The organism is Streptomyces sp. NPDC001002 (genome assembly GCF_053599215.1).
The window spans coordinates 56163-111433 of sequence record NZ_JBSFLV010000009.1 but is presented as its reverse complement, the minus strand read 5'-3'; the positions used below and the strand labels follow the sequence as shown (position 1 = coordinate 111433).

The 55271-nt window shown below is 68.4% G+C and carries 57 protein-coding genes, 1 tRNA gene and 1 riboswitch (1 of these 59 only partly in view); of the genes, 33 read left to right on the top strand and 25 right to left on the bottom strand.

Going from position 1 to position 55271, the window contains the following annotated elements; genetic code table 11:
* A protein-coding gene (locus ACWDR3_RS07480; RefSeq protein ID WP_450351514.1) for an SDR family NAD(P)-dependent oxidoreductase crosses the window boundary here: on the bottom strand, window positions 1-615 show its 5' portion. The gene continues 84 nt to the left of window position 1, outside the view; 615 of the gene's 699 nt are visible here — the first part of the coding sequence; the start codon lies at window positions 613-615; the stop codon falls past the left edge of the window.
* Between the two features lie 144 nt (window positions 616-759).
* Here ACWDR3_RS07480 and ACWDR3_RS07475 point away from each other — a divergent pair, with 144 nt between their 5' ends.
* The 4 genes from ACWDR3_RS07475 (at window position 760) to ACWDR3_RS07460 (ending at window position 3885) form a co-directional block, all read left to right on the top strand.
* Window positions 760-1206: an Rrf2 family transcriptional regulator gene (locus tag ACWDR3_RS07475; RefSeq protein WP_450351513.1), complete on the top strand. Its 447-nt coding sequence runs from the start codon at window positions 760-762 to the stop codon at window positions 1204-1206.
* A gap of 138 nt (window positions 1207-1344) precedes the next feature.
* A complete protein-coding gene (locus ACWDR3_RS07470) occupies window positions 1345-1761 on the top strand; it encodes a nuclear transport factor 2 family protein (protein WP_450351512.1) in 417 nt (138 codons plus the stop codon).
* Between the two features lie 98 nt (window positions 1762-1859).
* Window positions 1860-2924, top strand: coding sequence for an MBL fold metallo-hydrolase (locus ACWDR3_RS07465; protein ID WP_450351511.1), 1065 nt, complete (start codon window positions 1860-1862; stop codon window positions 2922-2924).
* A gap of 28 nt (window positions 2925-2952) precedes the next feature.
* Complete coding sequence (locus ACWDR3_RS07460) at window positions 2953-3885, top strand: NADP-dependent oxidoreductase (protein ID WP_450351510.1); 933 nt, start codon at window positions 2953-2955, stop codon at window positions 3883-3885.
* 58 nt (window positions 3886-3943) lie between these two features.
* Here ACWDR3_RS07460 and ACWDR3_RS07455 read toward each other — a convergent pair whose 3' ends face one another.
* Both ACWDR3_RS07455 and ACWDR3_RS07450 read right to left on the bottom strand, forming a co-directional pair.
* A complete protein-coding gene (locus tag ACWDR3_RS07455; protein WP_450351509.1) occupies window positions 3944-5194 on the bottom strand; it encodes a PTS transporter subunit EIIC in 1251 nt (416 codons plus the stop codon).
* A 136-nt stretch (window positions 5195-5330) separates the two neighbouring features.
* Complete coding sequence (locus ACWDR3_RS07450) at window positions 5331-6632, bottom strand: PTS transporter subunit EIIC (RefSeq protein ID WP_450351508.1); 1302 nt, start codon at window positions 6630-6632, stop codon at window positions 5331-5333.
* A 127-nt stretch (window positions 6633-6759) separates the two neighbouring features.
* Here ACWDR3_RS07450 and ACWDR3_RS07445 point away from each other — a divergent pair, with 127 nt between their 5' ends.
* From ACWDR3_RS07445 to rdgB, 4 genes are all read left to right on the top strand, one after another.
* A complete protein-coding gene (locus tag ACWDR3_RS07445) occupies window positions 6760-6993 on the top strand; it encodes a glucose PTS transporter subunit EIIB (RefSeq protein WP_124000275.1) in 234 nt (77 codons plus the stop codon).
* Window positions 6994-7069: 76 nt separating this feature from the next.
* Window positions 7070-7807 (top strand): ribonuclease PH, encoded by a 738-nt coding sequence (gene rph / locus ACWDR3_RS07440; protein WP_450351507.1) that lies wholly within the window; start codon window positions 7070-7072, stop codon window positions 7805-7807.
* Window positions 7808-8021: 214 nt separating this feature from the next.
* Window positions 8022-8420, top strand: coding sequence for a hypothetical protein (locus tag ACWDR3_RS07435; protein ID WP_450351506.1), 399 nt, complete (start codon window positions 8022-8024; stop codon window positions 8418-8420).
* A gap of 29 nt (window positions 8421-8449) precedes the next feature.
* The gene (gene rdgB / locus ACWDR3_RS07430; protein WP_450351505.1) at window positions 8450-9052 is read left to right on the top strand and encodes an RdgB/HAM1 family non-canonical purine NTP pyrophosphatase; all 603 of its coding nucleotides are present in this window, start codon (window positions 8450-8452) and stop codon (window positions 9050-9052) included.
* Between the two features lie 51 nt (window positions 9053-9103).
* On the opposite strand, the gene ACWDR3_RS07425 is transcribed toward rdgB, so the two are convergent.
* From ACWDR3_RS07425 to bcp, 4 genes are all read right to left on the bottom strand, one after another.
* A tRNA-Leu gene (locus ACWDR3_RS07425) sits at window positions 9104-9178 on the bottom strand.
* A gap of 10 nt (window positions 9179-9188) precedes the next feature.
* Entirely contained in the window at window positions 9189-10046 is an 858-nt protein-coding gene (locus ACWDR3_RS07420; protein ID WP_450351504.1) for an HNH endonuclease signature motif containing protein, read from the bottom strand.
* Window positions 10043-10669, bottom strand: a complete 627-nt coding sequence (locus ACWDR3_RS07415) for an HNH endonuclease signature motif containing protein (RefSeq protein WP_450351503.1) — start codon at window positions 10667-10669, stop codon at window positions 10043-10045. Before ACWDR3_RS07415 ends, ACWDR3_RS07420 begins: the two co-directional genes overlap by 4 nt.
* Before the next feature lie 148 nt (window positions 10670-10817).
* On the bottom strand, window positions 10818-11285 hold the full coding sequence (gene bcp / locus ACWDR3_RS07410) for a thioredoxin-dependent thiol peroxidase (protein ID WP_450351502.1): 468 nt from the start codon (window positions 11283-11285) through the stop codon (window positions 10818-10820).
* Window positions 11286-11391: 106 nt separating this feature from the next.
* Here bcp and ACWDR3_RS07405 point away from each other — a divergent pair, with 106 nt between their 5' ends.
* The 3 genes from ACWDR3_RS07405 (at window position 11392) to ACWDR3_RS07395 (ending at window position 12612) form a co-directional block, all read left to right on the top strand.
* Complete coding sequence (locus ACWDR3_RS07405; RefSeq protein ID WP_450351501.1) at window positions 11392-11721, top strand: DUF3618 domain-containing protein; 330 nt, start codon at window positions 11392-11394, stop codon at window positions 11719-11721.
* 43 nt (window positions 11722-11764) lie between these two features.
* Window positions 11765-12136 carry a GroES family chaperonin gene (locus ACWDR3_RS07400; RefSeq protein ID WP_402349996.1) on the top strand — a complete coding sequence of 124 codons (372 nt, stop codon included), beginning with the start codon at window positions 11765-11767 and terminating at the stop codon, window positions 12134-12136.
* Window positions 12137-12185: 49 nt separating this feature from the next.
* Window positions 12186-12257, top strand: a riboswitch (guanidine-III (ykkC-III) riboswitch).
* Window positions 12258-12291: 34 nt separating this feature from the next.
* The gene (locus ACWDR3_RS07395; RefSeq protein WP_402349993.1) at window positions 12292-12612 is read left to right on the top strand and encodes a DMT family transporter; all 321 of its coding nucleotides are present in this window, start codon (window positions 12292-12294) and stop codon (window positions 12610-12612) included.
* Between the two features lie 23 nt (window positions 12613-12635).
* Here the strand turns inward: ACWDR3_RS07395 and ACWDR3_RS07390 are convergent, their stop codons facing one another.
* Window positions 12636-15056, bottom strand: a complete 2421-nt coding sequence (locus ACWDR3_RS07390; protein ID WP_450351500.1) for a transglycosylase domain-containing protein — start codon at window positions 15054-15056, stop codon at window positions 12636-12638.
* A gap of 197 nt (window positions 15057-15253) precedes the next feature.
* Between ACWDR3_RS07390 and ACWDR3_RS07385 the strand changes: the two genes are divergently transcribed.
* From ACWDR3_RS07385 to ACWDR3_RS07370, 4 genes are read left to right on the top strand one after another with little or no spacing between them, the layout of a single operon-like run.
* Window positions 15254-16060, top strand: a complete 807-nt coding sequence (locus tag ACWDR3_RS07385) for an ABC transporter permease (RefSeq protein ID WP_450351499.1) — start codon at window positions 15254-15256, stop codon at window positions 16058-16060.
* Window positions 16061-16097: 37 nt separating this feature from the next.
* Window positions 16098-16874 (top strand): ABC transporter permease, encoded by a 777-nt coding sequence (locus ACWDR3_RS07380; protein ID WP_450351528.1) that lies wholly within the window; start codon window positions 16098-16100, stop codon window positions 16872-16874.
* A gap of 10 nt (window positions 16875-16884) precedes the next feature.
* Window positions 16885-17937, top strand: coding sequence for an ABC transporter ATP-binding protein (locus ACWDR3_RS07375; RefSeq protein ID WP_450351498.1), 1053 nt, complete (start codon window positions 16885-16887; stop codon window positions 17935-17937).
* 33 nt (window positions 17938-17970) lie between these two features.
* On the top strand, window positions 17971-18870 hold the full coding sequence (locus ACWDR3_RS07370; RefSeq protein WP_450351497.1) for a DUF1707 SHOCT-like domain-containing protein: 900 nt from the start codon (window positions 17971-17973) through the stop codon (window positions 18868-18870).
* A gap of 77 nt (window positions 18871-18947) precedes the next feature.
* Here ACWDR3_RS07370 and ACWDR3_RS07365 read toward each other — a convergent pair whose 3' ends face one another.
* On the bottom strand, window positions 18948-20312 hold the full coding sequence (locus tag ACWDR3_RS07365) for an SGNH/GDSL hydrolase family protein (protein ID WP_450351496.1): 1365 nt from the start codon (window positions 20310-20312) through the stop codon (window positions 18948-18950).
* Between the two features lie 174 nt (window positions 20313-20486).
* Between ACWDR3_RS07365 and ACWDR3_RS07360 the strand changes: the two genes are divergently transcribed.
* Both ACWDR3_RS07360 and ACWDR3_RS07355 read left to right on the top strand, forming a co-directional pair.
* Entirely contained in the window at window positions 20487-21866 is a 1380-nt protein-coding gene (locus ACWDR3_RS07360; RefSeq protein ID WP_450351495.1) for a DUF445 domain-containing protein, read from the top strand.
* 156 nt (window positions 21867-22022) lie between these two features.
* The gene (locus ACWDR3_RS07355; protein ID WP_450351494.1) at window positions 22023-23606 is read left to right on the top strand and encodes an MFS transporter; all 1584 of its coding nucleotides are present in this window, start codon (window positions 22023-22025) and stop codon (window positions 23604-23606) included.
* Here ACWDR3_RS07355 and ACWDR3_RS07350 read toward each other — a convergent pair.
* The 3 genes from ACWDR3_RS07350 to ACWDR3_RS07340 form a co-directional block, all read right to left on the bottom strand.
* The gene (locus ACWDR3_RS07350; protein WP_450351493.1) at window positions 23584-25155 is read right to left on the bottom strand and encodes an alginate lyase family protein; all 1572 of its coding nucleotides are present in this window, start codon (window positions 25153-25155) and stop codon (window positions 23584-23586) included. The two genes, ACWDR3_RS07355 and ACWDR3_RS07350, sit on opposite strands and share 23 nt — an antisense overlap.
* Window positions 25156-25268: 113 nt before the next feature.
* Entirely contained in the window at window positions 25269-25571 is a 303-nt protein-coding gene (locus ACWDR3_RS07345) for a hypothetical protein (RefSeq protein WP_450351492.1), read from the bottom strand.
* A gap of 117 nt (window positions 25572-25688) precedes the next feature.
* Window positions 25689-26489: an alpha/beta fold hydrolase gene (locus ACWDR3_RS07340; RefSeq protein WP_450351491.1), complete on the bottom strand. Its 801-nt coding sequence runs from the start codon at window positions 26487-26489 to the stop codon at window positions 25689-25691.
* Window positions 26490-26550: 61 nt separating this feature from the next.
* On the opposite strand from ACWDR3_RS07340, the gene ACWDR3_RS07335 reads away from it, so the two are divergent.
* Window positions 26551-27012, top strand: coding sequence for a MarR family winged helix-turn-helix transcriptional regulator (locus ACWDR3_RS07335; RefSeq protein WP_450351490.1), 462 nt, complete (start codon window positions 26551-26553; stop codon window positions 27010-27012).
* Window positions 27009-27437, top strand: coding sequence for a hypothetical protein (locus ACWDR3_RS07330; RefSeq protein ID WP_450351489.1), 429 nt, complete (start codon window positions 27009-27011; stop codon window positions 27435-27437). The genes ACWDR3_RS07335 and ACWDR3_RS07330 overlap by 4 nt, the downstream gene beginning before the upstream one ends.
* On the opposite strand, the gene ACWDR3_RS07325 is transcribed toward ACWDR3_RS07330, so the two are convergent.
* The 4 genes from ACWDR3_RS07325 to ACWDR3_RS07310 all read right to left on the bottom strand — a co-directional run bounded on the left by ACWDR3_RS07325 (window position 27419) and on the right by ACWDR3_RS07310 (window position 29507).
* Window positions 27419-28024 carry a DUF5753 domain-containing protein gene (locus tag ACWDR3_RS07325; protein WP_450351488.1) on the bottom strand — a complete coding sequence of 202 codons (606 nt, stop codon included), beginning with the start codon at window positions 28022-28024 and terminating at the stop codon, window positions 27419-27421. The two genes, ACWDR3_RS07330 and ACWDR3_RS07325, sit on opposite strands and share 19 nt — an antisense overlap.
* A 119-nt stretch (window positions 28025-28143) precedes the next feature.
* Window positions 28144-28611: a hypothetical protein gene (locus tag ACWDR3_RS07320; RefSeq protein WP_450351487.1), complete on the bottom strand. Its 468-nt coding sequence runs from the start codon at window positions 28609-28611 to the stop codon at window positions 28144-28146.
* A gap of 91 nt (window positions 28612-28702) precedes the next feature.
* On the bottom strand, window positions 28703-28927 hold the full coding sequence (locus ACWDR3_RS07315) for a DUF397 domain-containing protein (RefSeq protein ID WP_450351486.1): 225 nt from the start codon (window positions 28925-28927) through the stop codon (window positions 28703-28705).
* A gap of 82 nt (window positions 28928-29009) precedes the next feature.
* A complete protein-coding gene (locus tag ACWDR3_RS07310; RefSeq protein WP_450351485.1) occupies window positions 29010-29507 on the bottom strand; it encodes a hypothetical protein in 498 nt (165 codons plus the stop codon).
* A 169-nt stretch (window positions 29508-29676) separates the two neighbouring features.
* Between ACWDR3_RS07310 and ACWDR3_RS07305 the strand changes: the two genes are divergently transcribed.
* The 3 genes from ACWDR3_RS07305 to ACWDR3_RS07295 all read left to right on the top strand — a co-directional run bounded on the left by ACWDR3_RS07305 (window position 29677) and on the right by ACWDR3_RS07295 (window position 32775).
* Window positions 29677-30948 carry a hypothetical protein gene (locus ACWDR3_RS07305; protein ID WP_450351484.1) on the top strand — a complete coding sequence of 424 codons (1272 nt, stop codon included), beginning with the start codon at window positions 29677-29679 and terminating at the stop codon, window positions 30946-30948.
* A gap of 1 nt (window position 30949) precedes the next feature.
* Window positions 30950-31501, top strand: a complete 552-nt coding sequence (locus tag ACWDR3_RS07300) for a GNAT family N-acetyltransferase (protein ID WP_450351483.1) — start codon at window positions 30950-30952, stop codon at window positions 31499-31501.
* Window positions 31502-31716: 215 nt separating this feature from the next.
* Window positions 31717-32775, top strand: coding sequence for a GmrSD restriction endonuclease domain-containing protein (locus tag ACWDR3_RS07295; protein WP_450351482.1), 1059 nt, complete (start codon window positions 31717-31719; stop codon window positions 32773-32775).
* A gap of 777 nt (window positions 32776-33552) precedes the next feature.
* Here the strand turns inward: ACWDR3_RS07295 and ACWDR3_RS07290 are convergent.
* From ACWDR3_RS07290 to ACWDR3_RS07275, 4 genes are all read right to left on the bottom strand, one after another.
* On the bottom strand, window positions 33553-34386 hold the full coding sequence (locus ACWDR3_RS07290) for a DUF6551 family protein (RefSeq protein WP_450351481.1): 834 nt from the start codon (window positions 34384-34386) through the stop codon (window positions 33553-33555).
* A 503-nt stretch (window positions 34387-34889) separates the two neighbouring features.
* Window positions 34890-35348 carry an SMI1/KNR4 family protein gene (locus ACWDR3_RS07285; protein ID WP_450351480.1) on the bottom strand — a complete coding sequence of 153 codons (459 nt, stop codon included), beginning with the start codon at window positions 35346-35348 and terminating at the stop codon, window positions 34890-34892.
* A 451-nt stretch (window positions 35349-35799) separates the two neighbouring features.
* On the bottom strand, window positions 35800-36252 hold the full coding sequence (locus tag ACWDR3_RS07280; protein ID WP_450351479.1) for a very short patch repair endonuclease: 453 nt from the start codon (window positions 36250-36252) through the stop codon (window positions 35800-35802).
* A gap of 73 nt (window positions 36253-36325) precedes the next feature.
* Window positions 36326-37345 (bottom strand): SEC-C domain-containing protein, encoded by a 1020-nt coding sequence (locus ACWDR3_RS07275; RefSeq protein WP_450351478.1) that lies wholly within the window; start codon window positions 37343-37345, stop codon window positions 36326-36328.
* 109 nt (window positions 37346-37454) lie between these two features.
* Between ACWDR3_RS07275 and ACWDR3_RS07270 the strand changes: the two genes are divergently transcribed.
* The gene (locus ACWDR3_RS07270) at window positions 37455-37745 is read left to right on the top strand and encodes a DUF1905 domain-containing protein (RefSeq protein ID WP_450351477.1); all 291 of its coding nucleotides are present in this window, start codon (window positions 37455-37457) and stop codon (window positions 37743-37745) included.
* A 45-nt stretch (window positions 37746-37790) separates the two neighbouring features.
* On the opposite strand, the gene ACWDR3_RS07265 is transcribed toward ACWDR3_RS07270, so the two are convergent.
* Complete coding sequence (locus ACWDR3_RS07265; protein WP_450351476.1) at window positions 37791-39263, bottom strand: beta-1,6-galactanase; 1473 nt, start codon at window positions 39261-39263, stop codon at window positions 37791-37793.
* Between the two features lie 199 nt (window positions 39264-39462).
* Between ACWDR3_RS07265 and ACWDR3_RS07260 the strand changes: the two genes are divergently transcribed.
* The 4 genes from ACWDR3_RS07260 to ACWDR3_RS07245 all read left to right on the top strand — a co-directional run bounded on the left by ACWDR3_RS07260 (window position 39463) and on the right by ACWDR3_RS07245 (window position 45713).
* A complete protein-coding gene (locus ACWDR3_RS07260) occupies window positions 39463-40260 on the top strand; it encodes a class E sortase (protein ID WP_450351475.1) in 798 nt (265 codons plus the stop codon).
* 133 nt (window positions 40261-40393) lie between these two features.
* Window positions 40394-40705 (top strand): hypothetical protein, encoded by a 312-nt coding sequence (locus ACWDR3_RS07255; RefSeq protein ID WP_450351474.1) that lies wholly within the window; start codon window positions 40394-40396, stop codon window positions 40703-40705.
* A gap of 11 nt (window positions 40706-40716) precedes the next feature.
* The gene (locus ACWDR3_RS07250) at window positions 40717-45144 is read left to right on the top strand and encodes an RHS repeat-associated core domain-containing protein (protein WP_450351473.1); all 4428 of its coding nucleotides are present in this window, start codon (window positions 40717-40719) and stop codon (window positions 45142-45144) included.
* Between the two features lie 14 nt (window positions 45145-45158).
* Window positions 45159-45713 (top strand): hypothetical protein, encoded by a 555-nt coding sequence (locus ACWDR3_RS07245; RefSeq protein ID WP_450351472.1) that lies wholly within the window; start codon window positions 45159-45161, stop codon window positions 45711-45713.
* Between the two features lie 146 nt (window positions 45714-45859).
* Here ACWDR3_RS07245 and ACWDR3_RS07240 read toward each other — a convergent pair whose 3' ends face one another.
* The gene (locus ACWDR3_RS07240) at window positions 45860-47278 is read right to left on the bottom strand and encodes an MFS transporter (protein ID WP_450351471.1); all 1419 of its coding nucleotides are present in this window, start codon (window positions 47276-47278) and stop codon (window positions 45860-45862) included.
* A 69-nt stretch (window positions 47279-47347) separates the two neighbouring features.
* Between ACWDR3_RS07240 and ACWDR3_RS07235 the strand changes: the two genes are divergently transcribed.
* From ACWDR3_RS07235 to ACWDR3_RS07220, 4 genes are all read left to right on the top strand, one after another.
* Window positions 47348-47875, top strand: a complete 528-nt coding sequence (locus tag ACWDR3_RS07235) for a winged helix-turn-helix transcriptional regulator (RefSeq protein ID WP_450351470.1) — start codon at window positions 47348-47350, stop codon at window positions 47873-47875.
* Between the two features lie 79 nt (window positions 47876-47954).
* Window positions 47955-48278 (top strand): DUF6412 domain-containing protein, encoded by a 324-nt coding sequence (locus tag ACWDR3_RS07230; protein WP_450351469.1) that lies wholly within the window; start codon window positions 47955-47957, stop codon window positions 48276-48278.
* 81 nt (window positions 48279-48359) lie between these two features.
* Window positions 48360-49061: a YidC/Oxa1 family membrane protein insertase gene (locus tag ACWDR3_RS07225; RefSeq protein WP_450351468.1), complete on the top strand. Its 702-nt coding sequence runs from the start codon at window positions 48360-48362 to the stop codon at window positions 49059-49061.
* A gap of 120 nt (window positions 49062-49181) precedes the next feature.
* Window positions 49182-50039, top strand: a complete 858-nt coding sequence (locus ACWDR3_RS07220) for a fumarylacetoacetate hydrolase family protein (protein WP_450351467.1) — start codon at window positions 49182-49184, stop codon at window positions 50037-50039.
* A gap of 114 nt (window positions 50040-50153) precedes the next feature.
* On the opposite strand, the gene ACWDR3_RS07215 is transcribed toward ACWDR3_RS07220, so the two are convergent.
* From ACWDR3_RS07215 to ACWDR3_RS07205, 3 genes are all read right to left on the bottom strand, one after another.
* Window positions 50154-51020: an LLM class F420-dependent oxidoreductase gene (locus ACWDR3_RS07215; protein WP_450351466.1), complete on the bottom strand. Its 867-nt coding sequence runs from the start codon at window positions 51018-51020 to the stop codon at window positions 50154-50156.
* A gap of 83 nt (window positions 51021-51103) precedes the next feature.
* Window positions 51104-51607: a heme-degrading domain-containing protein gene (locus ACWDR3_RS07210; RefSeq protein WP_450351465.1), complete on the bottom strand. Its 504-nt coding sequence runs from the start codon at window positions 51605-51607 to the stop codon at window positions 51104-51106.
* On the bottom strand, window positions 51604-52683 hold the full coding sequence (locus ACWDR3_RS07205; RefSeq protein WP_450351464.1) for a Gfo/Idh/MocA family protein: 1080 nt from the start codon (window positions 52681-52683) through the stop codon (window positions 51604-51606). The genes ACWDR3_RS07210 and ACWDR3_RS07205 overlap by 4 nt, the downstream gene beginning before the upstream one ends.
* A 181-nt stretch (window positions 52684-52864) precedes the next feature.
* Here ACWDR3_RS07205 and ACWDR3_RS07200 point away from each other — a divergent pair, with 181 nt between their 5' ends.
* A complete protein-coding gene (locus ACWDR3_RS07200) occupies window positions 52865-54160 on the top strand; it encodes an ROK family transcriptional regulator (protein ID WP_450351463.1) in 1296 nt (431 codons plus the stop codon).
* A gap of 300 nt (window positions 54161-54460) precedes the next feature.
* Window positions 54461-55222 carry a hypothetical protein gene (locus tag ACWDR3_RS07195; RefSeq protein ID WP_450351462.1) on the top strand — a complete coding sequence of 254 codons (762 nt, stop codon included), beginning with the start codon at window positions 54461-54463 and terminating at the stop codon, window positions 55220-55222.
* The last annotated feature ends 49 nt before the right edge of the window (window positions 55223-55271 follow it).

Here is a 55271-nt window from a genome sequence, read left to right as displayed (position 1 = left end):
CGCCGCGACGTCCTCGGGGACCAGGGCGCGGGGGAGTGCCTGGCCGGCGAGGGCCGCTTCGAACGCCTCGTCGGGCTGGTACGCGGTCGACGGGGTGCGGGTGAGGCCCGGGGCCACGGACGTCACGGCGATGCCGTCCCCGCCCAGCGCGACGGCCAGGGTGCGCCCGAACGCGGTGAGCGCCCCCTTGCTGGTGATGTAGGCGAGCAGATCGCCGCTCGGCGGCTTCCAGACCGTGTCGGAGGTGATGAGGACGATCCGCCCGAACCGGCGCTCCCGCATCCCGGGCGTGAAGGCCTGGGCCAGCAGCAGGACCGACTCGACGTTGACGGCCTGGATCCGCCGCCAGGTCGCGAGGTCGACAGTTTCCAACTCCTGCGGGTCGACCGCGGCGGCCGAGTGGACGAGCACGTCGACCCGGCCGTACCGCTCCAGGATCTCGGCGGCGGCCCGCCGTACGTCCTCCTCCGAGGCGAGATCGCCTACGACGTCACCGATCCGGTCCAGGACGACGACCCGGTGGCCGAGGCGGGCGAGTTCGCGCGCGATCGCACCGCCGATCGCGCCGGCACCGCCGGTCACCACCGCGACCCGTGACGTCGGGACATCAGCCATGGTTCTCATCTCCTCCAGTGCAGCACTCCAAGTCTCCTCTTGCTCAAGCAAGCAAATGGTGCGTCCATTCCCGGTCGCACGGCAAGTCGTCGCTGCGGCATAGTGGGACGTGTAACCGCCACCCTTACGCGCTCCGGGACCGCCATGCCTACCAGCAGCCGCTTCGTCGTCGCCGTGCACGCCCTGGTCGCCCTCGCGGTCAGCGGCGACAAACCGCTGCGCTCCGAGGATCTCGCCCACTCGGCCAACACGAGCCCCGTCGTGATCCGCGGCCTGCTCTCCCGGCTGAACAGTGCCGGGCTCACCAAGTCCCAACTCGGGGCGGGCGGCGGCGCGTTGCTGGCCAGGCCGGCCGAGGAGATCCGGCTGTTGGAGGTGTATCGGGCGGTGGAGGACACCCGCCTGTTCACCCTGCACCGCTCCCCGCCGCCACAGGACTGCGCGGTCGGCAGCAACATCGTGGGCGGTCTCCAGCCCGCGCTGACCCGCGCCCGTGAGGCCTTCGAGGCGGAGCTGGACCACACCACGATCGCGGAGATCGCCGACGAGGTCGCCCGCCTCGGGAACTTCACGATGCCGCTCGCCTGGTGACCTGGCGACGACCGCTCGGCGGGGCGGTCTGGGGCGACTCTCGAAATTAAGTGTCGCTGTGTCGCTTACACAATGCTAGTGTCGGAGTCTCCGGCGGCCGCCTCTTCGGGCGGGCGCCCCTCACGACAGGAGTACGCCATGAGCGCCACCCCCTCGTCCGTCGACCTGCTGCGCCGCAGCCTCGACACCTTTCTCGCCAAGGACATGAAGGCCTGGACGGACCTGTGCGCCGACGACGTCGTCGCCGAATTCCCGTTCGCCCCGCAGGGATCGCCGGCCCGGATCGAGGGGCGCGAGGCGCTCTTCGACTACCTGCGCGGCTACCCCGACCTCATCGACGTGCGCGAGATCCCCTCGGTGCGCGTCTACGCGACCGCCGAGGAGAACGTGGCCATCGCGGAGTGGAGCGTCATCGGCAGCGTGGTCTCCAACGGCAACCCGTACAACATGAGTTACGCGACCTTCGTGACCGTCCGGGACGGGCTCATCGTCAACTACCGGGAGTACTGGAACCCGAAGGTCTTCCTCGAAGCGCTCAGCGGCGACAGCTTCTGAGAACACGGTCACCCACGCGAAGTCCTTGCCGGAGTAAGTTGATGAGCTTATGCTTGCTCCGTCAAGCAATTAATTGACTTGTTGAGAGGGTTCACAACATGGCCGCCCACGCCTCCCGCCGCGCTGTTCTGACCCGTGCCGCCGCCCTGGCCGCGGTGCCCGCGATCGCGGCCGTCGTCGCCGACACCACGCTCGGCACCCCGGCCCTGGCCGCCGATGCCACCGACCTGCCCGACTACGCCCCGGTTCCCCCGTCCTCGCTCGGCCCGGCGCTCAACAGCCAGGGCTACTACGTGGGACGGATCAAGCGGAACCTGTACTGGGTCACCGACGGCACCTACGTCGCCGCGTTCCTGACCACCCGCGAGGGCGTGGTGCTGCTCGACGCACCGCCCTCGATCGGCCACAACATCCAGCGCGCGATCGACGACGTGACCAGGCCGAGCGGTCTGAGCAACAAGGTCACGCACCTCGTCTACTCGCACCACCACTCCGACCACGCCGGCGGCTCGGGCGTCTTCGGCCGGCACGTGACCCGGATCGGGCACTCCGAGACCCGCAGGCTCCTCATACGGGACAACGACCCCAACAAGCCCGCCCCCGAGGAGACCTTCGAGGACCACCGGGTGCTGCACATCGGCGGCGAGCGCATCGAACTCGCCCATCACGGCGCCAACCACACCCCCGACAACATCTACATCCACCTCCCCGCCCACGACACGCTGATGCTGGTGGACGTCGCCCTGCCCGGCTGGGTGCCGTTCGCCAACCTCAACATCAACGAGGACATCCCGGGCTCGCTGAAGGCACCGGCCAAGGCCCTGAAGTACCCGTGGACCACCTTCATCGGCGGCCACCTCGGCAAGCTGGGCACGCGCCACGACCTCCGGGTCCACATCGACTACATGGACGACCTGGAGACGGAGATCCGCAAGGCCCTCACCACGGTCGACGGCACCCCGTACTTCGTGAAGTACGGCAACAACACCTGGGCTGCGGTGAAGACCTACCTCGACGAGGTGATCGCGGTCGCCTCCCGCCCGGTGATCCAGAAGTACACCGGCGTCCTCGCCGCTGCCGACGTGTTCACCGAGAGCAATGCCTTCATGCTGATGGAGTCGCTGCGCCTCGACAGCGGCTTCGGGATGACGGTTCACGACTGACCCGACGCACACCAGGAAAGAGGCTGTGATGAAAGCGATTCAGCAGTACGACTTCGGTGGGCCCGAGGTGCTCACCGTGACCGAGATCCCCGAACCCGAGCCGCGCGCCGGACGGGTCCGGGTCCGGGTGACGGGGACCTCCGTGAACCCGGCCGACCTCGCCGCCCGCGCGGGCTGGCTGCGCCAGGTGCTGCCCGACCTGGCACCGCCGTTCATCCTCGGCGCGGACCTCGCGGGCAGGGTCATCGACGGCGACGGACCCTTCGCCCCCGGCACCCGGGTCGCCGGGCTCGCACCCTGGTTCGTCGACCAGGAGGGCACGTACGCGGAGGTCGTCTCGATCGACCCCGCGCATCTCGCGGAGATCCCGGACGAGGTCGACGACATCACGGCCGCGGCCGTCCCGATCACCGCCGAGACCGCCTGGCAGGCCCTCGACCTGGGCGGACTCGAAGCCGGGCAGACCGTCCTGGTCACCGGGGCGAGCGGCGCCATCGGCGGGTGGGCGGTCCAGCACGCGGCCGGCCGGGGCGCCACCGTCGTCGCCGTGGCATCGGACGGGGACGAGAAGTACGTCGAGGACCTCGGCGCCGACATCGTCCTCGGGCGAGCGGGCGACGCGGGCGAACTCGCCGCCGCGGTACGGAAGTCGGTGCCCGGCGGGGTCGACCTCGTCGTGGACCCGGCCGGTATCGGCGGCGATCTGATCCACGCCGTGCGCGACGGCGGTGTCTTCGTCGTCATCGCGGTCGTGCTGGAGCCTCCGGCGGAGCGCGGGGTCGAGGTACGCCGTGTCAACGCGCAGTCCGACGGCGTGCTGCTGGCGCAGATCCTCGCCGACCTCGCCGACGGGAGGAAGAAGGCCCGCGTCGGTCTGACCCTCCCGCTCACCGAGGCCGCGGAGGCACACCGCCGGAGTGAGAGCAGGTCGGTGCGGGGGAAGATCGTACTCACCGTCTGAACTGCCGATGCCCGGCCCGGAGTGCGCCTCCGGGCCGGGCATCGCGTGTGGTGCGGGCCTACGCCTTGGTGAGGTCCTCGACCTCTTCCTCGGGTTCGCGGCCCGGGGTGGGGAGGTTCCACTTGGTAATGGCGAAGCGGAAGACCGTGTAGTAGATCGCCGCGAACACCAGGCCGATCGGGATGATCAGCCAGGGCTTGGTCGCCAGGTTCCAGTTGAGGAAGTAGTCGATCGCGCCCGCCGAGAAGCTGAAGCCGTGGTGGACGCCGAGGCCCCAGGTGACGGCCATCGAGAGCGCGGTGAGGACCGCGTGGATGGCGTAGAGGACCGGCGCGATGAACATGAACGCGAACTCGATCGGCTCGGTGATACCCGTGACGAAGGAGGTCAGCGCGAGCGACATCATCATGCCCCCGACGGCCTTGCGGCGCTCGGGACGGGCGGTGTGCGTGATCGCCAGCGCGGCGGCGGGGAGCGCGAACATCATGATCGGGAAGAAGCCCGACATGAACTGGCCGGCCGTCGGGTCGCCGTGGAAGAAGCGCGGCAGGTCACCGTGCCAGACGGCACCCGACGGGTCCTTGAAGGAGCCGATCTCCTGCCAGGCCACGGTGTTGACGAACTGGTGCATGCCCACCGGGAGCAGCGCGCGGTTGATCAGGCCGAAGAGGCCCGCGCCGAAGGCGCCGAGACCGGTCATCCACTCGCCGAAGTCGGTGATGACGTTGCCGATCGGCTCCCAGACCAGACCGAACAGGACGCCGACGGCGGTGCCGATGAAGGCCATCAGGATCGGCACCAGGCGGCGGCCGTTGAAGAAGCCCAGCCAGTCGGGGAGCTTGGTGCGGTGGAAACGTTGCCAGGTGACGGCGGCTATGAGGCCCATGATGATGCCGCCGAGGACCTTGGGGTCGTTGTAGGTGGCGGCGATGTCCGCGCCCTTGGTGACCTTGGCGTCGGTGATGGGGAACGCCGTCAGGACGTTCTTGTAGACGAGGAAGCCGACCAGCGCCGCCAGGGCCGTCGAGCCGTCCGCCTTCTTGGCGAAGCCGATGGCGATGCCGACACAGAACAGCAGCGGCAGATTGCTGAAGACGGCGTCGCCCGCGGTGGCGAAGACCGACGCGACCTTGTCCCAGCCGAGGCCGTCCTTGCCGAACACGTCCCGCTGGCCGAGACGCAGCAGGATGCCCGCCGCCGGCAGCACGGCGATCGGCAGCTGCAGGCTGCGGCCGACCTTCTGCAGGCCCTGGAGCAGACCGGATCCCCGCCTCTTCGCGGGGGCCGCCGGTGCGGTGGCGGTACTCATACTTCTTCCTCCATCGGGTGGTGGTCTACACCACTCAGTGGTGTAGACCTGTTGTACACGATGGAGTCGTTATTAAGGAACCCGTCAATTCCGCAACGGAATCGCTACGCGCAGTAGAGGCCGGTGCACCTGGGTGTCAGGCCTTGGTGACGTCCTCGCGCTCGTCCTCCGGTTCCCTGCCCGGGGTCTTCAGGTCGAATCTCGTGATCGCGAAACGGAAGATCACGTAGTAGACGACGGCGAAGCACAGACCGATCGGGATGATCGCCCAGGGCCTGGTCGCGAGGTTCCAGTTGATGACGTAGTCGATGAGCCCGGCCGAGAAGCTGAAGCCGTCGTGCACCCCGAGCCCCCACGTCACCGCCATCGACACACCGGTCAGCACCGCGTGCACCGCGTACAGCACCGGCGCGATGAAGAGGAACGAGTACTCGATCGGCTCGGTGATGCCGGTGACGAACGACGTCAGCGCGACCGACAGCATCAGACCGCCGACCTCCTTGCGGCGGCTCGGCTTCGCGCAGTGCGTGATCGCCAGGGCCGCGGCCGGCAGGGCGAACATCATGATCGGGAAGAAGCCCGAGGTGAACTGGCCCGCGTTCGGGTCGCCCGCCAGGAACATGTTGATGTCGCCGTGCACCACCGAACCGTCCGGCTTGGTGAAGCTGCCGAACTGGAACCAGATGGGCACGTTCAGGAACTGGTGCAGCCCGATGACGAGCAGCGCCCGGTTGGCCAGACCGAACACGCCCGCGCCCCAGGCGCCCGCGTCGCTCAGCCAGTCGCTGAAGTTCTCCAGGCCGTCACCGATCGGCGGCCACACCCACAGACACAGCGCGGCGAACACGATCGCGACGAACGCCATGATGATCGGGACGAGACGCCGGCCGTTGAAGAAGCCCAGCCAGTCCACCAGCTTCGTACGGTGGAAACGCTGCCAGAAGTACGCCGACAGCAGGCCCATGACGATGCCGCCGAAGACCCCGGGGTTCTGGTAGGTGAACGCCACCACCGAGTGGTCCACCGTCGCCTGGCAGCCGATCCCGATGACCGCCTTCGCGCCGTCCGGACAGTCCTCCGGGAACTGGCGCAGCACGTTGAAGTAGACGAGGAACCCCGCGAGCGCCGCCAGCGCGGTCGAGCCGTCGGACTTCTTCGCCATGCCGATGGCCACGCCCACGCAGAACAGCAGGGGGAGCCCGAGCGTGCCGTCCAGCAGCGCGCCGCCCGCGCCCGCCATCACCTTGGAGACGTTCGTCCAGCCCAGCCCGTCGTCCCCGAACACATCAGGCTGGCCAAGGCGGTTGAGGATGCCCGCGGCCGGCAGCACGGCGATCGGGAGCTGCAGACTGCGGCCCATCTTCTGCAGGCCCTGGAACGTCGACTGCCACCGCCGACGGGCCGGCGTGATCTCGGAGGAGGCGGAGGAGGCACTCATCAGTTGGCGACCGCCTGTCAGGTGGTGTAGACCAGTTCTCGACGATTGACTTGCTGTAACGCCATCTTTCGGTACGTACGGCGCAATCGCTCAAAAAGTTGGGCCAACTGTGCGTGAGGAGACCGAAATGGCCACCAAGGCAGAGAAGATCGTCGCCGGGCTCGGCGGCATCGAGAACATCGAAGAGATCGAGGGCTGCATCACCCGCCTCCGCACCGAGGTCATCGACCCCGACAAGGTCGACGAAGCCGCCCTCAAGGCCGCCGGCGCCCACGGCGTCGTCCGCATGGGCACCGCCGTCCAGGTCGTCATCGGCACCGACGCCGACCCCATCGCCGCGGACATCGAAGACATGATGTGACCTGAAGTCACCTGAAGCGGGGCTCCTTTCCCGGTCGGGAGGAGCCCCTTCTGCCTGTGCCGATAGGCTCGTCGCCATGTCTCGAATCGACGGCCGCACGCCCGAACAGCTCCGCCCGGTCACCATCGAACGCGGCTGGAGCAAGCACGCCGAGGGCTCCGTCCTCGTCTCCTTCGGCGACACGAAGGTCTTCTGCACGGCCTCCGTCACCGAAGGCGTCCCCCGCTGGCGCAAGGGCAGCGGCGAGGGCTGGGTCACCGCGGAGTACTCCATGCTGCCCCGCGCCACCAACACCCGCGGCGACCGCGAGTCCGTACGCGGCAAGATCGGCGGCCGCACCCACGAGATCTCCCGCCTCATCGGCCGCTCCCTGCGCGCGGTCATCGACTACAAGGCGCTCGGCGAGAACACCATCGTCCTGGACTGCGACGTCCTCCAGGCCGACGGCGGCACCCGTACGGCGGCCATCACCGGCGCGTACGTGGCACTGGCCGACGCCGTGGCCTGGGCCCAGGGCAAGAAGCTCGTCAAGGCCGGCCGCCAGCCGCTCACCGGCACGGTCTCCGCGGTCTCGGTCGGCATCGTGGGCGGAGTCCCCTTGCTGGACCTCTGCTACGAGGAGGACGTGAAGGCCGAGACCGACATGAACGTCGTCTGCACCGGCGACGGACGCTTCGTCGAGGTCCAGGGCACCGCCGAGGCCGAACCCTTCGCGCGCGACGAGCTCAACGCCCTCCTCGACCTCGCCGTCGCCGGCTGCTCGGAACTCGCTGTCCTGCAGCGCAAGGCGCTTGATACGGTCCTCGAAAAGTAAAGGGCGCACCAAGAAAGGGCGGCGGACGGGGCAACCCGGCCGCCCGCACCGGCGTCCCTACCAATGCGGGCGCACGGCACACCACCGTGCGCCCGACCAGCACACGGGGGCCGTCCGGGCCTGCGTACGAAGGCCTTCCAGGCCTGCACACGAGGGCCTTTCGGGCCTGCATACGGGGGCCCTTCGGGCCAGAAAAACGGGAGGGAACACAGCCATGGCCGCAAGCCGCCGTCGCCGTTTCGTCGTCACCGCCGCCGCAGTGGCGGCCATCGGGTTGACGACCGCGGTGACCACGGGCTGCGACGCCGTCGACAAGGCCCTGGACTGCGTCCAGACCGCCGACGCGATCGCCGACAGCGTCACCTCCCTCCAGCAGGCGGTGGAGAACGCCTCCAACGACCCGACCCAGATCGACGAGTCCCTCGCCTCCATCGACAAGGACCTCGACAAGATCGGTGACAAGACCGACAACACCGACGTCAACAAGGCCGTCGAGGACCTCGGGGACGCCGTCGACAACGTCCGTACGGCGATCAAGAACGGCGACAACACGCCGGACGTCAGCCCGGTCACGGACGCGGCGGGCGAACTGACGAAGGTCTGCACGTCGTAGCGAGCGGGGGGCCCGCAATACTGTCGGGCATGACCCGCCTGATCCTCGCCACGCGCAACGCCGGAAAGATCGTCGAACTGAGGGCGATCCTCGCCGCGGCCGACCTGCCTCACGAGCTGGTCGGCGCGGACGCGTATCCCGAGATTCCCGACGTCAAGGAAACCGGCGTCACTTTCGCCGAGAACGCCCTCCTGAAGGCCCACGCCCTGGCCCAGGCGACGGGCCTGCCGGCCGTCGCCGACGATTCGGGCCTCTGCGTCGACGTCCTGAACGGCGCCCCCGGCATCTTCTCCGCCCGCTGGTCGGGCCACCACGGAGACGACGAGGCGAACCTGAACCTCCTGCTGGCCCAACTCTCGGACATCGCCGACGAACACCGCGGAGCCCACTTCGCCTGCGCGGCGGCGTTGGCGTTGCCGGACGGCACGGAACGGGTGGTCGAGGGGCACCTTCGGGGCCGCCTCCGCCACACCCCTTCCGGCACGAACGGCTTCGGCTACGACCCGATCCTGCAGCCGGAGGGATACACCCAGACCTGCGCGGAGTTGACCCCCGAGGAGAAGAACGCGATCAGTCATCGGGGGAAGGCGTTTCGGGGGTTGGTGCCGGTGGTGCGGGAGTTGTTGGGCTGACAACAGAAAGGCCCGACGCCTTCGGACAAAGGCGTCGGGCTACTTTTCCTGTGGGCCCGGTGGGATTCGAACCCACGACACACCGGACCTAAACCGGCGCCCTCTAGCCAGCTGGGGTACGGGCCCGCAGCGGTGCTTACTCTACTGGGCGCGGCTGCGAGGTCGTACGGGGAGATCGATTCGAGAAGGTCCGCGTCTGGCTGTGGCAGGACGGGCACAGATACCGAAGGTTTTCCTTCCGGTTGTCCAGCCGGTCTCCGTTGATGTGATCGACCTCCAGGACGAGTCGTCTGCCCTGCCATACGTCCCCGACCCCGCAGCTTGCACAGATGTGCGGGATGCCGAGATCATCGAGCGCCCGTCGCAGCTGCGTCGTTTTGGTGCGGGACGCACCCGGCTCCAGCCGGACCAGGATCTGGGCTGCGGACTTGCGATTCCTGCCCGGAGTACCGAGGCGATGTCCCTGACCGACGAAGTGACTGATCGACAGGTTGTGGGCTGCCACGCTTCTCTTGAGGCGTTCGCGGGCAGCTCCGTTGTCGACGATGCCGAGCAGCTTCAGGACGCCCGCAAAGGTTCGGGAGGAAGCCACGGCAGGCGCGAGTTGGTTGCACGGCAGGATTCCAGGGCCGTATCTGCGCCCGCTGGTGAAGTGCGAGGTGTCGATCCCGAACTGGTCCAGCTTCTTTCGGATATGGCCGTACGGACTGTCGCGCGGCTCAAGGCCCATGTGCTCGACCATCTCGCGGATGCTGGACGAACGGGCGGCCGCTGCCTGCAGAAGCGTCTTCGAGTAGCTCCTCCGCTCCCGTTCGGGCAGCGGCTCATCGACGAAGTGCGAGGTGTCGATTCCGTAGTGCTCTAGGCGCCTGAGCAGGTAGTTGCGCGGCGCGCTGCCCATCGGAGCGTTCAGTCTGCGCATCAGGTCGGGCAGGCTCGCGGAGACGGCCGCCGTACGGGTGAGCAGGTCCCTGGTGTACTTCGGAGAGCTCATGGCCGGGTCCTCCGCTTGCGGCCGCGGTAAGTGTCCGTCACCGCGTGGCAGTTGGGGCAGAGCAGTTGGAGGTTCTGCTGGCGGTTGTCCCACCAGTCGCCGTTGACGTGGTCCACTTCGAGCCTGAGCGGCCGGCCATTGTGCTCCGGCCCCGTACCGCACATCGTGCAGTGCTCCTCGACCCCGGCCTGGAGCAGTGCGCGGCGCAGGCGGTCACCCGGCACCCGTCCGTCCTCGGCGGAACGAAGACAGAGAGTCTCCCCGAGCGAACCTTTGGGGCGCCCCCGTCGTACGGCCACGAAATGGCTCGTGTCGATTCCGAGAGCGGTGATACGGCGACTGATGTGCGTCTGGTTGCCGCCTACCTGGCTGATCCCGAGGCGCCGCACGACGTCTTTGATGCTGGTCGACGTCGCCACGGCCGCCCGGAGTCGCTCCTCGGTGTGGCGCACCTGATTCGTCATGAGATGGGAGATGTCGACGCCCTCCTCCGCCATCATCCGACGTAGATAACGCCTGCTGCCGGGCGAGGGGCTGCCCCCGCACCATCGGACCGCGTCATCGATGTGCGTCGTGCGGCGAGCCGCCTCCTCAAGTAACTCGCGGGTGTACCGAGCAGCCATGTTCCCCTCCGTCCCCGACCACACGTTCGCAGCCTCGTACGGAGTAACGAACCGCTAATCGGACAGTCACGCCTGGAACGTAAAACGGCCTGCGCCAGGTCACCCCGGTGCAGGCCGTTTGCTTAGAACGCTTGGTGGAAGGGGGTGCTCAGATGCCCAGGTCCTTGATGATCTTTGCTACGTGGCCCGTCGCTCGGACGTTGTACAGCGCCCGTTCGACCTTGCCCTCCTCGTCCACCACGATCGTGGAGCGGATGACGCCCATGTAGGTCTTGCCGTAGTTCTTCTTCTCGCCGTACGCGCCGTAGGACTCCGTGACCGTCTTCTCCGGGTCGGCCAGGAGCGTGATCCTCAGGGATTCCTTGTCGCGGAACTTGGCCAGTTTCTCCGGCTTGTCGGGGGAGATGCCGAGGACGTCGTACCCCGCGCCGGTCAGCAGCTCCAGGTTGTCCGTGAAGTCGCAGGCCTGCTTGGTGCAGCCGGGCGTCAGGGCCGCCGGGTAGAAGTAGACGATGACTTTGCGGCCCTTGTGGTCCGCGAGGGACACCTCGGTGCCGTCGGCGTCCTGGAGGGTGAAGTCGGGGGCCACGTCCCCGGGCTGGAGTCGCTCACTCATCGGGCCAGCGTAACCGGGGGTCCTGACAGTGCGGCGGCGGGCGGAGCTGACAGACTGTCCAGAACAACGGCACAAACACGCATCAGCTGACTTCGGAGGCCCAACCGTGGCGGACACGTCGGACACCAGAAACCCGGCGCAGATCGAGGCGGACATCAAACGCCGCCGCGACGTGCTGGCCGAGACGCTCGACGAGATCGGGGTGCGGGTGCACCCGAAGACGATCGTCGGAGACGCCAAGGCCAAGGTTGTGTCGAACATCGATCACACCGTCGGCCGCGCCTACGTCGGCGTCAACCGGGTCGTCAGCGACGTGAAGGCGCAGTTCGTGGACGAGGAGGGCGCGCCCCGCCTTGAGCGTGTCGTGCCGGTCGCCCTCGTGGTGGTCGGTGTCGTGGGCCTGCTGGCCTTCGGCGCCCGTCGGCGCAAGCGCTGACCCGGCGGCGTACGGACGCGGTGCGGACAGGTAGGTTCAGGGCGTGAGCGCCAAAAGAGACGAGCCCAGACGAGACGAGCAGCGCACCCACGACGACAAGCTGCCGATCCGGATGCTGCACGACCGGGTGCTGGTGCGGCAGGAGGCCGGCGAGGGCGAGCGGCGTTCCGGTGGCGGGATCCTGATCCCGGCCACGGCGGCCGTGGGCCGTCGGCTGGCGTGGGCCGAGGTCGTCGCGGTGGGTCAGAACGTGCGGACCGTCGAGCCGGGCGACCGGGTGCTGTACGACCCGGAGGACCGCGCCGAGGTCGAGGTGCGGGGCACTGCGTACGTGCTCATGCGGGAACGTGACCTGCACGCCGTGGCGGCGGACCGGTTCGAGGGCTCCGAGGATTCGACCGGCCTGTACCTCTGAATCAAGGGTTTCAAAGGGGCTGGTGACCATCGTCACCAGCCCCTTTCCCGTTTCTTTGCTAGTTTTGAAGGACCCCGACGAGACGCGCCGTACCGGGAGCAGGACGCAAAGACGACGCACCCCCGTTCAGTACGTACGTCTCGGAGGTGCCTGTCATGGCCTGGGTTCTGCTGCTCGTCGCCGGTCTGCTCGAAGTGGGCTGGTCGATCGGGATGAAGTACACCGACGGTTTCACCCGTCTCGTCCCGAGCCTGTTCACCGGTGCCGGGATCGTCGCCAGCATGCTGCTGCTCTCGTACGCCGCCCGTTCCCTGCCCATCGGTACCGCCTACGGCGTGTGGGTGGGGATCGGGGCGGCCGGTGCGGCGGTGCTCGGGATGGTGGTGCTGGGGGAGCCCGTCACCGCCGCTCGGATCTTCTTCGTCTCGCTGCTGCTGGTCGCCGTGGTGGGCCTGAAGGCGACCTCCGGGCACTGAGCGGGCGCCGCTGTCGCCGGCGGCTATTGCTGGCGTCTCGCCGTGCTCTGCGGGCCCGCCGTCGTGCCGGTGCTGTTGCCGCCGGTGTCCGTGCCCGTCGTACCGCCCGTGGTGCCGCCGTCAGTGGTGCCCCCGGTGTCGGTGCCGGCCGTCGTGTCGCCGGTGGTGCCGCCGTCCGTCGTACCGCCGTCGGTCGTGGTGCCTCCGTCGGTGGTCGTGCCGCCGGTGGTGCCCCCGTCGGTGGTTCCGCCGGTGGCTGTGGTGCCGCCGTCCGTCGTCGTGCCGCCGTCCGTCTGGCCCTGCGTCTGTCCCTGGGTCTGGCCCTGGTCGCCCTGGCCGCCGTCGGTGGTGCCGCCGTTGTCCTGGTCGCCGGTGTCCGGGGGCGTGGCCTCCTCGGACGGCGGGGCGGTCTGTTCGGCGCCGGCCTGGAGCTGGAGGTCGAAGTCGGTGACCTTCTCGCCCTTCAGGGCCGCCTTGGTGAACTGTGCCCAGATCTCGGCCGGCGGGCCGCCGCCGTTGACGCGGTCCAGGCCCATCGCGCCGTAGAGCGGCTTGTGCTTGGCGGTGACGGGGTCCTGGCCCATCACGGAGACCACGGTCGCGAGGTCGGGGGTGTAGCCGGCGAACCAGGCGGCCGTGTCGTTCTCCGCGGTGCCGGTCTTGCCGGCGGCGGGACGGTCGGCGCCCTGGGCGACGGTCGCGGTGCCGCTCTCGACCACGCTCTGCAGGATCGACGTGGTGGTGTCGGCGGCCTCGCGGCTGACGGCCTGGTGGGACTGCTCCTTGGGCAGCTCCACCACGTCCTGGCCGTCCTTGGTGATCGAGTCGATCATCGTGTACGTGCCGTGCCGGCCGTGGTTGGCGAGGGTCGCGTAGGCCTCCGCCATGTCGAGGACGCTGGCGGTGGCGGTGCCGAGCGCGATCGACGGGTACGCGTTGAGGTCCTGGGTGTTGGAGGGGATGCCGAGGTCGACGGCGGTCTGCTTCACCTTTTCGGGACCGACGTCGACGGCCATCTGCGCGTACACCGCGTTGACGGACTTGTTGGTGGCGGTGCGCACGGTGATGTCGCCGTAGGAGGTCTGGTCCTCGTTCTCGGGCGCGTAGGTGCCGCCGGTCCAGCCTTCCACGGGGCGCTTGTTGGTGCCGTCGTAGTAGGTGTTGGGCGTGATCATCTCGCCGTCCTGCGTCTCGGAGTGGTTCTCCACGGCCGAGGTGAACACGAAGGGCTTGAAGGTGGAGCCGACCTGGAAGTCGCCGCGGGTCGCGCCGTTCGTGTACTGCTTGACGTAGTCGATGCCGCCGTACATCGCGACGACCTTGCCGGTCTTGGGGTCGACGGAGGCGCCGCCCGCGCGGACGTAGTTGTCGACCTTGCGGTCCTTCTTGTCCAGCTTGGACATCACCTGGTCGTCGACGGCCTTCACGAAGGCGTCCTGCTTGCTCTTGTCCAGGGTCGTCTTGATGCGGTAGCCGCCGGCCTCCAGCTCGTCGGCGGTGACGATCTTGTTCTTGATCAGGTAGCTCTTGACCGCCTCGACGATGTAACCGCGCTGCCCGGACAGGCCGGTGGAGACCGTCTGCTCCTTCGGCATCGGGAACTTCAGCCCGGCCCGCTTCGCCTCGGTCAGCCAGCCCTTCTTGACCATGCCGTCCAGGACGTAGTTCCAACGGGCCACGGCCGCCTGCTTGTTCTCGGGGTGGGCGACGACGTCGTACTCGCTGGGCGCGTTGACCAGTGCGGCGAGGTAGGCGGCGTGGGCCGGGTCGAGGTCGGTGGCGTCCTGGCCGTAGTAGGCCTGGGCGGCGGCCTGGATGCCGTAGGCGTTGCGGCCGAAGTAGCTGGTGTTGAGGTAGCCCTCCAGGATCTGGTCCTTGGACTCCGTGCGGTCCAGCTTGATCGAGATGAAGAACTCCTTCACCTTGCGGGTGACGGTCTGTTCCTGGCCCAGGTAGTAGTTCTTGACGTACTGCTGGGTGATCGTCGAGCCGGACTGGCGGCCCTTGCCGGTCGCGGTGTTCCAGCCGGCCCGCAGCATCGCCTTGGGGTCGATGGCGGACTCGGTGTAGAAGTCGCGGTCCTCGGCGGCCAGTACGGCGTGCTGGGCGTCCTTGGAGACCTGCGCGAGCGACACGTTCTCCCGGTTGACCTCGCCGTCCCGGGCGAGCTGCGAGCCGTCGGCGTACAGGAAGACGTTGGACTGCTTGGTGGCGAGCGCGTTGGCCGGCGGGATCTTGACCAGGGAGTAGCCGAGGAAGAACAGGCCGACGAGCAGCAGGACGCCGATCACGAAGGTGCCGAGCACCATGCGCCAGGTGGGGATGATCCGCCGCCAGCCGGTGCGCCTGGGCCGCTTCATCTTCTTCTTCCCACCCGTCTGTTCGGCCGCCAGCGGCTCTCTCGGTGCCCAGCCCTCGGTCGGCTGCTGCGGCTCGTCGCTCATGTTGTGCACGGACTCCAATTTCGCGTCATACGTTCCGGTACGACCTCGTACGCGTTCTGCGCCCCTTCTTGAAGACTCTCGCACCATGCGTTCCGTTGCAGATCACGGCACGCGTCCTGCCACGAAAATGCGTGGCGTACGTCACCACCTGCGGGCTAGGCTCCTGCGCTTCGGTGTCTTGCGGGCCTGGGAGGTCGTTGACGGTGGGCTCGGGGCGGTTGTACGCGGCCGTCGCGGCGGGCGGCTTGAAGCGGTACTCGACGTATCGGGCGGCCACCGCGGCGGGGGTGTTCACCAACACCGTGTTCGGGCTGATCCTCGTGTACACGTATCTCGCGCTGTGGGACGAGCGGCCGCATCTCGGCGGGTACGACCAGGCGCAGGCCGTCACCTATGTGTGGCTCGGGCAGGCGCTGCTCGCGGCGCTGGCGATCGGGGGCGGCGGGGTCGAGAACGAACTGATGGAGCGGATCCGCACCGGGGACATCGCGACCGACCTGTACCGGCCCGCGGATCTTCAGCTGTGGTGGCTGGCGGCCGACGTGGGGCGCGCGCTGTTCCAGCTGCTGGGGCGGGGGGTGATCCCGTTCGCCTTCGGCGCACTGGTGTTTCCGGTGGCGCTGCCGGGCTCCTGGCTGACCTGGGCCGCGTTCCTGGTGACCGTCGTGCTGGGCATGGTGGTCGGGTTCGGCATCCGGTACCTGGTCGCGCTGCTCACGTTCTGGCTGATGGACGGCACGGGTGTGACGCACATGGCGATGCTCGTCGGGTTCTTCTGCTCGGGGATGGTGCTGCCGCTGAACGTGTTCCCGGGCGAGCTCGGCGAGGTCGTACGGATGCTGCCCTGGTCGGCGCTGCTGCAGAAACCGGCCGACGTGCTGCTGGGGGAGGCGGACCCGTGGTCGACGTTCGCGTTCCAGGGGGCGTGGGCGGTGGCCCTGTTGGGGGCGGGGCGGCTGGTGCAGTCGGTGGCGACACGGAGGGTGGTCGTTCAAGGTGGCTGACACGGGCGCGGTGGTCGACGGACTGCGCACCTATCGCATGATCGCGGCGATGTGGATGCGCTCCACGATGGCGTACCGCACGTCCTTCGTGATGACGACGTTCGCCAACTTCGCGGTCACCGCGCTCGACTTCGTGGCGATCCTGCTGATGTTCTCGCAGGTCGACGTGCTCGGCGGCTGGCCGCTGCCCGAAGTGGCCTTCCTGTACGGCCTGTCGTGCGTCGCGTTCGGTCTCGCGGATCTGGCGATCGGCTCGATGGAGCGGCTGGGCCAGCGAGTTCGGGACGGCACGCTGGACACACTGCTCGTGCGCCCCGCGCCGGTGCTCGCGCAGGTGGCCGCCGACCGCTTCGGGCTGCGCCGCCTGGGGCGGGTCACGCAGGGGGCGTTGGTGCTCGGGTACGCCCTGCTCAGCGTCGACATCGGCTGGACGCCGGTGAAGGTGGCGCTGATGCCGGTGATCGTGCTGAGCGGCGCGGGGATCTTCTGCGCGGTGTTCGTGGCGGGCGCGGCCTTCCAGTTCGTGGCGCAGGACGGGTCGGAGGTGATGAACGCGTTCACGTACGGCGGCACGACGCTGTTGCAGTACCCGCCCACCGTCTTCGGCCAGGAGCTGGTGCGCGGGGTGACGTTCGTGCTGCCGCTGGCCTTCGTCAACTGGGTGCCCGCGGCCTATGTGTTGGGGCGTCCGCTGCCGCTGGGGCTGCCGCAGTGGTCGGCGTTCGTGTCACCGCTGGTGGCGGTCGCCTGCTGCGCGCTCTCGGGAGTTGCCTGGCGGGCTGGTCTCAGGTCCTATCGGAGTACGGGGAGTTAGCGAGCAGACGATGGATCCTCAAGCGACGGACCCTCAGGCGATCGGCCCTCGGTCGACGGACCCTTTCATCGAACTCGACCGGGTCGAGAAGGTCTTCGACGTCCGCCGCAAGACCGGTTTCCTCAAGCGGGAGCGCCGGCAGGTGCGGGCCGTCGACGGCATCTCCTTCACCGTTGCGCGCGGCGAGATGGTCGGCTACATCGGCCCGAACGGCGCCGGGAAGTCGACGACGATCAAGATGCTGACCGGCATCCTCACGCCGAGCGGCGGCCGGCTGCGGGTGGCCGGCATCGACCCGTCCCGTGAGCGCACGCGCCTGGCGCACCGGATCGGCGTGGTGTTCGGGCAGCGTACGACGCTGTGGTGGGACCTGCCGCTGATCGACTCGTACAAGCTGATGCACCGCATGTACCGCATCCCCGACGCGCGTTACCGCGAGAACCTCGACCGCTGTGTCGAACTCCTGGAGCTGGCCGACCTGTTGGACGTCCCCGTGCGTCAGCTCTCGCTCGGACAGCGGATGCGGGGTGACATCGCGGCGGCGCTGCTGCACGACCCGGAGGTGCTGTACCTCGACGAGCCGACGATCGGGCTCGACGTCATGTCCAAGGCCAAGGTACGGGGTTTTCTGCGGGAGTTGAACGCCGAGCGCGGCACGACGGTCCTGCTGACCACGCACGACCTCCAGGACATCGAGCAGCTCTGCTCGCGGGTGATGGTCATCGACCACGGGCGCATGATGTACGACGGTGCGCTCGCCGGGCTGCACGAGGTGGGGGAGAGCGAACGCACCCTGGTGGTGGACCTGGAGCGGGAGCTGCCGGCGATCGAGATCCCGGACGCGCGGGTGGTGAAGGTGGAGGGGCCGCGCCAGTGGCTGGCGTTCCCGGCGTCGGGGTCCGCGGCTCCGCTGGTCGCGCGGATCGCGGCGGAGTATCCGCTGGTGGACCTCTCGGTGCGCGAGCCGGACATCGAGGCGGTCATCGCCAAGATGCTGCACTCCCTGGGAGACGCCGGTACCCCTGGATCCCCGCCGGAACAGGCCGAGGAAGCGGTCTCGTAGCCCTCGTCGGAGCGACCTCGTAGGCTGCTGTACATGAGTGACGACGCAGTCCCGGAGCTTCGCGCCTCCGACGCCGACCGTGAGCGGGTCTCGGAGATCCTGCGGGACGCCCTCGCGGAGGGCCGCCTCGACATGGAGGAGTTCGAGGAGCGGCTGGAGGCGACGTACAAGGCGCGGACGTATGCCGAACTGGCGCCGATCACCCGTGATCTGCCGGCCCCCGGTGTCGCCCCGCCGCCGGTGAGCATGGTCAAGGAGCCGGTGGACAGCGGGAGTTGGGCCGGCCGGATCGTCGGCGGCGAGGGTTCGTCGACCTGGGCCGTCGCCGTGATGTCCGGCTTCCAGCGCAAGGGGCGCTGGACCGTGCCCAGGCGGTTCACCTCCTTCTCCTTCTGGGGCGGCGGTGAACTCGACCTGCGCGAGGCGAACTTCGCGGACCGTGAGGTCGTCATCAACTGCATCGCGATCATGGGCGGGGCGAATGTGATCGTGCCGCCCGGCGTCGAGGTCGTGGTGCGCGGCATCGGGATCATGGGCGGCTTCGACAGCCGCGAGGAGGGCGTGCCCGGCGACCCGGGCGCCCCGCGCGTGATCGTCACCGGCTTCGCCTTCTGGGGCGGTGTCGGCGTCGAGCGCAAGCTGACCCGGGAGGCGCGGCGCCGCCTGAAGGAGGAGCGCCGCCGGCAGAAGCTGGAGCGCAAGAACTCCGGCCGTGAGCTGCCGGAGTCCTCCCGCGACGGCATGGACGACGAGGACGACACGGACGACGTGTTCGACGACCACCAGCGCATCCTCGGCCACCACCACCGCATGCTCGACGGCCGCCATCGCGACCCCCGCCGCGAACGCCAGGAGGAGCGCCGCGAGCAGCAGGAGGAGCGCCGCCGCGAGCGCCGCGAGGAGCGGGACCGGCGACGGTTCGGGGACTACTGACACGGGCTCGGGGACTACTGACACCGGCCCGGGGACTACTGACACGGGCCCGGGCACTCCTGACACGGGCCCGGGTGTCACAGCTCCGCCGGCGCCGAACCCTTCAGGTCGTCCAGGTCGAAGGCCGCCGCCATCCGCGCGTACCCCTCGTCGCTGGGGTGGAGGTGGTCGCCGGAGTCGTAGTCGGAGCGCAGGCGGCGCGGGTCGTACGGGTCGCGCAGGGCGCGGTCGAAGTCGACCACGGCGTCGAACACCCGGCCCGAGCGGATCATCGCGTTGACCTCCTGCCGTACGGCTTCCCGGTCCCCGGAGTAGCCGCGGTGCCCCTTGAACGGCATCAGGGTCGCGCCGACCACCTTGATGCCGCGCGCGTGGGCGTGCCCGACCAGGGTGCGCAGGCCCTCGACGATGTGGTCCGGGTCGGCGAGCTGCGGGTTGCGCAGGATGTCGTTGACGCCGAGGTCGATGATCACGACCTTGACGTTCGTGCGGGAGAGCACGTCACGGGAGAAGCGGTCGAGGCCGCTCGGGTTGTCGGCGGGCCGGCCGAGGCCGCCGGTGAGGATCCGGTTGCCGCTGATGCCCTGGTTGACCACGCTGTAGCGGGGCACGTCCTGACCGGACTCGACGGCCGTACGCAGCCGCTGCGCGAGGACGTCGGTCCAGCGGTGGTTGGCGTCCTTGGTGGAGGTGATGCCGTCGGTGAGCGAGTCCCCGAAGGCGACCACGGTGCCGTCCGACTCGTTGCTCAGCACGTCCAGCGCGGTCAGATAGCGCCAGAACGCCGTCTGCTCGGTGTACGCGGTGCCGGTGACGTCCTCGGTGAGGTCGCCGTCGGCGACGTAGGAGATCTGGCGGGCGTGCGGGTGGTAGGTGACCGGGCCGGACGCGGTGGGGGAGTACGTGGTGACCAGGACGTCGCTGCCCTGCGGGATCACGATGCGGACCGCGTCGCTCAGCACCTGGCCGCCGGCCGGGATCACGACCGTGGTGGCGCCGGAGAAGGTCAGCCGCACCATCGACCGCGCCGCGGCGACCGCGCTGCGGCTCGTGGCGGCGACGGCGATCGACGCGTTGGTGAGGGTCAGCGCCGACTGCCCGTAGAGGTTGGACAGCGTGACGCGGGCGCTGGTGCCGCCCACGCCCGCGTGCACGACGTTGCGCACCGAGCGCCCCGCGAACCCGAGGGCCTCGGTGCCGGGCTCGGCGCCCGCGGGGGACGCGGACCAGGAGCCGACCCAGGTGCCGGTGGAGGCGGGGGCGGCGGAGTTGTGCCGGGTGCCCCCTTGGGCGAGGGCGTCCGTGCGGATGTGGCCGTCGTCGGCGGCCGCACCGACATAGATGGCGGCCGAGATCCCCACGATCAGGGCGACGATCCCCGCCAGCAAGGCGCTGTGCTTCGTGGGGGACACCCCCACACCCCCGCCGTTTCGCTTGGCCATGCGGTGCGTGTCTCCTCGGCTGTGATGAGGGGTAGTCGACCAGGACCCCCCCACTGGGTCGCCGGAGTTCGTCACGATTTCCCCCTCCCGACAGACGGCGGGAACTCCTGTTCCGTTCCGGGAGTCGGTCAGGAAGGGACAATATGTGCAGGGGATCACGAACGGGTGGAGTGGATGGAACGTACGAATCCGGATGAAGCGGGATCAAGTGACGTCGCCATGAAGCATGCCCGGCCCGACCCCGCGGATAACCGCGCCGATCCGGCCACTCCCGCCCCGGCCGCCCGCACGATGACGACGTTCAGCCCCGCCGACGAGGAGAAGCGGCGCGGGGTGCGCCGTATGAAACTCACCGCGACCGGGCTGCTGCTGTTCGTCGCCGTCGTCTACGTCCTCGCCAAGTGGGCCTCCCACGAGGGCGCCGGGGTCTGGGCCGACTACGTGGCCGCGGCGGCCGAGGCCGGCATGGTCGGTGCGATGGCCGACTGGTTCGCGGTCACCGCCCTCTTCCGTCACCCGCTCGGCCTGCCCATCCCGCACACCGCGATCATCCCCACCAAGAAGGACCAACTCGGCATCTCCCTGGGCGAGTTCGTCGGGGAGAACTTCCTCTCCCAAGATGTCGTACGACAGCGGCTGCGCGCCGTCGGCATCGGCAGCCGGCTCGGCGTCTGGCTGGCCGACCCCGACCACGCGGACCGGGTGACGGCGGAACTCTCGGCCGCCCTGCGCGGCGCCCTCACCGTCCTGCGCGACTCCGACGTCCAGGCCATCGTCGGCGAGGCGATCACCCGCCGGGCCGACGCCCAGGAGATCGCGCCCGGCATCGGCAAGATGCTGGAGAAGATCGTCGCCGACGGCGGCCACAAACGGGTCGTCGACCTGATCGTCACCCGCGCGCACGACTGGCTGGTCCTGCACGACGAACAGGTCATGGACGCCGTCCAGGGCGGGGCGCCCGGCTGGACCCCGCGGTTCGTCGACAAGAAGGTCGGCGAGCGCGTCTACAAGGAGCTGCTGCGCTTCGTCACCGAGATGCGGGACATGCCCTCGCACCCCGCGCGCGGCGCCCTCGACCGCTTCCTCACCGACTTCGCCTCCGACCTCCAGTCCGACACCGAGACCCGCGCGCGGATCGAACGGCTCAAGGGCGAGGTCCTTGGCCGCGGCGAGGTCCAGGACCTGATCGCCTCGGCCTGGACCTCCGTACGCTCCATGATCGTCTCGGCGGCCGAGGACGAGCGCAGCGAGCTGCGGCTGCGCGTGCGGGCCTCGCTGCTGTCGCTGGGCGCGCGGATGTCCGTGGACGCGGGGCTCCAGGCCAAGGTCGACGGGTGGGTGGAGGGCGCGGCGGTGTACGTCGTCACCACCTACCGGGGCGAGATCACCTCCCTGATCACCGACACCGTGGCGAGCTGGGACGCCGAGCACACGACGAGGAAGATCGAGGCGCACATCGGCCGTGACCTGCAGTTCATCCGGATCAACGGCACGGTGGTGGGGTCGCTGGTCGGGCTGCTGATCTACGCGGTGTCGCGGGGGCTGGGCGCGTAGTCGGCCGGCCGACGGGATGCGGGGACGGGGTGAACGGGCCAAGGTGAGGAGAGGCGGGCCGGGCGCGCGGGGTGCGTAAAGCGGGCTGGTGGGGGCACTCGGCGAAAGTTCCGACGGAGGTTCCGCCGGACGGTTCGCTCGACGAGGAGGGAGCCCATGGCCACCGCTCAGGCCGAAGACGGCCGCATCGTCACCACCAGCATCCCCGCCCGCCTGGACCGGCTGCCCTGGTCGCGCTGGCACTGGACGATCGTCATCGGCCTCGGCACGGTGTGGATCCTGGACGGCCTGGAGGTCACGGTCGTCGGCAACATCGCAGGACGCCTGTCCGAGCCCGGCAGCGGACTGCCGATCACCTCAGGCGAGGTCACCGGCATCGCCGCCGCGCTGTATGTGGCCGGTGCCTGCTCCGGCGCCCTGTTCTGGGGCCGCCTGACCGACCGCTACGGCCGTAAAAAACTGTTCATGATCACCCTGATCGTCTATCTGGCGGCCACCGCCCTGACGGCGGTCTCCTTCCAGACCTGGTGGTTCTTCGCCTTCCGCTTCCTGACCGGCTTCGGCATCGGCGGCGAGTACGCGGCGATCAACTCCGCCATCGACGAACTGATCCCCGCCTACCACCGCGGGCGCGTCGACCTCATCATCAACGGCAGCTTCTGGGTGGGCGCGGTCTTCGGCTCGCTCCTCTCCATCGTCGCGCTGAACACCGCGATCCTCCCGGCCGACGTGGGCTGGCGCCTGACCTTCGCGCTCGGCGCGGTCCTCGCCCTGGTGATCCTTCTGGTACGACGACACGTACCCGAGAGCCCACGCTGGCTGCTGATCCACGGCAAGGAGGAGGAAGCCGAACGCATCGTCAGCTCGATCGAGGAGCGGGTCGAGGCGGAGCGGGGCGAGCAACTCCCCGCCCCCGAGGGCGAGATCACCATCCACCAGCGCAAGAGCATCAGCTTCCTGGAGATCGGCCGCACCCTCTTCTCCGACTACCGCAAACGCTCGGTCCTCGGCTTCTCCCTCTTCATCGGCCAGGCCTTCCTCTACAACGCGATCACCTTCGGCTTCGGCGCGATCCTGACCAAGTTCTACGACGTCCCGACCGGGAACACCGGCTACTACTTCGCCGTGATCGCGGTCGGCAACTTCTTCGGCCCGCTGCTGCTGGGCAAGCTCTTCGACACGGTGGGCCGCCGGACGATGATCTCGTCGACGTACCTCCTGTCCGGACTCCTCCTCTTCGGCACGGCCTGGCTCTTCGACCGCGGCTCGCTCAACGCGACGACCCTGACCGCGTGTTGGTGCGCGGTCCTGTTCTTCGCCTCCGCGGGCGCCTCCAGCGCCTACCTCACGGTCTCCGAGATCTTCCCGATGGAGACCCGCGCCATGTCCATCGCCTTCTTCTACGCCATCGGCACGGCCGCCGGCGGTATCACGGGACCCCTCGTCTTCGCCGACCTCACCGAGTCCGGCGTCGTCGGCGACACGACCCTCGCCTTCCAGATCGGCGCGGGGCTGATGTGCGCGGCGGGGATCGTCGCGGCGTTCCTCGCGGTGAACGCCGAGCGGAGGTCGCTGGAGGACATCGCCACGCCGTTGACCGCGGTGGTGGCGAAGGCGGGGGCGGCGGTGAAGGGGGCGGGGAACGTCGGGAAGCCGGGGACCGTCGGGAAGTCGGGCGGTCCGGGTGAGTCGGGCCCTCCGGGTCCTCCGGGGACGCCTATTGGGCGGCGTCCCGCCTGACCCGGTCCCGGCGGCGCATCAGGAGCAGGCCGCCGGCGACGGTGGTGAGGCCTGCGGCCGCTGCCCATCCGATGACGTCACCGGAGCCGGTGCTGGCCAGGTCGCCGGTGGAGTTCGGGGAGGGGGAGGGGGAGGGGGAGGAGGTGGCGGCGGACTGGGGGCGGGGGCCGGAGCCGGTACGGGAGTCGGCGCCCGAGCCCGTGTCCGTGCCGGCGCCGGATGCGGTGGCCGTCGGTGCGGGCGTGGATGTGGGCGTCCCGATGGGGGCGGGGGTGCCGCTTGTGGTGGCTCTGTCCCGCGTGAACGCCAGGGTGCCGAAGCCGAGTTGGTCGTATCCGCCGCTGTTGGGCCCGTAGTCACCGCCGCCGCCCTCGGGGGCGGACTTGGCGGCGATCTGAGTGAGGTAGGTGGCTGAGAGCCCGCGCCGCTTGGTGTAGTGGTTGGCGATCATCGCCCAGATGGGCCGGGTCATGGCCGGGTCGACACCGGCCGCGGCGCTCGCGGTCTCGCTCCCCGACCACCCCGCGACGGCACCCTTCCGACGGGTGTTGGGCGTGTACGGCACCTGCCCGCCCATGCTCCACTTCGCCACGTACTGGGCGCCCTTGAGGAACCGGCTGTCGTCGTACCCGTACAGATCGATCCCCTGATTCCACGCCATCTCGCAGAAGGTGCCCATGAGCCCGACGCCGAGCAGAGCGTGCCCTTGATCGCGCCCGGCCTCCAACCACTCACCCAGCCCGTCGTCATGCAGAACGGGAATCGCGTTACGGACGGACCCAAGACCCGCCCCGTGCTTGAAGTAGTCGACGGCGCGGGCGACTTGGGCCTTGTCGTCGCAGAAGATGCCGGTGGCGAGGACGCAGGCCATGGCGGTGAGGTCCCAGTTGGTCCAGTAGTTGGTGACGACGGCGTCGTTGTGCTTGACCAGGAAGCTGTCGCTGAGCGGCGCGAAGACCTTGCTGAGCATCTCCTGGAACCGGCCCAGCTCGAAGTCCCCGTGATCCCGGACGAGTTCGGCGGCGTTCGCGAACTGGTACCCGTACAGTCCCGCGGCCAGGAACCGGTCGGCCGACCCCTGCACCGAAGTCAGCTTGGCCGACCAGGAGTTGAGGATCGCGACGGCGGTGTCGGCGTGGGCGCTGTCGCCGCCGACGTGGTAGCGCAGGGCGTTCTGGTAGGCGGCGTGGACGTCGTTGTAGAGGGTCGCGTAGTTCTGCGGCGTACCGCTGCCGCGGTAGACGGTGGCCTGGGGGTTCGCCGTCCACCCGCTCTGCGCATGCCGGTTGGCGGTGAGCTTGGCGTAGCCGGCGGTGTAGGGGGCCGCGCCGGACTTCACCTTGGCGGCCATACGGGCGAGGTCGGCGGAGGTGTGGAGGAGACCGGGGTGGGCGTATCCGCCGGCGGCGGCCGCGGGGGTGGTGGCGGTGATCCCGACGGCGGCGGTCGTCGTGATGGCCGCGGCGGCGGTGCCGGTGGCCTTGAGGAGGGCGCGGCGGGTGAGGGCGGGGGCGGGGGCACAGTGGCTGGGGTGTTGGGTGGGGTGCATGCGCAGGAGACGTACGGGGGTGGGGGGCGATAACGAAAACTGGGGCGGATGTCTTCGCCGAGGCCGCGGAGTCCTATGTCCCGGAGTCCTACGTCCCATTGCGCGTCGAAGCGTTACCCCCGGCGGTCGGCCACCGCCCACGAGGCCAGGGCCACGGCGCCGGCGACGCCGAAGACCGCGGGCCAGGCGCCCACCTTCTTGGCCAGCGGATGCGACGCGGCGAAGGCGGCGACGTAGGCACCGGTCAGCGCCCCGGCGGCCTTCCCGCCGGCCTGCCGCCGCCACTGCTGCGCGGCCGCGGCCCCGGCGACGGCCAGTACGGCCCCACCGAGCTCCCGCTTCCGCGTCCAGCGAGCCACGCCGTACCCACCGACAAGCCCGCCGGCGGCGACCACCGCGCTGGGAACCTTGGCCATGCGTGCCTCCTGAGACTTGCGGCCTGAGCCCTGTGACTGCTGTGGCCCGAGGCTAACCCGCGGGCCCCGGGGGTGTGAGGGCGGGGCGTCCAGGAAGCCGGTCGCCGGTCATCGCCCTCAAGCTGTCCGATCGAGGTGCTCGTCGATGAGTCGGAACGTGACCTCCGGCTGTTCGAGCTGCGGCAGGTGACCGGCCTTCGGTACGAGCTCGAACCGCCCGTCTCCGAAGGCGGACGCGTACGCGGCACCGTAAGCGGCGGTGAAGAGCCCGTCGCTCTCGCCCCACACCACCAGGGCGGGCTGCCGCACCCGACCGAGCCGGCGCAACAACTTCGGGTCGTGCATGTTGGGTTCACCGGCGAGGACCCGCATGGTCGCCATGTTGGCCTGACGGCCGGCGAGTTGCTCGGCGGGAAGGGTACGGGGATCGACGTAGAAGCGATCGGGATCGTGCCAGGACAACTCGGCGGCGGCACGCGGATCGAGGGAGAAGAAGTCGACGATCGGTTCGCCTTCGACGTACACACCGGCGGAGTTGATGAGCACGACTCCGCCGACGCGCTCCTGCTCGACGTCCCGTACGGCCATCTCGGCGGCGATCCAGCCCCCGAGGGACGACCCGATGACGAGGACGTCCTTCAGGTCGAGGTCCTGGAGGAGGTGGAGGTAGGCGAGGGCGAGATCGTCTATGCCGGTGAGCCAATCGGGACGGGGATTGCCGTCCCACCCGGGGTGTACGGGAGTGAGGACGCGAGCCCCGTTGTCGGCGAGGTGCTGGGCGATGCCGGCGACGGTGAAGGGGCCGCCACCGCCGTGGAGGACGAGGACGGGACGGCCGTCGGCGGGGCCGGATGTGGTGACGGTGAGGGGCAGGTCGGGATACACGGAGTGCGCCTGGGAGATGTTCTCTGAGGTCATGCGACCACTCTAACTAAACATCCTTATATAAGGAAGCTTAGTCTTGAGGTAAACTTCCCCCATGCCGGATGACCTGCCCCTTCACCGCCCATCCCAACTCCAACTGCTCGGCCGAGCGGTCAAGCAGGCCCAATACCGCCAACACCGCGCCCTGGACAGCGCGTTGGCGGCGGTCGGCACGACCCTGGCCCAATGGGACGCGCTACGGGCGATCGCCCGCACGCCGGGTTCCTCGGCCCGCGAACTGTCTGCCGAGACCTTCCAGACGGAACAGTCCTTCGGCACGCTGGCGACGCGTCTCTCCGCGCAGGCGCTGATCGAGCGGCGGCCAGGCCGGGGGCGCCGGATCGAGCACCATCTGACGCCGGCGGGGGAGAGGGTGCTGGCGGCGGGGCACAAGGTGGCGGACGGGGTGTTGAGGGAGTGCTTCGCGGGGTTGCAGGATGAAGAACTCGGGTTGCTGGTCGGCTTGTTGGACCGGTTGAACAGGCCGGCGACCGAGGGCGGGGAACCGGCGAAGTGAGCTACAGCCTCAGCATCTACAGCTTCGTGAACGGCGAGGCGGCCCGCCCGGACATGGACGCCGTCCGCGCGGTCCTTTCGCCGTACGCCGTCGTGCCGGAGAAGGTGAACGGAGACGGGGACGACACCGAGTTCTGGATCCGAGCGGGGGATGGCAGCGAGGTCGAGATCTTCATCGCCGAGTACGACATCGGCGTGCATCGCCCGCAGGTCGGTGACGTATGGAAGATCATCATCGAACTGGCGGACCGGGTGGGCGCGATCTTCATCCCCAACGGAACATTCCTGTGCCGCGAGGAAATGCGGGGGCATCTTCCGGAGGGCATGGAGGACGGATCTGTCTTCGTCCCGGCGATCACGCTTGAGGCCTTCGAGGGGGTTGCAGGGCCTTTTAACTATCCGCTGATTCAGGCATTGCCCCAGTAAGCCAACGCCTTGCGGATGAGCTGCTTGGCGGCATCGCCGTAGGACGCGGCACCGCTGAGGGCGGTGAAGGCCTTTTCGTGGAGGGCGAGTTCAGCAGGATCGGTGATGTCCACGCCGCTGGAGACAAGCTCGTAGTGAGCCCAGCTGCCGTCGTACATATTGAAGCCCGGCATAGGGACGATGCCCACAGCTGCGGTGGTGGGGAGGACGCCGAGGGTGAGTGAAGGGAGGTCGATCTCGCGGAGTAGCCGCTCCAACTGCCCCCGCATCACCTCGGAGCCGCCGATGTTCGTGTACAGCCCCTGTTCGCCGAGGACGACGTCGTAGTGGTGCTCACCGTCGTAGAGCACCTGCTGCCGCTCCATCCGCTTGGCGACCCCCGCCGGCACGTCGTCCGGGATCCCGAGGAAGTCGACTACCTGGCGCAGGATCACGGTGGCATACGCCTGAGTCTGAAGCGTGCCCCAGATCATGGTGGGGACGTACGACTTTCCGTGCTGGGTCCGCTGGTACCAGCCGATCACCTCGTCCTGAATGTCTTCGGTGCCGGTAGCCAGCCGCTGTTGCCACGGAACAGAGTGAGTCATGGTGATCGCTCTCCTTTCACTGTCGCCCTCGCCATCCCTGCGCAGGAATCCGGCGAAGTAATCAAACTCGCCATCAATCAGTCATCGAAACGGCGTAATTGGCGAAAAGCGAGAGTCACTCACCGCGCAGGACACGCCAGTTCGGGCCGTGAGCGGTTCGGTGAGCACGTCACTACCGCCAGCGACAGATATGAGGGGCGTTCGAGGTAGAAGCCAAGTGATACGTCCGCTCCTGAACCCAACCTCTCCGCGGCAGAGTCGACCACCGAGGTTAGGCGCGTGATGTCACGCTCTGGTCGCGCAGCGAACCGGGGTGCGTACTCAGCCAGTTGCTCGCCGAGCCAGGCAGCTGCTTCCTTGGACTCGACCCACGTGCCACGTACCAGGGAACGCGGTTTGACGAGCCAGTACGCCGTTTCCAGCGGTGGAAGGTCAGCCGCAGCGAACCCAGCAGCGACTTCGCGATAGCGCTGGATGAGTTCCGGCTTGCTTCCGACCCCGGGCGGCTCCGGATACGAGGGGCGCCGTAAGGCCTCCTCATCGAAACGCGCTTTTGGGCCTGCCCATAGATAGGCGTGATGGTGCACCAGTCGTCCCCATCTGGCGTTGAGGTCGGGGGAGACCGGTCCCGCCCCCCTCGGGCTATGGGAATCGGGACCGGTCGGACAGGAGGAGCGGTCAGACAGGTAGTCCGAACCTCGCCGGGTCGATTCCGGCCGCCGCCAACTCCTCTGTCGTGAACCGCAGCGGCTTCGCGCCCGGTCGTTTGCTGTCGCCCAGGGCCCAGGCGTCATCGCCGATCCGGGCCAGCGTCACGCACCCTTCGGTGCAAGGGCCTCCGCATGCCTTCACGAAGGAGGCCCCGCTGATGTCCAACTCGTACAGATGGCTTCCGTCCAGCATTTGCTGCACCTTCCTGCTCAACTGTCGCGGCCTTGGTCGACCGCCGCCGCCCACGTCGGGCGGGAGTCCGTAGCTGCCGCTTTCAGCCGGTGGCGTGCTGTGCCAGCCTCTGTCGACCGGTAGCGACGAGGGAGCGCACAGCTCTCGGATGGCACAGATCGCCGTCGTATCGCGGAGGCACCACCCAGTAGGTCCCAGGTGGTTCGCGGCGGTCTATGCGAGGGACTCCGAGGTATGTGCCTTCGCCCAGACACGGCGCGTCCTCGGTTTGCTCCAACTGCTCGATGAGGCCCGCACCCCAGTTGATGAGGGCGTAGTACGTCGCCCCAGCCACTCGGTGGTCGTGGATGACGGGGCCGTGGAGCAGAGCCTTGAGCGCGGAAGCCACGCGATCGCTGTCCGTGGTGTCGACGGCGGCGTAGACCAGTTCGGCTGGTAGTCGGACTGCTGCGAACAGACCGCCGAGTGGGAGTAACGCCACGCCCTGTTCCGACCACTCCGCGCATGCCTGCTGTGGCACCCGGTGTGCTCGGGCGAGCCACTCAGAGATCAGCCTGTCCATGTCCTCTGGCGTGAGCACCGCAGCTCCCTCGGTTGAATGCGCTGGTCATGCTTATGAGGAAACCGGAAGTGGCCTGTTGGTCATCAGGACACATCTGGGGGAGTTACTCGCCGCCGACCGGACAGTTTTGCTTGGTAGGGGGTGTTTAGGTCTACCGTCGAGGGAGCGGCCGGGCGAAGGAGCACACGTGGCGAGCAAGAGGAACACCAGACTTGAAGCCCTGTTATGCGAGTTCGGCTATACCCACGAGCAACTCGCTGACGCGGTGAACAGCGCGGCGGTGGAGATCTTCGGTGGCCCGGTCAACTGCACCGATCGTCAGGTGCGTCGGTGGATCGCGGGCGAGGTGCAGTGGCCGTGGACGCGCTACCTCGTACCTCTTCGGCAAGTTCTTGGGCGTACCCCGCAAGAGATGGGATTCGTCCCGCGCAAGAGTTCACGTGTACCTGCACCTCTCAGTCGGTCTGCGTCGGAGGTGAAGCAACACCCCATGGGGAGACGCGAGTTCATTGCTGGCAGCCTTGTCGCGACCCTCGGTTTGGATTTCATCCCTTCCGCCGGTCGTCTCGGCGTCAGTGATATCGAGCGCATCCGAGCGATCGTTCCCACGCTGTACAAGTACGACCACGCCTTGGGCGGCGGCGCCTTGCACGACGTTGCCTCGGAAGCCCTCCGACATGTTCAAAGCTCCGTGAATCACTGCACATACGGTGACCGTGTCGAGCGAATGTTGTACTCAGCGATGGGAGACCTGGCCGCTTCCGCGGGATGGTTTGCCTACGACGCCGGACGGCAGACGGACGCGACCAATCTGTACAACGAAGCCTTGCAGGCTGGAATGCTCTCAGGCGACGGGATGCTGCAGGCGCGAGTCTGGTCCAACCTCGCGATGCAGGCTCGTATCCTCAACCGCGATAGAGAGGCTCTGCGTATCGGGCGCGCGGCTGTTGAGACTCGGCAGGCGAAGGGCGACGCGTGGTTGATGGCGCTGCTCCACTGCCGTCAGGCCGTCGGTCACGCCAGGACCGGAGACCGCACGCGAGCACAGCGCTCACTCGCGCGAGCTGAAACGGCATACGAGCGAGCCCGTGGACAGCCGGCGGCCTGGCTGTCGTTCCTGACCCCCGCGGAGTTGACGGGCCTGGCGGGCGCTGCACACCAGGCTCTCGGACAGCACCGCCGCGCCGAGCAACTCACTGCCTCTGCCCTCCAGATGCTCGAACCACGCTTCGAACGCAACCGCGTCTACTACACCGTTCAGTACGCTCAGACGCTTCTCGACGAGGGCGACATCGAGCACGCAGCCGCTCAGGCAGGGGCAGCAGCCACTCTCGCCGGACGAGTCCGGAGTGAGCGAGTTCAGAGCAAACTCGGTGATCTGCGAGCGCATCTCCGGCGCCACACGCAAGTCCCTGTGGTTGCTGATTTCCTGGAACAGCCTCGACAGGCGGGAGCATGAGATGGAAGGGCCGCGGCTGGAACGCAGGGACGCAGGAGGCCTCGATGACATCCGACAGCAACTCCTCGACGTGTATGCGGAGATCTACGCGGACCGATTGAGCGAGGAGTTTCATAGCGTCGAGAGGTTCAACGAACGGCTCGGCTGGAACACGGAGGTTCCCGGATTCACCGCCGTCGTGGGTTACCTCGACGACACTCCGGTCGGCTACGCGTACGGCTGCGCGCTCCAAGAGACCACGCGCTGGTGGAACGGCCTCCGCACCCCAGTCCCGGCCGGCGGGACCACAGAGACCGGCGCCCGCACCTTCGCACTCTCCGAGCTCATGGTCGTCGAGAAGGCCCGCGGCACCGGTCTCGCCCGAGACATCCACGATGCCCTCCTCCGAGATCGACTGGAGGAACGCGTCACCCTCCTCGTCGAGCGCGAACACCTCAAGGTCCGTGCGCTCTACGAGACTTGGGGGTACGCGTGGTTCGGCGAGGTGGTGCCGTTCGAGGATGCTCCGGTGTACGACGCGTTGGTTCTGCCGCGCCAATCTCTACGAGAGTAGGCTCTTGAGCCGTTCGTGAGCGGCAGCGATGGACTTGGACGGTGGCCTGGTGCGAGGGTGGCTCGGGTTTCGCTGTGCCTGCTCTGCCAAGCCTGAGGGGGTGTCACAGAGTGCAGTCGCACTCACCGTTTCTGTGCTTTTAAACCAGAAATTGGATAGATTGTCCTCGACATCTTAAATCCCAAAAACCAATTAATCGACGAGGGTGGGAACACGTGCGTGGGAGTACACCGCAGCACTATACGATTGCCGATTTCCTGAAATGGGACGATGACAAAGAACTCATACTGAATCCCAAATTTCAGCGAGGGCCCGTCTGGCCTTCCCCGGCTCGAAGTTACCTGATTGACTCCATCTTGCGTGGTTATCCGATCCCGAAGCTGCTGCTCCGTACCACTGTTGATCGCGACACTCGACGAACCATACGGGATGTAGTCGATGGACAGCAGCGACTCCGGGCTATCATCGATTTCGCGTCAGGGAAATTTGCTCTCGGTCCCAAAGCGGGTGACCTAAAAGGGCTGCGCTACGTAAACCTGGACGACAACCTCAAGGATGCATTTCTCGAATACAAGCTTACCTGTGAGCAGCTGATTAATGCCACGGATGAGGATGTTCTTGAAGTCTTCGTTCGCATTAACTCTTACGCGATCCCTGTAAATGAAGCTGAGTTGCGAAATGCGCGATTCGACAACGATTTCAGCGCACTGGTCAAAACGATCGTTCGCAGGGTCACACCTCTGTGGGAGCTGGGAGTGATCTCAAACAGGGATCGAGTCCGTATGTCGGATCAGTCGTTTGTTGCTGAGATCCTAGGGTTCTGGCTCCTGGGTGTTGGAGATGGAGGAGAGCCGCGGATTACTCGTCTCTACGAGGACTACAAGGAAGCTACCCCAGATGAGCTTCCTTCTGAGGATGAAGTTGTGGAAATCCTCTTGGAGGCAGCGGATCTTCTGGAGGACTTCTCCAAAGAGCCCATTGTTCAGCGACCTCACTCTCTCATGATTATTGCAGCGCTGATGTATTTCCATCGCAAACTCCCTGCAGGTCGTCTATCTTTTGATAAGGTTCCCGCACCGGAGAGGCTCCTGGCGTCCAAAGAAGAGGCGGTTGAGTCGCTCGGTAAATTGAATGTAATTCTCGGTAGCCCGGCTGAGGATGTATCCGGATTTGTGACTCTTGTTGAGTCCAAAACAAGCACGCAGCGAATTCGCAGTCGGCAAATTCGTTTTGAGTACTTCTGCCGTGCCCTTTCTGGACAGTATGCCGAGTAGGTCCATCGATGTCTGTGATATCCAATAGACTGCAGGACGTTGTGGATGCTTTCGCGACTGAAGTCTCGGCCATTGAGGGCGTGTTTCGGGCGTCTTCTGGCATGGTGACGGTGTCTAGTCAGGTCATAGACTATGACCCCATCGACGATGGATGCGTGGTCTCACTTTGGGACTCGTGGAATCGCTTCATGCGGGGCTTGTTGCTCTCATCCTGCTCTTCGGCGCGAATCACAGGTGCCTCTGGAAGCCTGTATTTTCCTGTAGCGGCCCTCACTGAAACGCAGGCGGTCACTCATTTGGTCCAGGTGTCCAGATCGAGATCGAATAGCGTGCGGGCAATGGCTGGCGAACCATCTTGGTATGATCAGAACGCGGTATCTGACATGACCCAGGAGTTGCAGCTCGCAAATTCGCAGCAGATAATAACGGCAGTTACCTCTTCTTCGGTTTCACTGGGAGCTGGATTCGTAGCGAGCAATCCGATTGAAGAAATTAGGATAATCAGGAACTTTATAGCTCACAAGGGCAACTCTTCCCTCGCGAGAGCGCGTCAATACATGAGTGGGCATGTCACGGACCATACTCACGACCTCCAACTCGGCGGGGTTACGCGTTTCGGGCAGTGGGTTGATTCACTTTCGGCGATCGCTGAAACGGCGGCCTCCTAGCGAGACTTGATTTTTACAGTCTCTTGAAAAGAGAAGAGCCCTGCCTGGCTCGATGGTTGATTTCCATCCACCTTCGAGAGCTTGGCAGGGCAAATTTCTGATGATCGCGCTAGATCTCGATACGGTTCTCCGTTTTGCGACCCTTGTTCCAGGCGTTGCCGACCATCCGGTAGGCGGTGCTTACACGAGAGCCAGTACCACTGTTGTTGAAGCCACCGCGAGAGGACTGGCTCAGGATTTCAGACCGCCACTTGGCGGCAGAACCCATGCGCTCTATCTTTTTGGCCAGATCCTTGTCATCGACTAGGTCGCCGTGACGGCCAAGAAACATGCCGATGCCGCCGAGGAGCATTCCATCCCAGGATTCGGCGGACCGTCCCCAGGCGTCTTCGGCGATTGAAAGGGTTCGATCGAAGATGGGAGCTCCGTATCGATCGGTGATTTGAAGCACTCCGGACACGGCTCCCACACTGTTCGTGGAGGAGGAGCCCAGGGCGAGGCCGTGCTTCTTCAGGATGCGGTCGGTGTCGACGAAGAGGGGAACGCCTCCGGTGAGGCCTACGTGGTATTCGTCTATGGGGCGGGGCTTGTGTGATTCACGGTTCTTGATCAGGAAGAGGATAGCCTCCTGCGCCTGCGTAAGTCCGTGGTGGATATCGGCGCGAATGGTGGGTATACCAGCGAGTGCGCATGCGCGCCAACGATGCTGCCCATCGACGATGTAGAGGTCGCCATCAACACGTTGGGAAACAACGATTGAGCCGATGGCCTCACGCACAAGGTGGCTGGCGATGTTCTGAGCGCGCTTCTCATTGAGAGTCCGCTGCGCTTGTGGATCTATGTTGAGGTCGCTGACGGCAACCTCTTTCCCGTAGTCCACATCATGGACCGGGAGCTCGAATGTGTATCGAGCCTTAGGCATGGATGCGCCCTTCTGCGCCACGTTTCAGGGATGGTCGGCATTGCCGGATTTTGGGAGGCGGCGCATCAGGATGGTAATCGTGCGGTTGTTGGCACTTCAAGTGGTTTGAGAGATAAGCCGCTTGAGATGTTGAGTCTGCCCATGGCAGTCACGAGATAGTTCGAGGAACGGAACCTCGACGAACGTCCTTCAGGCGGGAGCGCAGCCAGGGCGGGCCATCGACTCCTCTGTCGGCGTGTCGCATCGTGCTGTCGTCGGAGCAAGACGGCGCTCAACGCATCCCCGATCCTGTCACCACCGTTGCGATGGGGCTTGCACCAGCGCCGAGCGGAAAGCGTCGTCTTCGAGGCTCGCTCACAGTTCGGTGGACTGGCTTGGCTGAGAACTGGCATCGCAGGCATGCCCCTCTCGTGTTTGACCGCCACCTACAACGCTCAAGGGCAGACCAGTTCACCGCGATCAGCCCATCGGCAACACTGGTCTTGCTTACAACGACCAACGCAAGGAAGTGCCCGGAACCGCGCCTATAGATATCCCGGCTCGCCGTTGGCCACGAACCGTGTCAAGGACTCCTCCAGCAGTTCCAGAAACTGGCGCAGATCATCAGCCACCCTGTCGAGTTCGGGTTCGTCCAGTGACGCTGTCCGCGTCCGGTAGACCACCCCGCTGGGGCCAGTGACGTAACACAGTCCGCCACCGTTCGAGCCAATGACCAGGCCACGAGCCTCCTCGCCCGTGCCACCACCGACCGAGCCGTATTCCTTGAGCCGCGGGAGGATGTCAGGTACCGGGTCGACGAAGTAGCTGTTGCCGACGTCCGCCCAGATGATGTCGCCAATGCCGTCGTAGAGGGTGACCAGGTCGGCAGAAGCGAGATTCAGTTCGGCGAGAGCGCGGGCCGCCGCCTGGTCGTCGAGGTTGGCCGACCGGACCCGGTTGGTGCCCGGAGGAAACCCGTGCCGGCGCTCGAACTCGGCTGTCATTGTCTGCAGTGGACCTGAGACCCTGCAGATCCACGAGGCCAGCCAAGCGGGCGACAGTGAAGGTTCACTCATGAAGCCGGATCATGGCACGCGCCTCAGAGGCCGAGGAGACGGCCGACAGCACGTCCTGGCGACGATTCTGCGGCCTCCCGATGTCGAACGTGTTCAGGACGAACCAGCTGAACTCGTATCTCAGAGGGCCAGTTCGGCGCGGGCGAAGTCACGGAACAGCTGGTACTCGGCCGGCCGACAGGAGATCCACGTCGAGGCTCGCGTGGTGCTCAGCCGGATCGAAGTCCAGAACGTCTATGTGGAGGACATTCCACTATGACGGTCGGTCTGCAGAGTGGTGACGGCCACTTGTCGTCGTACGGGAGCAGGCGCGGCTCCAATCCCGCTCGCTCGAGTCCGAGAGCGAGCCCGCCTGCCCCCGAGCACACGTCCACTTAGGTCAAACCACTCGTCTTGTTCTCTCCCTCGTCTGCTCTGTACGCCGCCGCTCCACAGTGGCCGACACCCGCGCGGCCACTGAGCCGGGTTCCTCGTGCTCCCAGAAACGCAGCACTGTCCATCCCTGCGCGACCAGGTGCGCGGTCGTCTCCCGGTCGCGAGCGATGTTCCGGTCCAGCTTCTGGCGCCACCACTCCGCATTTGCCTTCGGCTGCGTCGCGTGCACCGGGCACCCGTGCCAGAAACACCCGTCGATCAAGATGGCCACCTTCGCCCGAGTGAACGCCATGTCGAGCCGGCGCCGAGCCATGCCGGGCACCGGGTACTCCACCCGGTAACGCAGCCCGGCCGCGTGCAGCAGTCGTCGTACGGCCAGCTCGGCCCCGGTGTCCTTGCTCGCCTGCCTGCTCATGCGAGCTGAGACCTGGGGAGAGGAAGGCGTCACGCTGTTCACTGTCTTCGAACCTCACGAATGCGCGTCGTCACGAATCATGACTGCCGGGCAAGTGGTCAGGTGAGGCGCCGAGTCACGCTCCCAGGGCCCCGTGACACTCCCCATACCCCCGCCCCGACCCACACCAACAATCAGCCCCCCGCTGCGGCGGCCAAGCCACAGCCCGCCCCCGCGCCGCCAACGTCGTCGCATACTGCGGCAGCAGATCCGCGTCCGCCGGAGATGAGCCCTCCGACGCCGCGAAGGCCTCGTAAGAAGGCACCGTCCCCGTCACGATCCCGAGGTTCGGAGTCCCCGAAGCCGCCAGCTCCCTCAGTGACGCCTCTATCGTCGCCAAATGGGCCTCATGGGACGGGTACTCGCTCGTCAAGGTCGGGTAGTCCGAGACAAGTTCCGCCAGTTCCGTCGTCGGCCAGTGCAGGACCGCTACCGGGAACGGGCGGGAGAGGGCCTCTCGGTATGTGCCCAGTTCCGCGCGGAGGCGGGAGATCTCGGCCTCCAGTTCCGCGGGGTTGTCCGAGCCCAGGGACCAGACGCGCTTGGGGTCGTGGAGTTCGTCCAGGGAGACGGGGGAGGAGTGCAGGGTGTCGGCCAGCATGTCCCACGCGTCGTGGGCCACGCCCAGCATGCGGCGCACGCGGTGGCGGCCGAAGAGGAGCGGGTGGGTGGAGTACGGGGGTTCCTGGACGTCCGCCAGGAGGAGACCGGCGCCCTCCGAGAACGTCTCCTGGGCCGCCTCCAGCTCGTCGTGCGACTCCAGGGCCTCGGCCACGATCACCCAGGGGGCCGGGTCGCGCGGGGCCGCCGCGCGGACGCCGTCGATGATCGCGCGGGCCTCGGCCTCATGGCCGTACTCCCACAGGTTCGAGGCCTTGAGGGCCCGTACCAGGTGGGGGTTGTCCAGGGTGTCGTTCGAGGACAGCAGACGGTCGTAGAGCGCGGTCGCGGCGGGGCGGTCGCCGGACAGTTCCAGGTGGGCCGCGGCCTGCAGGAGCAGGGCCTCGGCGTCCTCGGGATACCGGCCGGCGGTCCGCTCCAGGCGTGCCGCTTCGGCGGTGTGGTCGACGTTCTCGGCAGGCGTGTCGGGGCGCATGGGGGACACCGTACTGCCGACGGGTGACAAAGGAGAGATATCCGCAGGCCAGGACCGATGGAGAAGGGGAGGGGAGGGGGCCAGAGAGGTGGGGGTGGAGACTGGCGCCATGCGTCTTGTGTTCTCCGGGCCGGTGATCGAGTGGCGTGGGCCCGCGCCGTACTACTTCGTCCCCGTGCCGGACCAGGAGTCCGCGGACATTCGGGAGGTCGCCGCCATGGCCACTTACGGGTGGGGCGTGATCCCGGTCGAGGCGCGCGTGGGGGAGGTCGACTTCGGGACCTCCCTCTTTCCCCGGGAAGGCGGCTATCTGCTGCCGTTGAAGAACGCCGTGCGGGTGCCGCAGGGCATCTCCGCCGGGGACGAGGTCACCGTGGAGATGACCGTCCAGCTGAAGTGAGGAGGGGGCGGGCGCCGGCAGCCGTGCCCCCTCCCACACCCCCCGCTAGATCGTCACCCCGTCGATCTGCAACGTCTGCACCGCCTTCGCCGCGAACGGCACCGCCACCGTCTTCCCGCTCACATAGGTGTCCGAGTACGCCTTGTACTGGTCCCCGCCCGTCGTCACCGTGTTCCAGCGCGGCACCAGGCCGCCCGAACCGCCGCTCACCGTCGTGAAGTTGGAGAGGTTGAAGGTGAGGGTCTGGGCGGTGGTCGCGGTGTTGAGGGCGACGATGACCAGGCGCTTGGCGCTCGCGTCGTAGGCGGCCGTGGCGTAGCTGACGCCCGTGTCGAGGATCTGCATGCCGGGGCGCAGATGGCGGCTGAACTGGGCCATGACGTAGTACTTCGTCGTCACCGCGCCCGCCGCCAGCGTGTCCGCGTCGTAGGCGATCATCGCCCAGTTCGAGGACGGGTCCATGACCTGCCAGTACACCCAGGCGGTGGGGTGGAGCCAGCGGAAGTCGTAGAGGAGGTTGAAGGCCATGGTGTAGCCGGTGCCGTCGTTGTCGCCGGTCTCCGAGTTCCACAGGGCCTTGCCGGCCGTCGTCACGACGTCCGTGTAGAGCAAGTCCCTACGTCCGCCCGAGCCTTGGTAGCCGTGGACGTTGACCCGGTTCACGTACCCCTTCGTCGTGGAGCTGAAGGAGTTCCAGGTGGTGCGGGCGAGGTCGTAACTCGTCTCGTCGGATGCCGAGATCTTGGTGGCCGTCAGGCCGCGCGTGTTCAACTCGCTTCTCAGGTACGGCAGTACGGCTGACTGGACCGTCGCGTCCATGTGGCAGCCCTCCTGCGTGCCGGTCGCCGTCCACCAGCTGGAGCTGGGCTCGTTGAAGGCGTCGACCGTCGCGAAGTTCACGCCCCAGTTGTTCTTGGCGTACAGGGCGACCGCGGCGAGGTGGGAGGCGTGCTGGCGGTAGTTCCAGGTCTGGAGGTTGTTGCCGCCGCCGGATGCGCCGGACGGGTTGTGGTTGGAACACATCCACCACATGGGGGAGTTGGCGAACAGCTCGCTGGTCGCGCCGCGCGCGGTCGCCTTCACCAGCATCGCGCGCTGCGCCGCGTCCGCCGACCAGTCCCAGGCCGAGGAGGTGGGGTCCTCGTTGTTCCAGTCCTGCCAGAAGCCCTCGATCTGCTTGAACGCGGGGATGTTCGGGGAGGCGACCATCGACTCGCCGTTCACCGCGTTCCAGCTGCACGCGCCCAGGTTGTAACGGGCGATGTTCAGGCCCAGGCCGGGGAGCGAAGTGCCGTTGTACGTCGTCGACTTGGTGGTGAAGAAGATGTCGGCGAAGTCGTCCCGCGCGCCGAAGACATTGGCCCACCAGGCCAGGGAGGTGCCCCAGCCCTCCCAAGTCCCCCACGACGTACCGGGGTTGACGGCGACGGTCGCGTCCGCGTGTGCGGTGCCGGTCGCCAGGGCGCTGCCTAGGATGCCGCCGCCGGCCGCGGCAAGCAGGGTTCTGCGTCGGATCATTGCGGCTTCTCCGGTTCGCTCGACGGGCTGTCCCGTTCATGCCACGTCGAAGCATCGGGTGTGGTGCGTGGGGTTGTCGAGGGTTGCGACAGCCCTTTCTAAAACCTATGTACGAAGTCTCGAACGGCCCTTGCAACTGGTGACTTGGCCGGGCGGCGCCTATCGTGCGGGCGGCCCAGTCGAGGAGGTGTCCGTCCGGATGCGCGTTCCCGTGGTGCAGCACAGCAGCCGCCGGCGGAGTGCGCGGCGCCGGCGGGTGTGGTGGGGCGGGGGCGAAGTCCTCGTCACGGTGGGGGTCGTGCTGCTCCTGCTCGTCGTCCATCAACTGTGGTGGACCAACCGGGAGGCCCGACGTGGCGCCGAACGGAAGGTGGAGGCGCTGGAACGGGAGTGGGGGGACGGGGCCTCGGGGGAGGGGGCCGAGGGCGTCGGGTCCGGTAGTGATACGTCCGCGTCGCCCGGCGAGGGCGCCGGTGCCGGTTCCGACGACGGCGCCTCCGATCGTCGTACCACCGCCAACACCAGCCGATCCACGCCCAGTTGGTCCCAGGCCTACGCCATCCTCACCATCCCCCGCCTCGGCCTCCGCGTCCCCGTCGCCGAGGGCGTCAGCAAGCAGAACGTCCTCAACAAGGGCTACGTCGGCCACTACCCCGGCACCCAACAGCCCGGCCAGGCAGGCAACTTCGCTCTCGCCGGCCACCGCAACACCCACGGCGAGCCCTTCCGGTACATCAACCGGCTGCGGGCCAAGGACGTGGTGGAGGTGGAGACGGCGGAGGCGACGTACACGTATGTCGTGGACAAGTCGCTGCCGCAGACCTCGGCGCGGGACTCGGGGGTCGTACGGGCCGTCCCGCGTTCCGTCGTGAAGCCCAAGTACGGGTACGCGCAGCCCGGTTACTACATCACCCTCACGACCTGCACGCCGGAGTACACGTCCCGGTACCGGCTGGTGGTGTGGGGGAAGCTGGTGTCGATGCGACCGCGGGCTTGACGCGGGCCGATTGCCGTCGGCGATCTTTGCTCGCCCTTGGTCTCACCCATACCTCTCGCATAATCGCCCTCCCTAGTGTCGTGGGGTTGGCATGTGCACAGAGTGAAGTGATGACGTACGGGGGCTGGTTCGGGTGTCGGACCTGAAGAAAGAAGCTGCTTCTCTGCACAAGGCGGCCTCGGGGCTGCGGCGGGTGGAGCAGCACACGGCGAAGCCGTTGCAGGAGTTCAGGGCGCAGTCGCACGACCTGGGCGCGTTGGGTGCGCTCGGCGCGCTGCTCAGCGCGACGGACGAGATACGTGAGGGCATGACCACCCTGGCCGAGCTGACCGGACGACTCCACGAGGAGTGGGAGGGGGAGGCGAAGCTGATGGGCGACGTGTCCGACGCCTTCGACCTGCTCGACGTGCTGCTGGCCGCCGCGGCGCAGGCCGAGAAGGGCTGAGCCGCGACGTCATGGTCGACCTCAACCCCTTCCACTACATCAACAAGTTCAACCACATGTTCGGCGATTCGGTCGCCAGCGGCCTGGAGTTCCTGGGCATCAGCGATCCGGCGGTGGACCCGGACGGCGTGCGGGAAATAGCAAAGAAGTGGCGGCAGTTGGCCACCGGCCTGGACGACGCCGCCGAGGCCGCGCGCAAGGCTCTGGTGGACGTCGAGTGGGAGGGCAAGGCCGCCAAGGCGTTCAACAAGCGGGCCAGGGCGACGCGCAAGAACGCGTCCGAGATGGCGCACTCCCTGCGTGAGGGTGCGAAGGCGCTGGACGAATTCGCCGACAAGGCACACGAGTTGCTCTCCGAGATCGGCGTGATCCTCGCGGAGATCGTCGAGTTCGAGATCGCGGGTCTGGCCCTCGACATCCTCACCGCCGGTGCCTCCTCGGTGGCGGCCACCCTGGTGGCGGGCGAGCGGGCGCTGAAGGTGGTCGCCCTGATCGCCCGGATCGAGGAGGAGGGCACCGCGCTGGGGTCCGTCATCCGCGGGGTGATGGAGGTCATCCGAGGTGTGGAGCGGGCGCTCAAGGCGCTGAAGGAGATCCGGGGTGTGTCCGAGGTGGCCAGGATGGCCAAGGAGGGCGCGAAGTTCTCGGCGTTCGAGACGCTGCTGAAGGATCCGGGGGCGTTCAAGGACCCCGGGAAGCTGGCCGGGATCCTGGCCGAGGGCGCGGTTCTGGGGATCGGGTTCGGCGTGCTCGGCAAGGCGTTGGGGAAGGGCCTGAAGGCGCTCAAACCGGCGGACCTGGCCCAGCTCGCCAAGGGCCTGAAGCTGAACTGCGCCACCTTCGAACGGCTGAGCCTGAACCCGGAGTTCAACAAGCTGCCCGCCTCGATCCGCAACATGATCAAGACGTTCGTGCGCGACCCGATCGACGTGGCGACGGGCGACATGGCGTTGCCGCGCGTCGACGTGTCCCTGCCGGGTGTGCTGCCACTGATCCTGGAACGCACCCACAACTCCTCGTACCGCTGGGGTGGTTGGTTCGGTCCGTCGTGGGCCTCGACGCTGGACCAGCGGGTGCAGGCGGACGAGACCGGCTTCGTGTTCGCGGCGGCGGACGGGGCCCGGCTGTGCTTCCCCGTCCCGGACCCGGAGACGAACGAACCCGTCCGGCCGCAGACGCCCGGCTCACGGCTCCTGCTCTCCTGGGACGGCGAGGTCGACGGCGGGGTCCGGGTCACCGACCCCGACTCCGGTCTGGTCCATGTCTTCCACAGCCCGGTCGCCGCCGCCGGCGACACCGCGGTCGACCTGCCGCTGCAGCACATCGAGGACCGCAACGGCAATCGCGTCACCGTCGAGTACGCGGAAGGCGACATCCCGCGCGGGGTCGTCCACTCCGGCGGCTACCGCATCGCGATCGACCACGACCGCGCTCGCTCCCGCGTCACCGGCCTGCGCCTGCTCGACCCGTCCGCTCCGGGAGGCTCCGGCACGACGCTGGTCAGCTTCGGCTACGACGAGCGGGGCCGGCTGACCGAGGAGACCAACTCCTCGGGCCTGCCCATGCGTTACACCTACGACGCCGACGGCCGGATCACCTCGTGGACCGACCGCAACGACACCACGTACTGGTACGCCTACGACGAGCACGGCCGGGTCGTGGCCACCGGGGGTACGGGCAACGCCCTGGCCTCCACGCTCACTTATGACGACGTCGGCCGTACCACCCGGGTGACCGACTCGTTCGGGCATACGCGGGTCTACGAGCACAACGAGTCCTTGCGCCTGATCAGCGAGACCGACCCGCTCGGCAATGTCACGACGCGGGAGTGGGACGACCACCTCCGACTCGTCTCGGTGACCGACCCGCTCGGCCACACCACCGGGTACCGCTACAGCGACAGCGGCCAGGTCGTCGCGGTGGCCCGTCCGGACGGCCGTGAGTCGACGTCCGAGTACACCGCGCTCGGTCTGCCCATGACCATCACGGGACCGGACGGAGCCGTCTGGCGCCAGGAATACGACGACAAGGGCGACCGGACCGCCGTCACGGACCCGGCGGGAGCCACCACCCGCTTCACCTACAACGCGTCGGGACACCTGGCCTCCGTCACCGACGCACTGGGCAACACCACACGCGTCCGCTGCGATCGCGCCGGACTCCTCACCGAGATCACGGATCCTCTCGGAGCCCGCACCTCTCTGGAACGCGACGCCTTCGGCCGGTCCGTCACGATCACCGACCCGCTCGGCAACGTGACACGGCAGGAATGGACCGTGGAGGGCAGGCTCGCCCGGCGCACCGCAGCCGATGGCACCACGGAGTCGTGGAGTTACGACGCGGAGGGAAACCGCGTCGCCCGGACCGACGCGATGAACGCGGTCACCCGTTTCGAGTACGCCCCTTTCGACCTTCCCGCGAGCCGCACCGGCCCGGGAGGCGTGCGGTACACGTACGCCTACGACTCCGAGTTGCGCCTCACCGGGGTGACCAATCCCCAGGGGCTGACCTGGAAGTACGCATACGATGCCGCCGGACGCCTGGTCGGCGAGACGGACTTCGACGGCCGTACCGTCTCTTACACCCACGACCCCGCGGGCCGCCTGGAGACCTTCACCAACGCGCTGGGTCAGACGACCGCCTTCCAGCGAAACGTGTTGGGTCAGGTCATTCGGAGAACCGCCGATGACGAGGTCGTCGACTTCTCCTACAGCGCCTCGGGGCGCCTGGTCGCGGCCGCCGGCGCCGACTCCACGCTCACTCTTGAACACGACGTCGCAGGGCGCCTGTTGGCGGAGACGGTCAACGGGCGTACTTCCAGGTACACATACGACGTGCTGGGCCGGCGGACCAGCCGCACCACTCCCACGGGGGCGGTCAGCCGGTGGGAGTACGACGAGGCAGGGCGCTGCGTCGAGATGACCGCCGGTGGTCGCCGCATCGACTTCACGTACGACGCCGCCGACCGTCTGCTCACCCGCCTCGTCGGAGACACGCTCACGCTGTCGAACGCCTTCGACGCGGAAGGACGTCTCACCTCTCAGTCCGTGCTGGGTCCCCAGGGGGAGAGCGTTCAGCGGCGTGACTACAGCTACCGCGCGGACGGCTGTCTGACCCGTGTCGACGAACTGCGCGGCGGCACACGTCACTTCGACCTGGATGCCGCGGGCCGCGTCACCGCGGTCAGTGCCGCCGACCGGACCGAGCGCTATGCCTACGACAGCGTCGGCAATCAGAGCACGGCGTCCTGGACCGCCGCCTATCCCGGTCACGAGGTCATGGGGGAGCGCGAGTACGCGGGCACACGCCTCACCCGGGCCGGCAGCGTCCGCTACGAGCACGACGCGGCGGGCCGGATCACCTCGCGCCGGAAGACCCGGCTGTCCCGCACACCCGATACCTGGCACTACACCTGGAACTCCGACGACCGACTCACATCCGTCGTCACGCCCGACGGAACCCGGTGGCGCTACCTCTACGATCCTCTCGGGCGCCGCACAGCCAAACAACGCGTGGCCGCCGACGGCGACACCGTCGTCGAACAGACGGAGTTCACCTGGGACGGCGCGATCCTGTGCGAACAGAGCACGGTGGCAGCCGAGTTGCCCCATCCGGTCACCCTCACCTGGGACCACCAGGGGCAGCACCCGATCGCACAGACCGAACGCGTCGGCGTGGACGACGCGACACAGGACGAGATCGACTCCCGCTTCTTCACGATCGTCACCGATGTCGTAGGCACTCCGACCGAACTCGTCGACGAGACCGGCCACATCGCCTGGCGTGCGCACAGCACGCTGTGGGGTACGACGTCCTGGGCGTCCGACAGCAGCACGTACACCCCGTTGCGGTTCCCGGGCCAGTACTTCGACCCCGAGACCGGGCTGCACCACAACTACCACCGGTACTACGACCCGGAGACCGCCCGTTACATCACTCCGGACCCGCTCGGCCTCGCCCCGGCTCCCAACCCGTCGACCTATGTGCACAACCCGCACACCTGGATCGATCCGCTCGGGCTCGCGCCGAAATGCGAGGAGACGGTCCTCGGATACCGCAAGCAGACGGATCATCCCCTGAGCCAGCGGATCCACATCGGTGAGAACGGTGAGGTGACCATCACCGGCAAGGGATTCCTGTACGTCAATCTGAGCGGGGACATGAGGCACACGGTCGAGTACCGCGGTGCGGGCGGGCAGATCGTGGAGTTCCAGATCTCGGAGGAATTCCGCGACCGGATCCGAAGGCTCGCCATACCTCAGAAGCAGCCGGACGGGCTCGGATTCACCGACGCGGAGTGGAGACAGCTCAAGAAGATCTGCCCGGAGATCTCCGACCTCACCAAGGGCGATGACCTGTACGGGATCCCTGACAGCATGCTCAAGGAGTTCAGGGAAGAAGTGGCAAAGTATCCCGGCAGGGTAGTCCAGGAAGGCTGAGGGAAGGCGCTGTCGTGTTTCACGAGACTGAGGACATCGAGCAGGAGAGCGCCCGGCTGTCGCACCGGCCGGCGGCACGGACGGTACCCCCCGTCCTCTCCGCCTTCGACGTGCGGACCACCTGTCCCGCCGAGGAGTTCGACACCAGGTTGCGCTCAGTACTGGCCCCCGCCCTCCAGGTCGCGCTCTCCCATCCGTTCGACGAAGGCGACCCTCCTGTCGACACGCTCCCCGAATGGTTCGTCGCCGCCGACCGGGCGGCCTCGGCGCCGGTTCCCGAGTACGTGAAGGTGGGTGCCGAACGGTATGCCGCCGCGATCGGTGGCGGGTCGTGGCGGGCGCAGGAATGGCTGTACGAGTTCGATCCCGAGTCCGAGTCCCGGGGGTGGGCCTGGTGGGATCTGACCCGGACCGGTGACCGTACGGCGCGTATCTGGGTGGACAGTTGGGGCGAGTCGTTCTTCGCCTGCGACGAACTCCGTTGGGCCGCCTACGTGTCGGGCGCGGACGAGGTTGCCGGGCCGCTCCTGGTGAAGGGCGCCGAATGGATCGCCGCCGTCACTCCCTGATGCCTCAGCCCCTCGACTGGCTCCCACTCCCACTTCCCCTGGCTCCGGGAAGGAGGCTTTCGTGAAGGTGGTGCTCAGTCTCGTCGGTGAGACGGCCGGCACGTCGATGCCCGGAGACGAGCTGACATCGCTGGACCGACCGGCCCTTACGCCCGCTCCCGCAAAGCCAACACCGCCCCCACCGCCACCACCGACAACCCCGCCGACACCACCATCGCCACATTCGCGCCCTGCCCCAACCCGCCGCCCGAGGACGTGACGATCGCGATCGTCAGGGCGACGCCGGCGCAGGAGCCGATGTAGCGGAGGGTCTGTTGCGCGCCGGAGCCCATGGCCGCGCGCGCCGCCGGGACGGAGTCCACCGCCAGGAGGGGCAGTGCCGCGTTGAGGAGGCCGCTGCCGATGCCGCTGAGGATCAGGCCGGGGAGCAGGCGTTGCCAGGAGCCGGAGTCGATCGCGCCCAGCATGGTCAGGACGCCGATCGCGTGCAGGGCGAAGCCGACGGCCAGTTGGGGGCGGGCCGGGACGCGGCCGGCGAGGCGCTTGGCCTGCAGGGCTACCGCGAAGGACAGGCCGGACCAGAGCAGGAGCAGCCACGCCGTGTCCATCCCGGACAGGCCGAGCGTCTGCTGGAACACGGTCGGCATGAAGCTGAACAGGCCGATCACCGCGAGCCCCGTGAACAGACCGCCCGCGGCCGAGGCCAGGAAGGGACGGTGGCGGAGGAGGGAGAGGTCGATCATGGGGGTGGTGGTGCGGTGTTCGAGGCGGGTGAAGACCGCCAACAAGGCCACGGACGCCAGGAACAGCAGTCCCACCTGCGGACGCAGCCAGCCGTCCCGGCCCAGCGTGAGCGCGGCCACCAGCGCGACCAGCGCCAGCCCGAAGGTCAGTGCGCCCAGGATGTCCGGGCGGCCGCCCCGCGGTGAACGCGACTCCGTCAGCCGCCGCGTCGCCAGTCCCGCCACCAGCACCGCCGCCGCGCCCAGGACGACGTACGAGATCCGCCAGTTCCCTATCGCACCCGCCACCACCGGGCCCACCGCGATGCCGCCGCTCACGAACGCTCCCCACACGCCCGTCGCGTACAGCCGTCCCCGCGGGCTCGGGAAGGCGTGCACCAGCAGCCCCAGGCTGCTCGCCAGGACGGCCGCGCTCGCCGCGCCCTGCGCGACCCGGGCCAGCGTGAACAGCCAGGTCGAGGAGGCCAGCGCGCCCAGCGCCGTCATGATGCCCAGCGTCAGCGTGCCGGCCAGGAAGATCCGGCGGCGGCCGTAGTCGTCGGCAAGACTGCCGGCGACCAGGAGGAGGGCGGCGAGGCCGAGCGGGGTGCCGTTGATGAGCCACGCCTGCGCGGAGACCGCGGTGTGCAGGTCGGCCGCCGTGTCCGGGAGCGTGATCAGCGGCGCGGTGTACGTCATCAGCGCCACGGCCGTCGCCGCGCTGGTCAGGGCGAGGGTGGCCCGGGGACGCGGGGGCGCCTCGGCAGAGGCCTGTGTCGGACCGGTCGGCACCTCGGCGGGCGCTTCGGACCCGGCGACGGTTCGTTCATTGAACCTTGTCATGTGGAGCACCGTAGCATCGCAGGTTCATTCACTGAACCGATACGTCGAAAAGTCGCTACAGTGGACGCCATGGCACTCGGCAAGGACTACGCGACCCAGGAGTGCTCCATCGCCCGCGCCCTGGAGGTCATCGGCGAGCGCTGGACACTCCTGGTGATCCGCGACGCCCTCTACGGCGTCCGGCGCTACAACGACTTCCTCACCCACCTAGGCATCCCCCGCGCGGTCCTCGCCGCCCGCCTCCAGATGCTGACGACGGAGGGGATCCTGGAGAAGCGGCGCTACCAGCAGTCGCCGCCGCGCGACGAGTACGTCATCACCGAGCGCGGCATCGCCCTGTGGCCGACCGTCCGCTCCCTGGGCCGCTGGGGCCGCGAGCACTTCAGCGACACCCAACTGCGCCGCTTCGAGCACGCCGACTGCGGCACCGAACTCGGACCGTACGGCGAATGCCCCGCCTGCGGAGGCGTCGTACCGGTTGCGGACGTCGTCATGGTCCCGGGCCCCGGCCTCGACCCGAACCCGACGGATCCGGTCGGCCGCGCCCTCCTCAAGCCGAAGAGACTGCTGGAGCCGATCGAGACGGTTCCTGTATAACGGCAGGTGGAGCACTGAGGAGTTCAGCTCGCACGACGGATTCCGTACGACGGATTTCGTACGACGGAAGGGGGAGGGCATGAGCAGGTACCGCGCGTCCCTGCGTCCCGCCTCCCTTTTCGCCCCCTTCCTCCTCGTCCTGCTGCTCCAACTCGCCCTGCTCGACACCGGCAGCCTCACCGCCACCGTCGCGCTCGCCGCGACCGCCGCGGTCGGGTCCGCGCTCGCCGCCTGTGCCCTGCTCGCCGCGCGTTCCGCGCCCGCCGTGCCGCCCACTCGGGTGCGTACGGCCATCCGCGACCGGGCCCGGCGTACGGCCTTCCTGCCGCAACGCGATCCCGACGCCAGGGGGCGCACCCGCCCCCGAGCCCCCGGACACGCCCTCCCGGCGACCTTCGCGTAGGGCAACTCCCCTTCGTAGCAGCCCTCGTGGGTCGCCATGCCGTCGTCACCCATTCCGGCATGACCCTCGGAGGGCTCACCCATGTCCGTTTTCGCTGTGTTCACCGACCTGTTCGCCCATCTCGTCGAGCAACTCGCCGATCTGCTCCAGCCGTTGTTCGGCGCCACCGCGGTCGCCGCCGCGATCGTCCTGTTCACCGCCCTCGTACGACTGCTCGTGCATCCCTTGTCCAGGGCCGCGGCGCGCGGGCAGCAGGCCCAGACCCGACTCCGGCCGCAGATCGCCGAGTTGCGGAAGCGGTACGCGAAGCAGCCCGAGAAACTCCAGCAGGCGGTGCTGGAGTTGCACGCGGAGGAGAAGGTGTCACCGCTGGCGGGGTGCCTGCCGAGCCTTCTTCAACTGCCGGCGTTCTTCCTCCTCTACCGGCTGTTCTCGACCGACGGGGACGCGCTGCTGTCCCACCGGCTGTTCGCCGCTCCGCTCGGCGGGCGGTGGGCCGACGCGCTGGCCGGGGGCGGAGTGTTCGGGGCGGCGGGGCTCGTGTACGTCGGGCTGTTCCTCGTCGCCGCCGTGATCGCCGCCTTCAGCTGCGTACGCAACAAGCGGCTGACCGCCGACGGCCTCGCTGCCGACAGCCCCGTCGGCGGCGCCGTCGGCAAGGCGATGCCGTATCTGTCCTTCTTCACGCTCGTCACCGTGGCGGTGGTGCCGCTGGCCGCCGCGCTGTACGTGGTGACCAGTACGGCGTGGAGTGCCGTCGAGCGGGCCGTGCTCTACCGCTAGGCCTACGGTCCAGTACGTGAACCAGGTATTGCATAGCGCACGCTGAGCTTGGAGGATCGACCAGTCCTCCGATGGCTGCACCCATCGGTCGACCGCACGCGATCGAGGGAGATGGTGACGATGAAGCTGCTGCGAGTCGGTACGGCGGGAGCGGAGAAGCCCGCGCTGCTCGACGCCGAGGGGGTCCTGCGGGACCTCTCCGGGGTCGTGTCCGACATCGACGGGTCGGTGCTGGCCGACGGGGCGGCGCTCGGCCGGATACGGGCCGCGGTGGAGGGCGGTGAGCTGCCCGCGCTGGACGCGGCGGGGCTGCGGATCGGGCCGCCGCTGGCGCGGATCGGCAAGGTCGTGTGCATCGGGCTGAACTACCACGACCACGCCCGCGAGACCGGCGCCCAGCCGCCCGCCGAGCCCGTCGTCTTCTTCAAGGCGGCGGACACGGTGATCGGCCCGAACGACACCGTGCTGGTGCCGCGGAAGTCGGTGAAGACCGACTGGGAGGTCGAGCTGGCGGTCGTCATCGGGCGTACGGCCCGGTATCTGGAGTCCGCGGAGGACGGGCTCGCGCATGTCGCCGGGTACGCGGTGGCGCACGACGTGTCCGAGCGGGAGTTCCAGATCGAGCGGGGCGGTACCTGGGACAAGGGGAAGAACTGCGAGACGTTCAATCCGCTCGGGCCGTGGTTCGTGACGGCGGACGAGGTGGCGGATCCCCAGGACCTGTCGCTGAAGCTGTGGGTCAACGGGGAGCTGAAGCAGGACGGGACCACGGCCGAGCAGATCTTTCCGGTGGGCGAAGTCGTGCGGTACGTCAGTCAGTTCATGACGCTGTACCCCGGCGATGTCATCAACACGGGTACGCCGGCGGGGGTTGCCCTCGGGCAGCCCGAGCCCAAGCCGTACCTGCGGGCCGGAGATGTCGTGGAACTGGAGATCGCCGGTCTGGGCAGGCAGCGGCAAGAGTTCAAGGACGCGTAGGCGTTCCACTGGGTTGGCCGGGGAACAGCGGGTGGTGCGGGTGAGTTGTCGGCCGCAGACCGTGCGTGGCTGGTCGCGCAGTTCCCCGCGCCCCTAAAAAGCTGAAGCCCCGCCTCACTTCAGTAGGGCCGCCAGGCGGCGCCACGCCTCCCTCGGGAGGGACTGGCGGGAGTTGCCGTCAATAACCTGAAGGGCTACATGGTCGGCCCCCGCCTTGTGGAAGGCGTCGACGCGGGCCCGGATCGTGGCGTCGTCGCCCCACGCGAACACCGCGTCGACGAGACGGTCGCTGCCGCCGTCCGTGAAGTCCGCCTCCGTGAAACCGTGGCGGAGGAAGTTGTTCGTGTAGTTGGGGAGGCCGAGGTAGGGGGCCAGACTGCCGCGGGCCAGCGTGCGGGCCCGGGTCGGGTCCGACTCCAGGACGACCTTCAACTCCGGGGCCAGCAGGGGCGATTGCCCCAGGATCTCGCGGGCGTGGGCCGTGTGCTCGGTCGTGACGAGGTACGGGACCGAGCCCGCCGCGCGCTCGCGGGTCAGCTCAAGGGCCTTCGGGCCGAGGGCGGCGACGAGACGGCGGTCGGCGGGGACGCCGGCCGCGTCCAGGGCGTCGAGGTAGGCGTTCAGCGCGGCGAGCGGACGGCGGTAGCGGTCCGAGAGACGGGCGTGGCTGACGCCGAGGCCCAGCACGAAACGGCCGGGGCGGGCCGCCTCCACGTCGGTGAACTCCGCGGCGGCCGAAGCCGCTTCGGCCTGCCAGATGCTCTGGATGCTGGTGCCGACGGTGATCTTCGAGGTGGCCTCGATCAGTGGCAGGGCGTTACGGGCGGTGCTGTTGCTGCCGAGCCAGACGGCACCGAAGCCGAGCTGCTCCAACTCGGCCACGCCCTCCGCGAGTTCGGCGCGCCGGCCGGGCTCCTCCGCGCGCAGGCCGATGCTCCAGATGCCGTAGCGGCCGACGCATTCCTTCAAGAAGTCGGTCATGGTCGCGGTCCCTCCGGTCGGTGTGCTCTACGGCGGTCCCAACCGGAGGGCGACCCGCGATAATCCCCGGACCTAACGGAGTGTCAGCGCTTGAGGAATTCCTCCAGCGCCTCCACCACCATCCGGTGGTCCTGGAGCTGGGGCAGTCCGCTCACCGTCACCGAGCCGACGACACCCACGCCGTCGACGGTGATCGGGAAGGAGCCGCCGTGGGCCGCGTACTCGTCCGGGTCCAGGCGCGAGGAGTCCTCGAACGTCGTGCCCTTGGCCCGGAACCGCGCACCGACCAGGTAGGAGGCGCTGCCGTAGCGCTCCACGACCCGGCGCTTACGGGCGATCCAGGCGTCGTTGTCCGGTGTCGAACCCGGCAGCGCCGCGTGGAAGAGCTGCTGGCCCGCGCGGTGGATGTCGATCGCGACCGGCGCCTGCCGCTCCCTGGCCAGGTCGACCAGGAGCGAGCCGAGCGCCCACGCGTCCTCGAAGGTGAACCGGCTGAACACCAAGTGGCGTTCCTGCGCCTCCAGTTCCTCCAGCGGCGGGGTGATCTCCGGCTGGAACTTCGGCGTGATCCCGGTGTTGTGCGTCACAGCGTCACCGCCACTCCGTCGCGGGCCGAACGACGCGCCGCCTCCAGGACGTCGAGGGCGGCCGCCGCCTCCAGCGCGGTCACCGGGTTGGCGCCGCCGTCGGTGAGGGCCCTTGTCACGGCCGCATAGTACGCGGAGTAGTCGCCGGGGAGGGTCGGTACGGGGGTGCCGCCGCCGGTCAGCGGGGACTCACCGGCACCGAGCCGGCCCCACAGCTCCTCCGGCTCCGTGCCCCAGTCGGCGGTGGTGTCGGGGCGCTTGCCCTCGCGCAGGGCGGCCTCCTGCGGATCGAGGCCGTACTTCACGTAACCGGCCTTCGAGCCCAGGACCCGGAAACGCGGGCCGAGTTGGGCGGTGGTCGCGGAGACGTAGAGGTGGGAACGGACACCGCTCGCGTGGGTCAGCGCGATGAACGTGTCGTCGTCGGTCTGCGCCCCGTCGCGGCGGATGTCCGACTCGGCGTAGACCCGCGTGACCGGGCCGAAGAGGACGAGTGCCTGGTCGACGACGTGACTGCCGAGGTCGTAGAGCAGACCTCCGATCTCTGCCGGGTCGCCGGACTCGCGCCAGCCGCCCTTCAACTGCGGGCGCCAGCGCTCGAACCGCGACTCGAAACGCCACGCGTCGCCCAACTCGCCCTCGGCGAGCAGCGTTTGGAGGGTGCGGAAGTCGTTGTCCCAGCGGCGGTTCTGGAAGACGGAGAGCAGCAGGCCGCGCGCCTCGGCCCGGGCCGCCAGCTCGCGTGCCTCCGCGGCCGTGCCGGCGACCGGCTTGTCGACGACGACCGGGAGCCCGGCGTCGAGCGCGGCGGTCGCGAGCGGCACGTGCGTCTTGTTCGGCGACGCGATCACGACCAGGTCCAGGTCGGCCGCGCGGGCGAACAGCTCGTCGGGCGTGGCCGCGATGCCGACGCCCGGGAACTCGTCGCGGGCCTGCTTCTGCCGCTCCGGGTTCGAGGTGACCACCGTGTCGAGCGTGAGGCCCTCGGTGGCGGCGATCAGCGGGGCGTGGAAGACGGAGCCCGCGAGACCGTAGCCGATCAGGCCCACGCGGAGGGGAGTAGCGGTAGCAGTCATGCCTCCACTTTCGCAACGCTGTTGCCAAAGTGCAAGCGCGGGGGAGAATGGGGGCGTGGACGGGTCGAGGAGCGGCGGTGTGGAGGGCTTGGGCGGCGGCGGGTTGTCGGCTGGGGGCGGTGCGAGTGGTGCGAGCGGTGGGGGTGACGGGGGTGGCGGGAGCGGTCGTGAGGGCGGGCGCGTGGGCGCGCGTGGGGGTGTGAACCTGCTCGCCCTGCGCAGTCACAACGCCGCGCTCGTCCTGGACCTGCTGCGGACGGCCGGTGCGGACGGCATCAGCCGGCTCGAACTCGCCGAGCGCACCGGGCTGACCCCGCAGGCCGTCAGCAAGATCACGGCCCGGCTGCGGGACGACGGCCTGGTGGCCGAGGCGGGCCGCCGCGCCTCCACCGGCGGCAAACCGGCGACCGTACTGCGCCTGGTGCCGGAGGCGGGCCACGCGGTCGGACTCCACCTGGACCGCGACGAGCTGCGGGCGGTACTGGTCGATCTGACCGGGGCGGTGGTCGGGGAGCGGCGCGCTTCGCTGGATCTGGGGGCGGGGGCGGAGGCGGTCCTGGGGGCGGTGGCGCGGGAGGTGGAGGGGTTGGTGGGGGGCGGGGGTGGATGGGGGCTTGGTGCGGGGGTCGGGGCTGGGTCTGGGTCTGGGGTTGGGGTTGGGTCTGAGGTTGGGGCTGGGTCTGGGGATGGAGCCGGTACGAGAACCGGCTCTGGCACCGGTATGAGCACCGACTCTGGCATCGACACCGGCACCGGCACAGCCTCTGGCAGTGGCACGAGCGCCGGCTCTGGCACCGGCGTCCGCCCCGCATCCGGCACCGAGATCCGCCCGGTGCTCGGCGTCGGCGTCGCCCTCCCGGGCCCCCTCGACCATTCCCGCGGAGTCCTGCACCGCGTCACCGGGTTCCCCGAGTGGGACGGGTTCCCCCTGCGGGACGCGCTCGCGCGGCGGCTCGGGGTGCCCGTGGCCGTCGACAAGGACACGAACGCCGCCGCGCTCGGACTCGCCGTCGGCGGGGAGCGCGGGTCCTTCGCCTACCTGCATCTCGGTACGGGGCTCGGGGCCGGCCTCGTCATCGGCGGTGCCGTGCATCGGGGCGCCCGCACCGGTGCGGGCGAGTTCGGGCATCAGGTCGTTCAGCTGGACGGGCCGCTGTGCGGTTGCGGCAACCGCGGTTGCGTCGAGGCGTTGTGCCTGGCCGCGGTGGCGCGCGGCGACCTCGCGGAGGCGGCCCGTGTCCTCGGCACCGGCGCCGGCAACCTCGTCGCCCTGCTCGACATCGACCTCGTCCTGCTCGGCGGCCGTACCGTCACCACCACCCCCGAACCCTTCGTACGAGGCGTCCGTGCCGTCCTCGACGAACGCGCCCGGCGAGTCGGCGAGCCCGCGGTCCCGGTACGCGCCGTCTCCGGCGAGGTGGCCGAGGGCGCCGCCCAGCTCGTACTGGCACCGCTGTTCGGGCGCGCCGACGCGTGATGTCTCCGACGGTTCGGCAGGGTCGGGTGCGCTGGTCGCCGGGGCGGGCCCTGGCACCCCGGTTGGTCTACGCCCCGGTTGGTCGGCACCCTGGTTGGTCGGCACGGCTCCTCAGCCCCCGGCGTCACTGTTGCTGCCCGGCAGCCGCCGGCCCGGCACATCCCCGGCACCCGCCGACCGGGCAAGCCCCCGCCGTCCACTGACCGAACAGCCCCGGCATCCGCCGAACGAACGGTTTTCCGCCCGCCCCCGGAGCGCCACCGCCGCCCACCCGCCCTCACCCGGCAGGGTCACCTGTCCATGCGACTGTGCACGCCTGTCTCCCTCTGCCTTGCAGCGGCCGCCGGTCTCCTCTCCCTCTCCGCGGCACCACCCGCCGTGGCGGCGCCCACCTGTGCGGAAGCCGCCCGCTTCCCCCTCACCACCCGCATCCAGGACGGCCCCGCCACCTACGAAGCCGGTGGCGGATACGGCCTCTGGGAGTTGCGGCTCACCAACACCACCGCCCGGACGTGCACGAACGTCCACCCGGTCGTCGTGCTCGTCGACGGGGCGCGGGCGTTGAGGCCGGCGCAGGCACGGCTGGACTTCTACGAGGGTGAGCGGCCGCATCCCGTGCGGTTCGAGGTGAGTGACGAGGACGAGTTGGTGGGGGCCTTCGACGACGGGTTCGCGGGGTTCACCGTCGGCCCGCGCGGGACCGTCACCGTCAAGGTCAGGCTCGCGTTCACCTCGGACGCGGCGCCCGACGGCGTCACCGTGAACGCGGCCGTCGTCCAGCGGCACGACGAGGACGGCGACTGGGTCGGGCAGTCGAACGACTACCGTTTCGAGGTCGAGTCCGACCCCGCCGCCTCTGACCCCACGGGTTCCGTCTCGGACCCGGCCGAACCCTCCGCCCCCGCCACCCGCCGCGACGAGGGCCTCCCCTTCACTCGGGAAGCCGAAGAACTCGCCCGCACCGGCCTCGGCACCCCCCACCGAACCCTCGCGACGGTCGCCGCCCTTCTCACGACCGCGGGCACCTTGCTGCTGACCCGGAGGGCGTGGCGGCGCCGCTGAAACCGGCCGCGACGCGGCTACCGCTGAAGCGGACCGCAAGCCAGAGGCA

Coding starts and splice junctions, on each gene's coding strand:
- ACWDR3_RS07475 (WP_450351513.1), top strand. CDS start 760: ATGCCTACCAGCAGCCGCTTCGTCGTCGCCGTGCACGCCCTGGTCGCC.
- ACWDR3_RS07470 (WP_450351512.1), top strand. CDS start 1,345: ATGAGCGCCACCCCCTCGTCCGTCGACCTGCTGCGCCGCAGCCTCGAC.
- ACWDR3_RS07465 (WP_450351511.1), top strand. CDS start 1,860: ATGGCCGCCCACGCCTCCCGCCGCGCTGTTCTGACCCGTGCCGCCGCC.
- ACWDR3_RS07460 (WP_450351510.1), top strand. CDS start 2,953: ATGAAAGCGATTCAGCAGTACGACTTCGGTGGGCCCGAGGTGCTCACC.
- ACWDR3_RS07455 (WP_450351509.1), bottom strand. CDS start 5,194: ATGAGTACCGCCACCGCACCGGCGGCCCCCGCGAAGAGGCGGGGATCC.
- ACWDR3_RS07450 (WP_450351508.1), bottom strand. CDS start 6,632: ATGAGTGCCTCCTCCGCCTCCTCCGAGATCACGCCGGCCCGTCGGCGG.
- ACWDR3_RS07445 (WP_124000275.1), top strand. CDS start 6,760: ATGGCCACCAAGGCAGAGAAGATCGTCGCCGGGCTCGGCGGCATCGAG.
- rph (WP_450351507.1), top strand. CDS start 7,070: ATGTCTCGAATCGACGGCCGCACGCCCGAACAGCTCCGCCCGGTCACC.
- ACWDR3_RS07435 (WP_450351506.1), top strand. CDS start 8,022: ATGGCCGCAAGCCGCCGTCGCCGTTTCGTCGTCACCGCCGCCGCAGTG.
- rdgB (WP_450351505.1), top strand. CDS start 8,450: ATGACCCGCCTGATCCTCGCCACGCGCAACGCCGGAAAGATCGTCGAA.
- ACWDR3_RS07420 (WP_450351504.1), bottom strand. CDS start 10,046: ATGAGCTCTCCGAAGTACACCAGGGACCTGCTCACCCGTACGGCGGCC.
- ACWDR3_RS07415 (WP_450351503.1), bottom strand. CDS start 10,669: ATGGCTGCTCGGTACACCCGCGAGTTACTTGAGGAGGCGGCTCGCCGC.
- bcp (WP_450351502.1), bottom strand. CDS start 11,285: ATGAGTGAGCGACTCCAGCCCGGGGACGTGGCCCCCGACTTCACCCTC.
- ACWDR3_RS07395 (WP_402349993.1), top strand. CDS start 12,292: ATGGCCTGGGTTCTGCTGCTCGTCGCCGGTCTGCTCGAAGTGGGCTGG.
- ACWDR3_RS07390 (WP_450351500.1), bottom strand. CDS start 15,056: ATGAGCGACGAGCCGCAGCAGCCGACCGAGGGCTGGGCACCGAGAGAG.
- ACWDR3_RS07380 (WP_450351528.1), top strand. CDS start 16,098: ATGATCGCGGCGATGTGGATGCGCTCCACGATGGCGTACCGCACGTCC.
- ACWDR3_RS07375 (WP_450351498.1), top strand. CDS start 16,885: ATGGATCCTCAAGCGACGGACCCTCAGGCGATCGGCCCTCGGTCGACG.
- ACWDR3_RS07370 (WP_450351497.1), top strand. CDS start 17,971: ATGAGTGACGACGCAGTCCCGGAGCTTCGCGCCTCCGACGCCGACCGT.
- ACWDR3_RS07365 (WP_450351496.1), bottom strand. CDS start 20,312: ATGGCCAAGCGAAACGGCGGGGGTGTGGGGGTGTCCCCCACGAAGCAC.
- ACWDR3_RS07360 (WP_450351495.1), top strand. CDS start 20,487: ATGGAACGTACGAATCCGGATGAAGCGGGATCAAGTGACGTCGCCATG.
- ACWDR3_RS07355 (WP_450351494.1), top strand. CDS start 22,023: ATGGCCACCGCTCAGGCCGAAGACGGCCGCATCGTCACCACCAGCATC.
- ACWDR3_RS07350 (WP_450351493.1), bottom strand. CDS start 25,155: ATGCACCCCACCCAACACCCCAGCCACTGTGCCCCCGCCCCCGCCCTC.
- ACWDR3_RS07345 (WP_450351492.1), bottom strand. CDS start 25,571: ATGGCCAAGGTTCCCAGCGCGGTGGTCGCCGCCGGCGGGCTTGTCGGT.
- ACWDR3_RS07340 (WP_450351491.1), bottom strand. CDS start 26,489: ATGACCTCAGAGAACATCTCCCAGGCGCACTCCGTGTATCCCGACCTG.
- ACWDR3_RS07335 (WP_450351490.1), top strand. CDS start 26,551: ATGCCGGATGACCTGCCCCTTCACCGCCCATCCCAACTCCAACTGCTC.
- ACWDR3_RS07325 (WP_450351488.1), bottom strand. CDS start 28,024: ATGACTCACTCTGTTCCGTGGCAACAGCGGCTGGCTACCGGCACCGAA.
- ACWDR3_RS07315 (WP_450351486.1), bottom strand. CDS start 28,927: ATGCTGGACGGAAGCCATCTGTACGAGTTGGACATCAGCGGGGCCTCC.
- ACWDR3_RS07300 (WP_450351483.1), top strand. CDS start 30,950: ATGGAAGGGCCGCGGCTGGAACGCAGGGACGCAGGAGGCCTCGATGAC.
- ACWDR3_RS07285 (WP_450351480.1), bottom strand. CDS start 35,348: ATGACAGCCGAGTTCGAGCGCCGGCACGGGTTTCCTCCGGGCACCAAC.
- ACWDR3_RS07275 (WP_450351478.1), bottom strand. CDS start 37,345: ATGCGCCCCGACACGCCTGCCGAGAACGTCGACCACACCGCCGAAGCG.
- ACWDR3_RS07270 (WP_450351477.1), top strand. CDS start 37,455: ATGCGTCTTGTGTTCTCCGGGCCGGTGATCGAGTGGCGTGGGCCCGCG.
- ACWDR3_RS07265 (WP_450351476.1), bottom strand. CDS start 39,263: ATGATCCGACGCAGAACCCTGCTTGCCGCGGCCGGCGGCGGCATCCTA.
- ACWDR3_RS07260 (WP_450351475.1), top strand. CDS start 39,463: ATGCGCGTTCCCGTGGTGCAGCACAGCAGCCGCCGGCGGAGTGCGCGG.
- ACWDR3_RS07250 (WP_450351473.1), top strand. CDS start 40,717: ATGGTCGACCTCAACCCCTTCCACTACATCAACAAGTTCAACCACATG.
- ACWDR3_RS07240 (WP_450351471.1), bottom strand. CDS start 47,278: ATGACAAGGTTCAATGAACGAACCGTCGCCGGGTCCGAAGCGCCCGCC.
- ACWDR3_RS07235 (WP_450351470.1), top strand. CDS start 47,348: ATGGCACTCGGCAAGGACTACGCGACCCAGGAGTGCTCCATCGCCCGC.
- ACWDR3_RS07230 (WP_450351469.1), top strand. CDS start 47,955: ATGAGCAGGTACCGCGCGTCCCTGCGTCCCGCCTCCCTTTTCGCCCCC.
- ACWDR3_RS07225 (WP_450351468.1), top strand. CDS start 48,360: ATGTCCGTTTTCGCTGTGTTCACCGACCTGTTCGCCCATCTCGTCGAG.
- ACWDR3_RS07220 (WP_450351467.1), top strand. CDS start 49,182: ATGAAGCTGCTGCGAGTCGGTACGGCGGGAGCGGAGAAGCCCGCGCTG.
- ACWDR3_RS07215 (WP_450351466.1), bottom strand. CDS start 51,020: ATGACCGACTTCTTGAAGGAATGCGTCGGCCGCTACGGCATCTGGAGC.
- ACWDR3_RS07205 (WP_450351464.1), bottom strand. CDS start 52,683: ATGACTGCTACCGCTACTCCCCTCCGCGTGGGCCTGATCGGCTACGGT.
- ACWDR3_RS07195 (WP_450351462.1), top strand. CDS start 54,461: ATGCGACTGTGCACGCCTGTCTCCCTCTGCCTTGCAGCGGCCGCCGGT.